The sequence below is a fragment of the Butyrivibrio sp. Su6 genome, assembly GCF_900108105.1.
In the GTDB taxonomy this organism is placed as follows: Bacteria; Bacillota; Clostridia; order Lachnospirales; family Lachnospiraceae; genus Butyrivibrio.
On sequence record NZ_FNUR01000001.1, the window covers coordinates 403,701 to 461,371 of the forward strand.

The 57,671-nt window shown below is 38.0% G+C and carries 41 protein-coding genes, 1 riboswitch and 1 other annotated feature (2 of these 43 cut by a window edge); of the genes, 10 read left to right on the forward strand and 31 right to left on the reverse strand.

Features of this window, described 5'->3' with window-relative positions:
• Positions 1-756: the 5' portion of a peptidase T gene (pepT, locus tag C4S54_RS01660; RefSeq protein ID WP_103867966.1), read on the reverse strand. It extends 492 nt beyond the left edge of the window; only the first 756 of its 1,248 coding nucleotides appear in the window; the start codon lies at positions 754-756; its stop codon lies off the left edge, out of view.
• Positions 753-2,690: a hypothetical protein gene (locus C4S54_RS01665; RefSeq protein ID WP_146059956.1), complete on the reverse strand. Its 1,938-nt coding sequence runs from the start codon at positions 2,688-2,690 to the stop codon at positions 753-755. Before C4S54_RS01665 ends, pepT begins: the two co-directional genes overlap by 4 nt.
• A 128-nt stretch (positions 2,691-2,818) precedes the next feature.
• Here C4S54_RS01665 and C4S54_RS01670 point away from each other — a divergent pair, with 128 nt between their 5' ends.
• Positions 2,819-3,175 carry a DUF1292 domain-containing protein gene (locus tag C4S54_RS01670; RefSeq protein WP_022774488.1) on the forward strand — a complete coding sequence of 119 codons (357 nt, stop codon included), beginning with the start codon at positions 2,819-2,821 and terminating at the stop codon, positions 3,173-3,175.
• Here the strand turns inward: C4S54_RS01670 and C4S54_RS01675 are convergent.
• Together C4S54_RS01675 and gltX are read right to left on the reverse strand one after the other, a co-directional pair.
• Positions 3,112-5,034 (reverse strand): ATP-dependent helicase, encoded by a 1,923-nt coding sequence (locus C4S54_RS01675; RefSeq protein WP_103867968.1) that lies wholly within the window; start codon positions 5,032-5,034, stop codon positions 3,112-3,114. The two genes, C4S54_RS01670 and C4S54_RS01675, sit on opposite strands and share 64 nt — an antisense overlap.
• The gene (gene gltX, locus C4S54_RS01680; RefSeq protein WP_103867969.1) at positions 5,024-6,487 is read right to left on the reverse strand and encodes a glutamate--tRNA ligase; all 1,464 of its coding nucleotides are present in this window, start codon (positions 6,485-6,487) and stop codon (positions 5,024-5,026) included. Before gltX ends, C4S54_RS01675 begins: the two co-directional genes overlap by 11 nt.
• A gap of 259 nt (positions 6,488-6,746) precedes the next feature.
• On the opposite strand from gltX, the gene C4S54_RS01685 reads away from it, so the two are divergent.
• Complete coding sequence (locus tag C4S54_RS01685) at positions 6,747-7,184, forward strand: dUTP diphosphatase (RefSeq protein ID WP_103867970.1); 438 nt, start codon at positions 6,747-6,749, stop codon at positions 7,182-7,184.
• 61 nt (positions 7,185-7,245) lie between these two features.
• Here C4S54_RS01685 and C4S54_RS01690 read toward each other — a convergent pair whose 3' ends face one another.
• The 3 genes from C4S54_RS01690 to C4S54_RS01700 all read right to left on the reverse strand — a co-directional run bounded on the left by C4S54_RS01690 (position 7,246) and on the right by C4S54_RS01700 (position 11,052).
• Entirely contained in the window at positions 7,246-9,849 is a 2,604-nt protein-coding gene (locus tag C4S54_RS01690; RefSeq protein ID WP_103867971.1) for a heavy metal translocating P-type ATPase, read from the reverse strand.
• Between the two features lie 8 nt (positions 9,850-9,857).
• Positions 9,858-10,169, reverse strand: coding sequence for a metal-sensing transcriptional repressor (locus C4S54_RS01695; RefSeq protein ID WP_022774497.1), 312 nt, complete (start codon positions 10,167-10,169; stop codon positions 9,858-9,860).
• A gap of 199 nt (positions 10,170-10,368) precedes the next feature.
• Entirely contained in the window at positions 10,369-11,052 is a 684-nt protein-coding gene (locus C4S54_RS01700) for a DUF975 family protein (RefSeq protein WP_160110648.1), read from the reverse strand.
• A gap of 247 nt (positions 11,053-11,299) precedes the next feature.
• Between C4S54_RS01700 and C4S54_RS01705 the strand changes: the two genes are divergently transcribed.
• Both C4S54_RS01705 and C4S54_RS15890 read left to right on the forward strand, forming a co-directional pair.
• A complete protein-coding gene (locus C4S54_RS01705) occupies positions 11,300-13,096 on the forward strand; it encodes a hypothetical protein (protein ID WP_103867973.1) in 1,797 nt (598 codons plus the stop codon).
• A gap of 114 nt (positions 13,097-13,210) precedes the next feature.
• Positions 13,211-13,387: a hypothetical protein gene (locus tag C4S54_RS15890; RefSeq protein ID WP_160110649.1), complete on the forward strand. Its 177-nt coding sequence runs from the start codon at positions 13,211-13,213 to the stop codon at positions 13,385-13,387.
• Positions 13,388-15,151: 1,764 nt separating this feature from the next.
• Here C4S54_RS15890 and C4S54_RS01710 read toward each other — a convergent pair.
• Positions 15,152-16,786, reverse strand: a complete 1,635-nt coding sequence (locus tag C4S54_RS01710) for a class I adenylate-forming enzyme family protein (RefSeq protein WP_103867974.1) — start codon at positions 16,784-16,786, stop codon at positions 15,152-15,154.
• Positions 16,787-17,019: 233 nt separating this feature from the next.
• On the opposite strand from C4S54_RS01710, the gene iorA reads away from it, so the two are divergent.
• The 4 genes from iorA to C4S54_RS01730 all read left to right on the forward strand — a co-directional run bounded on the left by iorA (position 17,020) and on the right by C4S54_RS01730 (position 21,189).
• Positions 17,020-18,774, forward strand: coding sequence for an indolepyruvate ferredoxin oxidoreductase subunit alpha (gene iorA, locus C4S54_RS01715; RefSeq protein ID WP_103867975.1), 1,755 nt, complete (start codon positions 17,020-17,022; stop codon positions 18,772-18,774).
• A gap of 4 nt (positions 18,775-18,778) precedes the next feature.
• A complete protein-coding gene (locus tag C4S54_RS01720) occupies positions 18,779-19,354 on the forward strand; it encodes an indolepyruvate oxidoreductase subunit beta (RefSeq protein ID WP_103867976.1) in 576 nt (191 codons plus the stop codon).
• Positions 19,355-19,382: 28 nt separating this feature from the next.
• Positions 19,383-20,684, forward strand: coding sequence for a phenylacetate--CoA ligase family protein (locus tag C4S54_RS01725; RefSeq protein ID WP_103867977.1), 1,302 nt, complete (start codon positions 19,383-19,385; stop codon positions 20,682-20,684).
• A gap of 70 nt (positions 20,685-20,754) precedes the next feature.
• Complete coding sequence (locus C4S54_RS01730) at positions 20,755-21,189, forward strand: acetolactate synthase (protein WP_022774507.1); 435 nt, start codon at positions 20,755-20,757, stop codon at positions 21,187-21,189.
• A 46-nt stretch (positions 21,190-21,235) separates the two neighbouring features.
• Here the strand turns inward: C4S54_RS01730 and C4S54_RS01735 are convergent, their stop codons facing one another.
• From C4S54_RS01735 to C4S54_RS01760, 6 genes are all read right to left on the reverse strand, one after another.
• A complete protein-coding gene (locus C4S54_RS01735; RefSeq protein WP_103867978.1) occupies positions 21,236-22,993 on the reverse strand; it encodes a diguanylate cyclase in 1,758 nt (585 codons plus the stop codon).
• A 62-nt stretch (positions 22,994-23,055) separates the two neighbouring features.
• Entirely contained in the window at positions 23,056-23,523 is a 468-nt protein-coding gene (locus tag C4S54_RS01740; protein ID WP_103867979.1) for a GNAT family N-acetyltransferase, read from the reverse strand.
• 26 nt (positions 23,524-23,549) lie between these two features.
• Entirely contained in the window at positions 23,550-25,103 is a 1,554-nt protein-coding gene (locus C4S54_RS01745) for a sodium:solute symporter family protein (RefSeq protein WP_103867980.1), read from the reverse strand.
• Between the two features lie 115 nt (positions 25,104-25,218).
• Positions 25,219-27,000 carry an MATE family efflux transporter gene (locus C4S54_RS01750; protein WP_103867981.1) on the reverse strand — a complete coding sequence of 594 codons (1,782 nt, stop codon included), beginning with the start codon at positions 26,998-27,000 and terminating at the stop codon, positions 25,219-25,221.
• Between the two features lie 132 nt (positions 27,001-27,132).
• Complete coding sequence (locus C4S54_RS01755; protein ID WP_103867982.1) at positions 27,133-27,729, reverse strand: sortase; 597 nt, start codon at positions 27,727-27,729, stop codon at positions 27,133-27,135.
• Positions 27,722-33,217: an MSCRAMM family protein gene (locus tag C4S54_RS01760; protein ID WP_103867983.1), complete on the reverse strand. Its 5,496-nt coding sequence runs from the start codon at positions 33,215-33,217 to the stop codon at positions 27,722-27,724. The genes C4S54_RS01755 and C4S54_RS01760 overlap by 8 nt, the downstream gene beginning before the upstream one ends.
• A gap of 320 nt (positions 33,218-33,537) precedes the next feature.
• Between C4S54_RS01760 and fsa the strand changes: the two genes are divergently transcribed.
• Complete coding sequence (fsa, locus tag C4S54_RS01765; RefSeq protein WP_022774517.1) at positions 33,538-34,191, forward strand: fructose-6-phosphate aldolase; 654 nt, start codon at positions 33,538-33,540, stop codon at positions 34,189-34,191.
• 114 nt (positions 34,192-34,305) lie between these two features.
• On the opposite strand, the gene C4S54_RS01770 is transcribed toward fsa, so the two are convergent.
• The 14 genes from C4S54_RS01770 to tyrS form a co-directional block, all read right to left on the reverse strand.
• Positions 34,306-35,499 (reverse strand): hypothetical protein, encoded by a 1,194-nt coding sequence (locus C4S54_RS01770; protein ID WP_103867984.1) that lies wholly within the window; start codon positions 35,497-35,499, stop codon positions 34,306-34,308.
• A complete protein-coding gene (locus tag C4S54_RS01775; RefSeq protein WP_103867985.1) occupies positions 35,474-36,091 on the reverse strand; it encodes a metallophosphoesterase in 618 nt (205 codons plus the stop codon). The genes C4S54_RS01770 and C4S54_RS01775 overlap by 26 nt, the downstream gene beginning before the upstream one ends.
• Positions 36,088-36,576, reverse strand: a complete 489-nt coding sequence (gene rnhA, locus C4S54_RS01780) for a ribonuclease HI (RefSeq protein ID WP_103867986.1) — start codon at positions 36,574-36,576, stop codon at positions 36,088-36,090. Before rnhA ends, C4S54_RS01775 begins: the two co-directional genes overlap by 4 nt.
• Positions 36,577-36,606: 30 nt before the next feature.
• The gene (locus C4S54_RS01785) at positions 36,607-38,280 is read right to left on the reverse strand and encodes a MutS-related protein (RefSeq protein WP_103867987.1); all 1,674 of its coding nucleotides are present in this window, start codon (positions 38,278-38,280) and stop codon (positions 36,607-36,609) included.
• Positions 38,281-38,303: 23 nt separating this feature from the next.
• Complete coding sequence (locus C4S54_RS01790; protein WP_103867988.1) at positions 38,304-39,122, reverse strand: purine-nucleoside phosphorylase; 819 nt, start codon at positions 39,120-39,122, stop codon at positions 38,304-38,306.
• A gap of 61 nt (positions 39,123-39,183) precedes the next feature.
• On the reverse strand, positions 39,184-41,133 hold the full coding sequence (locus tag C4S54_RS01795; RefSeq protein WP_103867989.1) for a serine hydrolase domain-containing protein: 1,950 nt from the start codon (positions 41,131-41,133) through the stop codon (positions 39,184-39,186).
• A gap of 13 nt (positions 41,134-41,146) precedes the next feature.
• The gene (locus C4S54_RS01800) at positions 41,147-43,033 is read right to left on the reverse strand and encodes a heavy metal translocating P-type ATPase (RefSeq protein ID WP_103867990.1); all 1,887 of its coding nucleotides are present in this window, start codon (positions 43,031-43,033) and stop codon (positions 41,147-41,149) included.
• A gap of 75 nt (positions 43,034-43,108) precedes the next feature.
• Positions 43,109-43,327 carry a cation transporter gene (locus tag C4S54_RS01805; RefSeq protein ID WP_103867991.1) on the reverse strand — a complete coding sequence of 73 codons (219 nt, stop codon included), beginning with the start codon at positions 43,325-43,327 and terminating at the stop codon, positions 43,109-43,111.
• Positions 43,328-43,366: 39 nt separating this feature from the next.
• Positions 43,367-43,726 carry an ArsR/SmtB family transcription factor gene (locus tag C4S54_RS01810; RefSeq protein WP_103867992.1) on the reverse strand — a complete coding sequence of 120 codons (360 nt, stop codon included), beginning with the start codon at positions 43,724-43,726 and terminating at the stop codon, positions 43,367-43,369.
• Positions 43,727-43,909: 183 nt separating this feature from the next.
• On the reverse strand, positions 43,910-45,565 hold the full coding sequence (locus C4S54_RS01815; RefSeq protein ID WP_103867993.1) for a bifunctional metallophosphatase/5'-nucleotidase: 1,656 nt from the start codon (positions 45,563-45,565) through the stop codon (positions 43,910-43,912).
• Between the two features lie 345 nt (positions 45,566-45,910).
• Positions 45,911-46,411, reverse strand: a complete 501-nt coding sequence (locus C4S54_RS01820) for a hypothetical protein (RefSeq protein WP_103867994.1) — start codon at positions 46,409-46,411, stop codon at positions 45,911-45,913.
• 77 nt (positions 46,412-46,488) lie between these two features.
• Positions 46,489-46,872, reverse strand: a complete 384-nt coding sequence (locus C4S54_RS01825; RefSeq protein WP_103867995.1) for a hypothetical protein — start codon at positions 46,870-46,872, stop codon at positions 46,489-46,491.
• A 2-nt stretch (positions 46,873-46,874) separates the two neighbouring features.
• Complete coding sequence (locus C4S54_RS01830) at positions 46,875-48,698, reverse strand: alpha-galactosidase (protein ID WP_103867996.1); 1,824 nt, start codon at positions 48,696-48,698, stop codon at positions 46,875-46,877.
• Between the two features lie 59 nt (positions 48,699-48,757).
• A complete protein-coding gene (gene tyrS / locus C4S54_RS01835) occupies positions 48,758-49,978 on the reverse strand; it encodes a tyrosine--tRNA ligase (protein WP_103867997.1) in 1,221 nt (406 codons plus the stop codon).
• Positions 49,979-50,035: 57 nt separating this feature from the next.
• Positions 50,036-50,303: a binding site (T-box leader), on the reverse strand.
• Between the two features lie 127 nt (positions 50,304-50,430).
• Between tyrS and C4S54_RS01840 the strand changes: the two genes are divergently transcribed.
• Positions 50,431-52,164 carry a sensor domain-containing diguanylate cyclase gene (locus tag C4S54_RS01840; protein WP_160110650.1) on the forward strand — a complete coding sequence of 578 codons (1,734 nt, stop codon included), beginning with the start codon at positions 50,431-50,433 and terminating at the stop codon, positions 52,162-52,164.
• Between the two features lie 49 nt (positions 52,165-52,213).
• On the opposite strand, the gene C4S54_RS01845 is transcribed toward C4S54_RS01840, so the two are convergent.
• From C4S54_RS01845 to C4S54_RS01855, 3 genes are all read right to left on the reverse strand, one after another.
• Entirely contained in the window at positions 52,214-53,068 is an 855-nt protein-coding gene (locus C4S54_RS01845) for a PHP domain-containing protein (protein ID WP_103867999.1), read from the reverse strand.
• Between the two features lie 32 nt (positions 53,069-53,100).
• Positions 53,101-53,670 (reverse strand): folate family ECF transporter S component, encoded by a 570-nt coding sequence (locus C4S54_RS01850; protein ID WP_103868000.1) that lies wholly within the window; start codon positions 53,668-53,670, stop codon positions 53,101-53,103.
• Positions 53,671-53,743: 73 nt separating this feature from the next.
• A riboswitch (THF riboswitch) is annotated at positions 53,744-53,840 on the reverse strand.
• Between the two features lie 53 nt (positions 53,841-53,893).
• Positions 53,894-57,671 carry the 3' portion of a hypothetical protein gene (locus C4S54_RS01855; RefSeq protein ID WP_103868001.1) on the reverse strand. It continues 3,566 nt past the right edge of the window, so 3,778 of the gene's 7,344 nt are visible here — the last part of the coding sequence; the start codon falls outside the window, past its right edge — the gene reads right to left on this strand; its stop codon occupies positions 53,894-53,896.

The following is a 57,671-nucleotide window of genomic DNA, read 5'->3' on the forward strand; positions in this document are numbered from 1 at the left end:
TAAAAGAGAATGGAACTCATAGCAGATAAGCGAAGCATTTACCATTTTGTCTTTTGCATCTCCGGGATGAACGCTTCTTCCGTTTACTACGATCTTGCCCTCGGCAGCATTGAAGTTCTCATACTCAAGGTCTCCAAGCTTTCCGCCGTCAACAGTATATGCAAACTTTGCTCCAAATTTTTCGATATCAAAGTGAGCAGTTCCCTCACCAATTTCCTCATCAGGAGTAAATGCAATCTTAATATCTCCGTGAGGAATATCAGGATTAGTCAAAAGAACTTCCGCCATAGTCATGATCTCGGCGATACCAGCCTTATCATCGGCACCAAGAAGGGTTGTTCCATCTGTGACAATAAGTGTTTCTCCCACATGATTTGAAAGCTCAGGGAAATCAGCAGGTGATAACACAACGCCAAGCTCCTTATTAAGAACAATATCTTTTCCGTCATAATTCTCAACTTTTCTTGGCTTAACATCCTTGCCGCTAACCTCATCAGATGTGTCCATATGAGAAATAAAGCCGATTGCAGGTCTGTCGACATTGTCGTTTATGTTAGATGGTATTGAAGCATAAACGTAGCAATGCTCCTCATCATAATAAACATCAGATGCACCTATCTCATTTAATTCTTTTACAAGGAAACGCGCAAGTTCATGCTGTTTCATTGTGGAAGGAGAAGTTCCTGTTGTGTCATCAGACTGTGTGTCAAATTTTACATAGTTTAAAAATTTTGAAATTACATCGGGTCTATTCATTTTCTTTTCAACTTCCTTTTGCTTTTATTATCAGGGTCAGGCTCGCTCATATAGATCCTAACTGACCTTTCACTCATTTTTTCAACTGAATTGTTCTTTTTATCAGTATTATCTATTTTTGAAATGCTCTCAGTATCCGATATCATCTTCCAGCGAAGACCATCAGGGAGTTTGGGGAGAGCAATCTCTTCAGCCATCCAGTGCATGTTATAGCAGACATAGATAAATGGACTGTTTTTGTCGCTCTTATCATACTGCCCGCAATAAAGCATCCCCAGGATGTGGCTGTGTCCCGTAAAATCAGGTCTCCAGGCTTCTCTTCCATGACAGGACAGATCCGGATAGCCACAGGAAATATAATCCATTAGTTTAAATGTTGATGGGTTATGAAGTACTTTATGGTCAAAACGCAGCTTCAAAAGGAACTTAAAGTACTCAAATATCTCAGCATTTTTCTCAAGAGCCTTCCAGTCAACCCAACCTGTCTCATTGTCCTGGCAATATGGATTGTTATTGCCTCCCTGAGAAGAACAGAACTCATCACCGCTAAAGATCATCGGTGTTCCCTGGGCTAAAAGGAGCATTGTCAAAATGTTCTTTATCTGCTTTTTCCTTAGTTCCAGAATACTCTGCTTTCTGGTCCTTCCCTCAATTCCGCAGTTCCAGCTAAGGTTATTGTCAGTGCCATCCTTATTGTTTTCACCGTTTTCTTCATTGTGCTTATGTTCATAGGCAACCAGGTCAGCAAGCCTAAAGCCCTCATAATCACAGATATAATTGATGACTCCATGAGTATTTCCGTTTGCGATCATCGAACGGAAAAAATCACTTGCAGAGTTGTCATCACTCTTTAAAAATCTCCTGCTTGCATATAAAAATGAATTGTTATATACGGCAAGATATCTTTTGGCAGGATCAGAACTATCCTCAAACCAGTCATACCATATCTTTGCATCAGCAAAAAGCGGTTCTCTGGTTATAAGAGAAATGGGTATCCTTGCTCCCTTCAAATGAAAACCATCAACATGATAAGAGCATCTCCAGTATCTAAGCGCATCTATCATAAGGCTCTCATTCTCATTCTCTTCGAAAAAGAACTGCATGATAACTTCAAGACCATTTTCATGCATTGTCTTTATAAAATGCTTAAACTCGTTCTCGGCATCATCAGGGTTTGAACAATAAGCTGTCCTTGGAGCAAAGTAAAAGCCCTTTTTATAGCCCCAGAAATTGAGACGAGGCTTAATACTGTTAGTATTTGATATGCTGCCATCTTTGGAATACAAAAGCTCTTTTGACAAAATACCTCCATGAGTCTTTGGAGTCTCAACCTCATTCATCTCAATGGCTGGCATAAGCTCAACAGTCGTAACACCTATGGATTTAAGATAAGGAATCTTATCAAGTATTCCCATAAATGTTCCTCTGTGCTGCGAAGGAACTCCGCTTCCTGAAGACTTCGTAAATCCTCTTACATGGAGCAGGTAAACAAAGCTGTCTTCATAGGGAATATCAGGAAAAGAGTCATTCCCCCAGTCAAAAGAGTATTCGGAAGCCTTTAAAGTTGATCTGTTATCAAGTTTAGCTCTTATATCGCAGTCAGGAACATCAAGTCCAAAAGTCTCAAGTCCCAGAAGGTGCTTGGCATAAGAATCACAAAAATAAGTAGAATCGACAAAATAGTTATAAGATGAGTATTCATCTATATTTTCAATTCCTTTTATCCTTGCAGCATATATAGAACCGCGCTTCAAATATTTAGGGAATTTGATCTTAAGAGCTGTCTCTCCATCATTAGAAGTCCCTTTATAAAGCGCGATACCACAGGTCTTGTCCCCGTCAAAAACAGTGCGTACCACAAGAGACTTGTCATAATCAATATAGCAACCTAGTGGATATGGTTTTTCCTTGAGTATTTCTAGCTTTTCTGACATTTTTGCTCCATCCTGTACTTGTAAATCTACATAAGCCATAATATTTTACCACAAAACTTCTCATACTGCATCGTGTCGTGCTATAATCTTGATAGATAAATCGAAAAGTTTTTTCAGGAGGATTATTAATGGAATTTTCTAAAATTGCCACAGACATGAATACAAAGATCGAAAACGATGAGCAGATGACTGTAGATGTAGAGCTTGACGGAGGTGAAGTAGTTACTTGTGCTATTATCATCGTCCTCACTGTTAATTCAAAAGACTACATTGTACTTCTCCCTCTCGATAAAAACGGACAGAATAACGATGGCAATGTTTGGTTTTATGAATTTATTTACAAGGGCGAGGAAGAAGATCCTGAACTTGGATATATAAGTGATGATGCTGAATATGAAGCTGTTGCTGAAGCTTTCAACCTCTATCTTGATGATGTAGAGTTTGATGAGCTTGTAGAACTTCCGGAAGAAGGACTTGATGGCTGATCACCATATTTTAAAGTCCACTTTGACCTTATTGGTCGCAGGAACCTTGAGGGAAGCATAGCATTTTCCTTAGTTCCTGTAACAAAGCTTACCATGAGCGCCTGTTTTGCCCTGGTCATTGCGACATAGAGCATTCGGCGCTCTTCTTCTATCTGACTTTCTGTCGCTGCCCCTCTGCTTGGAATGATTCCTTCATTAAGATCCGGGATCCAGACCATATCAAATTCAAGTCCCTTTGAACCATGCATAGTAAGTAGCTTTACAAAGTTCCCGTTATTTCTTTTTTTCGCACCCTTTTCGTCAACTTTTTCACCCATTCTTTTTTCCATTTCATTCAAAAGACTCTTTGTATCTTCAAAAGTTCTTGCAAGTTTTTCAAATTCATCAAGCTGCTCTTTTTCTTTTGGAAATGCCCTGTCTATCCCGATTTCTTTTCTTATATACCTGACCGATAAGGATGGCCTCATATGTGAGATCATATTTATCTGGGAAAAGAGCTTATTTACCTCTTCAAGCATTCTTTTATTTGACTTATAGAATCTTTTAACTGCCATTTCATTTACAATTTCTGTAGATACCGCTTCCCTCGAAATATATCGCAAGGGTTTATTCATGATCTTGTAAAAGAACTCTCTTCTTCGCTCAACACATGAAAACTTAAGGTAATTTATTAAGACCATGACGCTTTCTGACTCTAAAAAGCTCTTTGAGCACTCATCAAGATTAGTAGGGATTTTCTCTTCTTTTAACATTGCTGCTATAGACATGCATTCAGAATTGGTTCTGCAGATTATAGAGATATTTGAAAGATTATCTTTTTGCCTGTGTAGAAAAGTTTTTATTGAATTATACTGGTTCTCTTTCGTTGTAAACTTTAGTGGAACAAGGCACCCTGTGCCATTTGAACCATCTGCCTTCAGATCTTTTAAAAGTCTTTCTTTATTTTCGCCAATAACCAGAAGTGCGTTATTTAAGATATCGCTGCCACATCTGTAATTGATGTTAAGGTTGTATGTTTTAGGGTCATCATCTTTAAAAGAATCAGCAAATTCAAGCATAAACTTTGGCTCGGATCCCCTAAAGCCGTAAATTGACTGGTCATCATCGCCAACAATAAAAAGATTTTTCTCTTTTCCTATCAGAAGTTCAATAACTTTATACTGCATGAGATTGATATCCTGATACTCATCTATAAGGATAAACCGAAACCTCTTTCTGCACAGATCAAGCAGCGTCTCATCATTGCACAGAAGCTCATAACACAAAAGTATCATGTCATCAAAGTCTATTTTTTCAAATTCCTTTAATGCCCTTTTATACTTCTCAAATATCTCATTAAAATACTTTGAAAAGGCAAAACAGCTGTTGCAGTCATCACTCTTTAAAGAGCTGTTCTTAATTCTTGATATTTCAGATAGCACGTTCTTACATATATCAGAGCCTGAATCCATTTCCTCTTTCAGGCTCGGATCTTTTTCTGCAATAGAAAAAAGAATATTATAAATGATCTTTTGCTTAAAGCTTTCATTTGCAATTTCTAAGTGTTTGGAATTATAGTGACCAGAATTTTTGATTATCTGATAAAAGATAGAATGAAATGTTCCAAAAGTCACTTCCGGATAAGAACTATCCGTATTTTTCATGAATCGCTGCTGCATCTCGAAAGCAGCCGCTTTGGTAAAAGTAATTACCAGAATACTGGATGGTACAACGCCTCTTACTTCAATGAGATAGCGTATCCTCGAAACTATAACAAAGGTCTTTCCGCTACCGGGCCCTGCAAGTACCATTGCAGGGCCTTTGTAATGACTTATAGCCATCATCTGAGCGGAATTACCTTGAAAATTATTATTTTTCAAGTAATGCTATTCCTTCTTTAATTCTCTTAATTGACTCTTCTTTTCCGATCACTTCCATGAGCTCTGTAGCTCCACAAGGAGTCATCTCTTTTCCTGAAAGAGCGATTCTTACAGGCCAGAGAACATATCCGTTCTTGTACTCGTGAGACTTAACAAAATCTGAAAGACAAGCATAAAGTGCATCGTTTGTATAATCATCATGTGCTTCAAGAACAGGAAGAACTTCCTTAAGAACCTTTAAGCTGCTCTCAGCATCAGTTTTCATCTTCTTGTGGCAATAAATTGCTGTGTCATATTCAGGAACTTCGTTAAAGAAGTCAACCATTGGTGCAATATCAGGCCAGATCTCAATTCTAGTCTTAACCATATTAGCGATTTTCTTAAGATCAAGATCCTTTGTGATAGCTTTCTCAAGATAAGGCTTTGCAAGCTCAAAGAATCTGTCATCATCCATTCTCTTTAAGTACTCGCCGTTCATCCATTTAAGCTTTGTATAGTCAAATACAGCCGGTGACTTGTTTATTCTCTTGTAGTCAAACTTTTTGATGAGATCCTCAAGGCTCATGATCTCTTCATTATCCTCAGGAGACCATCCAAGAAGTGCTACAAAGTTAACAACAGCCTCTGGTAAAAAGCCCTGCTCGATAAGATCTTCAAAAGATGAATGTCCTGATCTCTTTGAAAGCTTATGATGCTCTTCATCTGTAATAAGTGGGCAGTGAATGTACTTTGGCACTTCCCAGCCAAATGCATCATAAAGTCTGTTGTACTTAGGTGATGATGAAATGTACTCATTACCACGAACAACATGTGTGATTCCCATAAGATGGTCATCTACAACGTTAGCAAAGTTGTATGTTGGGTATCCATCAGACTTAATGAGGATCATGTCATCAAGTTCTTTATTCTCAACAGATACATCTCCGTAAAGCTCATCATGGAATGTAGTTGTTCCCTCTGTTGGGTTATTCTGTCTGATAACAAAAGGCTTACCCTCAGCAAGGTTCTTTTCAACTTCTTCTTTTGATAAGTGAAGACAATGTTTGTCATAAACACTGATCTCTTTTGTCTCACCATCAACTTCAATTTTCTGAACAAGACTCTTAAGTCTCTCTTCATCACAGAAGCAATAATATGCCTCGCCCTTATCGATGAGCTCCTTGGCATACTGCATGTAAATGCCGGCCTTCTGTCTCTCGCTCTGAACATATGGTCCAACAGGTCCACCGATATCCGGACCCTCATCATGAATAAGACCAGTCTCCTTAAGTGTTCTGTAGATGATCTCTGTAGCGCCCTCTACAAAACGTTCCTGATCTGTATCCTCGATTCTTAATATATAGTCACCGCCTTCATGCTTAGAAATAAGATAAGCATAAAGAGCTGTTCTTAAATTTCCTACATGCATACGTCCCGTTGGGCTCGGTGCATATCTTGTACGAATCTTAACCATATCTGCTCCTATCTTCTTTATTAGATGTGCTTAAAATGACTATCTTTAAGCGCCTCTATATAGTAATATCACGTTTTTTATAACAAAACAACAAATGACATTCTATCATATAACATATTTTTTTCAAGCAATTGACATCCATGTATTTTAAATAGTTCAGCACTTAAATAATCACTTTCGAAGAAGCATTTACCTTGAATCTTTATAATGTCAAATGTATACTAACTTTAAAATGATCAAGAGCTTAAATGGAGGAAAAATGGAGAAAGTTATTAAGATCAAATATTTAAATGACAAAATTGAAAAGCTTACATATATTGATGGAAAATCAGACTGGATCGATTTAAGAAGTGCTGAGGATGTGGACCTTAAAAAGGGAGAATTTCACCTTATTCCACTTGGCGTAGCCATGGAAATACCTGAAGGCTATGAAGCTCACATTGTACCAAGAAGTTCAACCTATAAGAATTTTGGTATCATTCAGTCAAATCACATGGGAGTAGTTGACCACTCATACTGTGGAGACAACGATCAGTGGTTCATGGCAGCTATCGCTATGCGTGATACTCATATTTCTTTCAACGACAGGATCTGCCAGTTCCGCATCATGGAAAACCAGCCAAAAATAGTCTTTGACGAGTGTGAACACCTGGGCAACACAGACCGCGGCGGCTTCGGAACAACAGGAAAACAATAATATATACAAGCCTATAAAAAAGGATTGGCACGCCAGATAAGGCAAACCAATCCTTCTTTATTTATGCTATATCAGTAACTTTGTAGTCCTTATCTTCTACTGCCTTTTTTAGAACATCATTTGCAACATCTTCTGAAAATGTTACAACAGCTGTTCCATCCTGGTGGCTTACTACAGCGCTTTCTACTCCGCTAACCTCTTCAAGAGCCTTCTTTACTGTAGCCTCGCAGTGGCCACACATCATTCCTTCAATCTTAAGTGTCTTCGTCATTTTATCTTTCCTTTCTTCTATAACTATATTTTTAATTTTATGCCTAATAGCCTTATCTTTTGATGAATCATTTATATTGAAAAGATTAAGTCTTAGAGCATTTGTAACTACAAAAAAGCTTGATAAACTCATGGCTGCAGCTCCAAACATAGGGCTTAGTGACCAGCCAAACAGCTTTATATAACAGCCTGCGGCCAGCGGGATTCCAATTACATTGTAAAAGAATGCCCAAAACAGGTTCTCATGGATATTCTTAAGTGTCTGTCTTGAAAGTCTTATTGCCCTTGAAACATCAAGGAGACTGCTCTTCATGAGTACGACATCTGCAGCATCAATTGCCACATCGGTGCCTGCCCCTATGGCTATACCTGTATCAGCCCTTGTAAGAGCCGGCGCATCATTAATTCCATCACCGACCATGGCTGTTATTCCCTGTTTTGAAAGATCTGCTACAACCTTCTCTTTTTCTTCAGGAAGGACTTCTGCAACAATGTTGTCAACTCCGGCCTTTTTACCAATAGCAATGGAAGTTTTCTCATTGTCACCTGTAAGCATGACAACTTTAATTCCCATGTTCTTTAGCTGGGAAATCGCTTCTTCCGAATCATCCTTGATAGTATCAGCAACAGCGATTATGCCTACAAGTTTATTGTCCTGTGAAAAATAAAGAGGTGTCTTTCCTTCACCAGCAAGTCCATCAGCCTTTTCAAGTATTTCGCCCTGGATCCTTGCATATTTTTCTATGAAATGTCTTTTGCCGCCTCGGATAATGTGACCATCGAGTTTTGCCTCAAGTCCATTGCCAAAGACTGCCTTAAAATCTGTGATCTCTTCATCAAGCTCAACGTTGAGGTCATTGACATGCTTCATTACAGCCTTTGCCAAAGGATGCTCACTTTTTGACTCAAGAAGGCCTGCTATCTTTAAGAGCTTGTCATCAAAATTCTCATACTTACTGGGGGTATATCCGCTTTTATCAATTGAGTCTGCAGAAAATACATCGGTAACAATGGGCTCGCCCTTTGTTATGGTTCCTGTTTTATCAAGTGCAACAATCTGAGTCTTTCCAAGCATTTCAAGTGATGCTGCTGTTTTGAACATGATGCCGTTTTTGGCGCCAATACCATTACCAACCATTATGGCAACAGGAGTTGCAAGGCCAAGGGCGCATGGGCAACTGATAACCAAAACAGCTATTCCTCTTGCAAGTGCACTTCCAAAATCAGCTCCCAGTATGAGCCATACAATAATTGTCAAAAGAGCTATTCCCATTACAACAGGGACAAAGACTCCAGAAACTTTATCAGCAACCTTTGCAATAGGCGCCTTTGTTGATGCTGCATCACTGACCATCTGAATTATCTGCGAAAGCGTTGTATCTCTTCCAACTCTGGTAGCTCTGCACTTGATAAATCCTGACTGATTTATGGTTGCAGCCGAGACTTCCATGCCAACAGCCTTATCAACAGGGATGCTTTCGCCTGTAAGGGCTGCCTCGTCTACAGAACTGGTTCCTTCAATGACTATGCCATCAACAGGAATGCTCTCGCCTGGTCTTACAACAAATACAGTTCCAATCTGAACATTTTCAATCGATACTTCTTTTTCTTCACCTGAATCATCGATTATATTTGCTGTCTTTGGTGCAAGCTTCATAAGACTCTTTATGGCATCTGTTGTTCTGCCCTTGCTCATAGCTTCAAGCATCTTACCAACAGTGATAAGCGTAAGGATCATAGCTGCAGATTCAAAATAGAACTCATGCATGAAGTGCATTACTGCCTCAGTATCACCTTTTACCTGTGCATCTGTCATAAGGAAAAGAGCTACAAGGCTATAAACAAATGCAGCTGAGCTTCCAAGTGCAACCAGCGTATCCATATTGGCGCCGCCGTGGAAAAGCCCTTTAAAGCCGCTGATAAAAAACTTACGATTTATAAACATGATAATGATCGTAAGGATCATCTGTACCATGCCCATAGCAACATGGTTCCCATCAAAAAATGAAGGCAGTGGCCAGCCAAACATCATGTGACCCATTGAAAAATACATCAAAACCACAAGAAATCCGATTGATGTAATAAGTCTTTTCTTAAGGACAGGAGTTTCCTTATCTCTAAGAGCCTCTTCTTCCATGGCAAAGTCATTTGCTGTCGCATTTCCAAGAGACTCACTGCTTTGAGCATTTATCTTTTGTGACATAGGCTGAGCGCCATATCCGGCATTTTCTACTGCTTTGATAATATCTGCTTCGCTTGCAGAACCCTCAACCCCCATGGAATTGGTAAGCAGATTAACATTACAGCTCTTAACACCTTCTACACTGCTTACAGCCTTTTCAACTCTTGCCTGACAAGCTGCACAGCTCATGCCTGTAACAATGTATTTATCCATACTTTTTATCACCTCATCATTTTCTGTAAAACATCCAGAAGTTCGTCTACTGTCTCATCCTTGCCTGCCCTGATATCATCCGTAACGCAGGTTTTTATATGGTTAGATAAAAGAACTTTTGCAAAACTGTTAAGAGCCTTATTTGCAGCAGCAACCTGAGTAAGGATATCTGTACAGTAAGAATCATTTTCTACCATTCCTTCTATACCTCTTATCTGGCCTTCAATTCTTTTAAGCCTGTTGATAAGGTCTTTATATTCTTTTTCTTCCCTGACCTTTGTTTTTCCTGATGTTTCAGAGCAACATTTTGGACAAGCCATAGTAATCTCCTATTTACGATAATATTTTACAAAATCTATTTGTTAAAAATATAATATACCCCCGAGGGGTATATTGCAAGTGTTTTTTTCTTGGATTATTAATGAGCTGTGATCACCTGTAATGGCAAAAAGGATAGGCTCGTATTTACAAGCCTATCCTTGATATGTCATTAATTATTAAATTATTACTACAGATCTTTTATCCTCTGATTCTTCTATAAAGCTCAGCATCGGCATTCTGCTTATAAGGATTAACATAGAAAATACCCACAAGTCCTATAGTACACAGTGATAAAATATACCATCCAATATATGAAAGATCATATACAAAGCATGCCCACTTCTGTCCTTTCATCATAGCTCTTGATTTTTTCAGAGCATCAATAGCAGAAATTGTTGGATCCTCAGCAAGGATATATGGCACCATCCTGTATGAATACATAAGGATAAATCCCGGGATCAGTAAGCAGATACATCCAAGTCCGATCACAATATCTCTGATAAAAAGACCTAAAACTGTATTAATGTAATTGTTTTTGAATGCATGCAATAATTCAGGGAAATCAGCATCAGTTTCCTGATTAACGAGGAAAAATCTGTTACATCCAACTTCCAATGGATTGAAAACAAAAAGGTCAATCAGTTTCAAAATGATCAATATTGTACCAACAATGCCAAGAGCAACAAGAAGTATTACCATAAATGATGGATCACTTGCAGCCTCTTCGGAGAAAGAACTTGAAAGCTGCTCCTGATTGTTCTTAAATGTAGCTGAAGTTGATGTAAAAAATAGTGTATAAATAAATGCAACTATTACAGACTTCCAATAATTCCTCTTAAAACTAGCTTTACCATTTTCCTTAACTTCACTTCTGTTCCACATAATAACTCCTCCATAAAAAAATGTTGTTTGATAATAATGATTATAAATTCCTTTAATATGCATAAAAAGATAAACAATTGCAAATTAAAGTGTTCTATTACTTTATTATACGAATATTTTGAAATTAAATTACACCAAATAATAAATTTTATACATTTTTTAGATTATTTTATATCTCATTTTGGTAACATGACCCTGTTGTTTATTAAATACAATTTCTGTATACATTTTTTCATGGAGGAAAAATATGCTAAACAATGTGTTTATGAAAGTATTCTCATGTGCAATAGCTATGACAGTTGCTATCTCAATACCAGCAATTACTGTTCTTGCAGAAGACACAACAAACGAAAATGAAACCAATGCAACTGTTGAAATTGAAACATCATTCGATGGTTCATTAGATGTGGAAGGTGCCGGAAACTATTCCTATAACCACGATTTAAATTATGAGGCTTCAAATTCCGGATATGCTATTGAAGTTACAGGAAGTTCAACTAGTTCATCAACTGGATTTAAAGATGCGAACAACAGCGATCTGACATTGACAGTTAATGGCGATGTCAATGCAACACAAGGTAATGAACAAGCAAACACCTCTATTGCATATGTAAATGATGGAACTCTTAATATAAATGGCAATGCTACATCTGAGGGTGAGGGCTTAAACGCATATGGCGGTGATATTAATATTAAAGGTGATCTCACAATTGGTTCTGATGATACTAATAACACAGCGATAATATCAAATAATAATAGTAATATTAACATCACAGGTGATGTAACAAAAAACGGTTCTGGTGTATATGCCATTAGTCAAAGCTCAGGTAACACCAATATTGGCGGAGATGTTAATGTAGTTGATGGCAGAGCTATTCTGGTTTCAGATAGTGGTGAAATAAATGTTGCAGGAAGTGTTATAGCAAATGATACTGCTCTTATGGTAACAGGCGGATCAACTGCTACAGTAGGAAAAAACGTAGTTTCACTTTCAGGTATTTATAATCCTGCTGTACAAGTAGATTCTTCTAGCAATTTAATCATTGGTGGTGATCTTAATGCTAATTACAGACCTCTCTGGATAATGATAACTGAAGGCGGAAATGGAACTATTGATATAAAAGGTACTATAAACGGAAATACAGGTATTCAGTTAAGACAGGATCTTTACGGCTTAAATAACGGAATGTACGATCGGGAAGCACTTACAGATGAGGATAAACAGAATCTGATAGCCTTCCTTCCGAGAGTAAATGTATATGCAATTAACTCAAATGGAGAATTACTTGTGCCTTCAGAATCTGTCAGCAAAGATGTCTATGAAGTATTTTATAATAATATCAATTACTATATAAAAGCTGGTGAAAATGTAACTATCAATAATGAAAACAAGCAGACCATGAGAACTATTGACACATTGAATGTATCTGTTCCTGACGGATATACTCTACAGGTCAGTGATACTATGAGTTTTACCCAGCTTGAAGATGGAACTTATGCTGTAAAGCTCAATTCATATCGCGGTAACATTGATATCAAGGCAATAATCAAAGCTATCAGCCAGGCAACAGGTATTGCTGAAGAAGATATAAAGGTTGTAAATGAAAACAATGAAACAAATAATACTCCTGCCCCATCATCAGGCATGGGAATATCTGTTTCTACACCTAGTACTAATCATGATGCATTTGCACCAGTAATAGAAGGTGGTGCTACACCATCAAAGGCTGTTAAATTTGATTTTAGAAACGGTATAACAAACGAAGCCTACAAGGCTGCAGTAATTGAGAGTTTCAAATCCACTCCAGCAGGAACAACTCTCAGAATTGAGTCAAATACTACAAGCGTTTTTGATAAAAAGATGATAGAAGCACTTGCAGCTAACCCTACAATTGATGTTGAAGTACTCTTCACTTATGCAGGAAAGAAAATGCGTGTTGTAATCCCTGCAGGATACGATGTCAACAGTCTTCTTGATTCAAATGGATACTGCGGATATCTTCGTCTTGCATCCATCCTTGGATCACAGATAATCGATATTTAAATAGTTAAAAAGATATTAAATTATACTTAAAATCAGTTTTTTTCATCAAAAAACCTTTATAATTGATTGTAAAGATATTGACATAATATCAATCATATTATTAAGGAGGTAATGATGAGCAGAGTATCAGAAGTAAAAGCATTGCAGGATCAGAGAATCAAAGAGATGAAGGAACGCTTCAAAAAAGAAGAAGTATCAGATTCTAAAAGATTGGAGCTAATGGTACAGAATATGACTCAGACTCTTAATGATATCTCTTTTACTCTTGCGATGATTGCCGATAAAAAATAAAAAATTCTAATAAAAAGGGAAGCGCCAATCAAGGCTCTTCCCTTTTTTATAAAATTGTTGCCCAATCAAAAAATTCTCACTTTGTATATGCGTAAGTGATTGGCAGCGTCCGCCACCATTGACTGAACCTGAGGAAAACGCCTTAGTCTGCGAGCCGACGGTGAGGATGATGGGAACAGTAGATTCTATCTCACCGTCGGATTCAGTATTGTAGCGTTTTCCTCAGAACCCGTCAATGGCAAGCACCTTCGTTGTGGCTGGGTACAAGCGCCTCAGGCTCTGACTCCGAGAACAGTAGATGTTGATACTTCTAGAACTTATAATGCTTTATTCCCTCGGCTCCCAATGCTATGAGAGCGAGCTGCTGTTTTGGGCATATAGCTCGTTTTCAATAGCTCAGCCACCTGCAATTAAATCGGTTTTGGGCTCATAGCCTGATTTCAGGCTTGCAGCCACCCCTCATCATGGATTTCATCGCAGGCGATTGGGCATATACGGTAATAATCCGGCCGCAGCCACCTTTTTACGGGTGGCCCGAGGCTTGAAATCGGCCTATATGCCCAGTTCAACTTTCATGAGGGGTGGCTGGCAACGCAAAAAAGCTCTATAAGGACAAATAAGTAAAAATCAGAGGTGGCTGGAAGCTTTCCAAAGCGCTATATGCCCAAAACAATTTTCTATTCGTTGGCGATTCAAATTGGATAAACATGGATTAGCTTGGATGTAGGATAAGAACGATAGATTTGAAACATTTATCCCACTTTATCCAAGCCTATTTTCTAAACTGTGGGATAAAACCTGAAATTCTATCGTAGTTATCCCACAATTTCGGCCTTCTGAACACTGCGATTGACCGAGTAGGATAAGTGTGAAAAAAACAATTGATTTATCCCACAATCCTCAGCCAGAGCCTTGAGAATTATGGGATAAAAAGCGCTAAAGTCAAGCTTTTATCCTACTCATGAGCAGATTCACTATCAGGATGGTTAAATCTATAGGATAAAAAACGTATTACATAAACACTTATCCTACATCTTCTCCTAGCTCTGGATTGTCACAGTGAAATGGATAAAGCGCTTAAATAATGCGCTTTTTTTGTCTATGGATTTGGCATCCGTTATTCAATATTCATTCCATAAAATCAAAAACATGACCTAAGTAAAATAAATATACTGATTAGGTCATGAATTCTGTAATAACAAAGCAATATCATGACAAAAATCATGACCTAGACAAATGAAAAATGCTGTTTAGGTCATGAATTCTGTAATAACAAGGCAATATCATGACAAAAAACATGACCTAAGCAAGTGAAAAATGCTAATTAGGTCATGTTTTTTGTAATAGCACGTTATCCGTGCAGGTTATAATAAATAAATTGTCACAGTAAAATTGAGAATATAGCCCTACACATCCTTGAAAGTAGCCGCCCCTACTGTTCTCGGAATTGGATCCTGAGGCATCTTCCCCCAGCCACACCGAAGGTGCTTGCTATTGACGGGGGCTGAGGAAAACGCTACAATGCTGGTTCCGACGGTGCATGAATCTAACTACTGTTCCCATCATCCTCACCGTCGGCTCGAAGACCAAAGCGTTTTCCTCAGGTTCAGTCAATGGTGGCGTACGAGGCCAATTCATTTGCTTTTATAAAAAAGAGTATTTTGCAAAGAAATAATTGCATGCAAAATACTCTTTTCTTAATCAGGTCTACATATTTATCAATAAAAGCAAAAAAAGTTTGATTATTCAATTCTATAAGTATGATCATCCCTGATTTTGTTTTTCTACAAGGTGATCACCACAGTACTTCTGTCTTAATTTTGGTTTATCGATCTTGCCTGTGGCATTTCTGATAACTTTATCAAATATGATCTTTCTTGGCCTTTTATATCTTGGAAGGTCAACACAGAAAGCATCTACATCATCCTCTGTGAGAGTCATTCCCTCTTTTACCTGGATAATTGCGGCAGCAATTTCACCAAGACGCTGATCAGGAAGACCTATAACAGCTGCATCATGGATCTTGTCATTTTTCATGAGGAAGCTCTCAATCTGTACAGGATACAGATTCTCACCGCCTGAAATAATAACGTCTTTTTTACGGTCAACGAGGAATATAAAGCCGTCCTCGTCCTGACGGGCCATATCACCTGTAAAGAGCCATCCGTTTTTAAGAATCTCAGCTGTTGCTTCAGGATTCTTGTAATAGCAGACCATAACGCCGGGGCCTTTGACACAAAGCTCTCCGATCTCGCCCTGCTTAACAGGATTTCCTTCTTCATCTACTATCTTGGTCTTCCAGCCATAACCTGGAACACCTATGGCGCCTACCTTATGTACATTTTCCATTCCAAGATGAACGCAGCCAGGGCCTGTTGATTCAGAAAGGCCATAGTTAGTGTCATACTTATGATGAGGAAAATACTGAAGCCAATGACGGACAAGGCTTGGTGGAATCGGCTGAGCACCTATGTGCATCAGACGCCACTGACTTAATTTGTAATCTTCCATCTTGAGCTTTCCGCTATCGAGTGCAGCAAGAATATCCTGCGCCCACGGAACAAGGAGCCATACAATTGTGCAGTGTTCTTCAGATACTGCTCTAAATACTGCTTCCGGTGAATTTCCCTTTAAAAGAACTGCTCTGCTTCCTGTATATAGTGAACCAAACCAATGCATTTTTGCACCTGTATGGTAAAGAGGCGGAATGCAGAGGAAATTGTCCTCGTGTGTTGTCTCGTGATGGATTGCTTCCATTTTTGCAGACTGCATAAGTGCAGTGTGGATATGCAAAATAGCCTTAGGAAATCCGGTAGTTCCTGATGAAAAATAGATTGCTGCATCATCCTTATCTTCAATAAGGACTCTTGGCGCTGTTGAAGATGAGTTTGAAACCTGCTTGTAATAGTCCTCAGCATAGGATGGACACTGATCTCCAACATAGTAAAGAAGCATCTCCTTCTTTAATTTTTCAGCAATATCCTCGATTCTTCCGATGAACTCAGGTCCGTAGAAAAGGACATCAGAATCAGAAGCCTTAAGGCAATAATCAATTTCTTCAGAAGTAAATCTGAAATTAAGCGGAACAGCTACAGCTCCGCATTTTAATATTCCAAAATAAATAGGCAGCCATTCTAGACAGTTCATAAGCAATATAGCGCACTTCTGTCCTTTTTTGATACCCCTTTCCATGAGCATATTGGCTACTCTGTTAGCTTTTTCATCAAATACAGACCATGTGATCTGTCTTCTGTAATAGGAAGTGCTTGTGGGCTGAATAAGTTCATATTCCTTCCATGTCACTCTCTGCTCTTCCTTTATCTCAGGATTTATCTCTACAAGAGCAACCTCTTCCCCATAAAGTTTGCTGTTTCTTTCTAGTAAATCTGTAATCGGCATATTGTAATCCCCTTCTTGTACGCTTTAAAGCGCTAAAGTATATTATAAAGACATTTAATAAAAAGGTCAATACAGGTAATGCCCTATTATTTAGTAATTTAAAGCATATTTAATTCTTGATTTTATATTTTATTTTTATTATTCTAGTGTATATGCACTTTATCACTTTAAATCAAAACAATGTCTGTTTTATATAATTGTGCGTAATTTTCAAGAAGGTAGGAGGATTATAAATGAGCAAAGACAATGGCAAACAGCTCATGCTTGGCAACAAGGCTGTTGCCCGGGGATTATATGAAGCCGGAGTATGCTTCATTTCAAGTTATCCTGGTACTCCAAGTACAGAGGTAACTGAAGAAGCAGCAAAATATGATGATATTTACTGTGAATGGGCACCTAATGAAAAGGTGGCTATGGAATCTGCTTTTGGAGCATCACTTGCAGGAAAAAGAGCTTTCTGCGCTCAGAAGCACGTTGGTCTTAATGTGGCTGCAGATCCACTTTACACCATGTCCTATACAGGAGTTAATGCAGGTCTCGTGATCGTAGTTGCTGATGACGCAGGAATGCACTCATCACAGAATGAGCAGGATTCAAGGCACCACGCTATCGCTGCCAAGGTTCCTATGATTGAGCCTTCTGATTCAGGTGAAGCCCTCGAATACACAAAGCTTGCCTATGAAATTTCTGAAAAATTTGACACTCCTGTTCTTTTAAAGATGTGCACAAGGGTTGCACACTCTCAGTCTCTCGTAAGTACAGGTGAAAGAACTGTTCCCGATAAGCCATACGAAAAAAATATCGCAAAATACGTAATGATGCCAGGCAATGCCAAAAAGCGTCATCCTATCGTCGAGCAGAGAACAAAAGACCTTATTTCTTATGCTGAAGACTGTCCTCTTAACAGAGTTGAAATGGGTGATACAAAAACAGGTATCATTACCTGTTCAACTTCTTACCAGTATGTAAAAGAAGTTTTTGGTGACTCCGTAAGTGTACTTAAGCTTGGTATGACCAATCCTCTTCCTGAGAAGCTTATCAGGGACTTTGCTTCAAGGGTTGATAAGCTCTTTGTTGTAGAAGAACTTGATCCTATCATTGAAAATCATGTAAAAGCTCTTGGAATTGAAGTCACAGGAAAAGACCTTCTTCCAATCGTTGATGAGTTTTCACAAAATCTAATTGCTCAGAAATTCGGAAAAGATGTCGAGAGCTCTTTTGCCCTTGACGCAGAGATTCCTAATCGTCCACCTGTTATGTGTGCAGGCTGCCCACACAGAGGACTTTTCTATACTCTAAAAAAGAATAACTGCACTGTTTTAGGCGATATTGGATGCTATACACTGGGCGCAGTTCCACCACTTGGTGCTATCGAAATGACTCTCTGTATGGGAGCTTCAATTGGCGCACTCCATGGTTTTAACAAAGTAAGAGGTGCCGAAAGTGAGCACAAAACTGTTGCTGTTATCGGCGATTCTACATTTATGCATTCAGGAATGACAGGTCTTGCCAACGTTGCATATAACCAGTCAAACTCAACTATCATTATTGTTGACAATTCAATCACCGGAATGACAGGTCACCAACAGAATCCAACAACCGGCTACAACATAAAGGGTGATCCGGCAGGAAAGATCGATCTTGAAGCCCTTTGCAGAGCTATGGGCTTTGAGAGAGTTCGCGTAGTTGATCCTTATAATCTTGATGAATGCGATAAAGTCCTCAAGGAAGAGCTCAGCGCAGACGCTCCTTCTGTGATAATCTCAAGGCGCCCTTGTGCACTGTTAAAATACGTAAAACACAATCCTCCTCTTAGCGTTGATAAGAATAAATGCGTAGGCTGTAAATCCTGTATGAGAATTGGATGCCCTGCAATTTCCATGAAAGATGGACAGGCCAGAATTGATACAACACTGTGCGTAGGCTGCAACGTATGTAGCCAGCTCTGTCCGGTTGGAGCCTTTAATGCTCCGGAAAAGGAGGCTTGAAACAATGGAAACTAAGAATATTATGATCGTTGGTGTAGGCGGACAGGGTTCACTTCTTGCCAGCAAACTTTTAGGACATCTTTTAATGGCTCAGGGATATGATGTAAAAGTTTCTGAAGTACATGGTATGAGCCAGCGAGGAGGAAGCGTTGTAACCTATGTAAGATACGGCGATAAAGTCTTCTCTCCTGTCATCGATAAAGGTCAGGCTGATTACATTGTTTCCTTTGAAGCTTTAGAAGCTGCAAGATGGCTTCCATACCTAAAAAAGGATGGACAGATCGTCACAAACACTCAGCAGATAGATCCTATGCCGGTAATTACAGGAGCAGCTGAATATCCTGACAATATTATCGATAAGATCAAAGCTACAGGAGCAAAGGTTGATGCTCTGGACTGCCTTACTCTTGCAGAACAGGCCGGTTCATCAAAAGCTGTAAATATAGTATTACTTGGAAGACTCTCACACTACTTTGATCTTCCTGAAGATGAATGGATGAAGAGCCTTGAAGCCAATGTACCTGCCAAATTCCTCGACATGAATAAAAAAGCCTTCGAGCTTGGCAAAAACTTCGCATAAAAAGAATTGTTTTTGGGGAGAAAAAGATATGGAGCAATATTTTCAGAAAGAAATTGAAACAGCACCTTATGAAGAAATAAAAAAGATTCAGAGCGAAAAGCTTGTACAGCAGGTAAAAAGAGTTTGGGATAATGTCCCTTACTACAGGAAAAAGATGGAGGAAAAAGGCGTTACTCCCGATGATATTAAGTCCGTAGATGACCTTCACAAGCTCCCATTTTTATCAAAAAAGGATCTTAGAGACGCCTATCCCACAGGCCTTCTTGGTGCTCCAATGAAGGACTGCGTAAGAATCCACTCAACTTCCGGAACAACAGGAAAAAGAGTTGTCGCTTTCTATACACAGCATGACATTGATCTTTGGGAAGACTGCTGCGCAAGAGCTATCATGGCTGCCGGCGGAACTGATGAAGATGTCTGCCAGATTGCATATGGCTTTGGACTTTTTACAGGCGGCGCCGGCCTTAATGGCGGTTCTCATAAAGTTGGTTGCCTTACAGTTCCTATAAGCTCCGGTAACACTGACAGACAGATGATGTTTATAAATGACCTAAAGGCCACTATCCTTTGCTGCACACCAAGTTATGCCGCGTACCTCTCAGAGCGTTTCAAAGAAGAAGGCTACAAGCCTGAAGATATTCCTCTTAAGGCAGGAATCTTTGGCGCAGAAGCCTGGAGCGAAGAAATGCGTCAGGAAATAGAATCCACTTTAGGAATCAAAGCCTACGATATTTATGGTCTTACAGAGCTTTCCGGTCCCGGAGTTGCCTTTGAATGCTGTGAGCAAAATGGTATGCACATAAATGAGGATCACTTCATAGCAGAGATCATCGATCCTGATACTGAAGAAGTACTTCCTGAAGGCTCACAGGGCGAGCTGGTATTTACAGCTGTAGATAAAGAAGCCTTCCCAATGCTCCGCTATCGCACAAGAGATATCTGCAAACTCACACGAGGCAAGTGTTCCTGCGGAAGAACATTCATCAAAATGGCTAAACCAATGGGTCGTTCAGATGACATGCTCATTGTAAGAGGCGTAAATGTATTCCCGAGCCAGATCGAAACAGTTCTTTTGAACAATGGATATGCTGCAAACTACCAGATAGTTGTTGACAGAGCCAACAACACCGACTCTCTTGATGTTCAGGTAGAAATGACACCTGAGATGTTCACAGATAATGTCGGTGAGATCGAGGAACGTCAGAAAAAGCTTGCTACAGATATGTACTCAATGCTTGGAATCAAGGTAAAGATCTCTCTCCTTGCACCAAAGTCAATCGCAAGAAGCGAAGGAAAAGCTGTAAGAGTTATCGATAAGAGAAAAATCTAAGTTTTATTGATATTTTTTGCAGTAATTATTCAAAAATTATTCTATACTAGAAATATAGGAGGATTCTATCATGAGTATAAAACAGATATCAGTTTTCCTTGAAAATAAACCCGGCACACTAAAAAAACTTACAAGCGTCATGGCTAAAAACAAAATAGATATGCGTGCCACTTCCCTTGCCGAGACCAAGGATTTTGGAATTGCCCGCATCATCGTTGACGACGCTTTAGAAGCTGTAAATACCTTAAAAGAAAATGACTTCGTAGCAAGTCTTACATCAGTTCTGGCAGTAGAGATTCCTGATGAGGCAGGCGGACTCGATAAGCTTTTGGAAGTTTTCGCTGATGCAGAAGTCAACATCGAGTACATGTACGCTTTTCCCGGAAGAGGCTCTTCCAACCACGCTTACATGATCTTCAGAGTTGCTGATACAAAAGCTGCTGAGGCAAAGCTCACAGGAAAGGGCTTAAAACTCCTTTCACAGGAAGATATTGCAAACATCTAAAAAATTACAACCTCTGACCATTTGGCCAGAGGTTTATTTATTTTTGTTATTTTGCAAATACTACTTTATTTCTTCCGTTTTCTTTTGCATTGTATAAAGCCTCGTCAGCTCTTTTTACAAAGGTTTCTATTGTATCTTCAGGCCTTATCATTGTCACTCCTATGCTCACAGTAAGATGCTGAACTGTGACAAAGTAGGTATCGTCAATTGTCTGCCTTATCCTTTCAGCAAACTCTAAAGCCTTTTCAACATCTGAATTTGGGAAAAGATATAAAAACTCCTCTCCGCCCCATCTGCCAAATACATGGTTATCTTCAATAAAGTCTTTGACAATATTTACGATACTCTTAAGGACCACATCACCTACATCGTGACCATAGGTGTCATTGACGTGTTTAAAATGATCAATATCAAAGAAAAGTAGTGAATATGAGCTTCCATTTTGCGCAAGAGTTATGGCTTCGTTTATGCTCCTTTCAAGCTCCCACCTGTTATAGATCTTTGTGAGCTGGTCTGTATAGGCAACCTTTCCAAGCTGTTTATTGAGCTCATCAAGATCCTTTGAGGTACTTTCAAGGAAAGTAAGAATCCTTTCAAAAAACGGAACTTCACGCTTTTCATCTTCATCCTGCTCAATTAAGAATCCACAGCTACCGTGAACAAAAAGATCTTTTGAATACTTATTCTCCGTTAAGCCAACAATGACTAAGGCGCTGTTTAGATCGCACATACCACAATTGGGCAAAGCAAATAGCTCTGAGTAGCCGGTTGTGCTTGAGCACTCAGGAAAGAATGAGTGAAAGACGTCTCTCTCTTCACTATAATATTCCCTAAGAAACCTTTGCCTGTTACCACATTCAAAAAAGTAAAGGGCCTGTGGCTGAAGCCACGAAATTGCATTTATTCCGATTTTTGTCTTATTGAGAACCTGCTGCGGAAATGAGTAAGAGAGCCTAAAATGCTCGCCCTGAAAAACATCAGAATTAAAAATAATAGCTCCGTCCTCGTTATAACCACTCGGAACCCTTGCCACGAAGTTATTATTTCTTTTTAGGACAAAAGGAAATTCGCATACATTCTGGACAAAAAACTCATTTGGAGTGATCTTTAAATATTTTTTATAAACCTCAATAGCAGGAGCACCATCTACTTCAGTTACGATCCTGTCTCCTTCAACCCCTGTTATTACCATCTCTTTTCCAATCTCAGCCCAGTCGAGATTGTTATCCATGTAAAGAGATAAAGAATCACTTTGAAAAATAACCGACACTATAGCATTATCAAAGCATTTACTGCCATAGACATGTGCGGTATTAAGCGCACGAATATTTCTTCCTGCTTTAGCGCCAAACACAGGAAGATTTTGATGGCTAAATTCCTTAGAGAAAACAGAAATAGACGAACTTGGAGAAACGTAAAATATCTGCATACATTTTACGTCTCTAAGACCGTCTATTTTTTCATTCATTATTCTTCCGGCTACAAACATCGATACTTCATTTAGATCATATTCGTAGCGGTATATCTTTGTTTTGAAAAAATAAGATACTGAAAGCTGTATTGGTGAGTCTTTCAGATCATACTTCTCCTCAGCTATACTTGCACATGTCATACCGGTAAGCACAGCCTTTGGACAGATTTCATTAATACGGCTGACAAGATATTCCTCATCTATGTCCAGCCTTGGATTATACAGCTGCATCAGAATGCCTGATGCAAAATAATAATCCTCTGAAGAATTGATCTCATTTAAAACATTATCCAAAGTACCAAAATCTAAAATGCGATATGTTCTTTGCCTCATATATTAAGCCCTATATGATAATCTTTTGTCCAAATTACACATCTATTTTATCATTTTAGCATTTATAAAATCAATTCCATCTGATACTCTTTTACCTTCATGCCAAGGCTGTTATAAAAAGCAATTGCTGAGTCATTACCCTCCCATACATTGAGAGTAACCTCATAGCATCCAAGCTTTTTAGCCTCTTCTTTTACATAATCAAAGAGCTTTCTTCCTATATGCTCACCCCTCTTTGATTCGTCAACACACAGATCATCTATGAAAAGAATCTTTATAGGAGCCATAAAGTCCGCCTTGGGAATATCCCTAAGTACACAGAAACAATAGCCCATACATTCATCATTTTCATCTGTGTAGACATAAACAGGCTTATTATCATCAGCTAATATTTCTTTTAACTCCGTGGTTGAATATTTAGTCTTTTCTGAAACAAAAATGTCAGGTCTTATCTTTGCATGTATCTCAAGAACTTGATTAAGTAATGTGATCATGCGGGGAATATCTGTTTCTTTTGCTCTTCTGATCATAAAAAAGTTAATCTCCTAAATAAGTTTTAAGCTATGTTTTCTTCGTCAGAAAGTGATGTACTCTGATGAACCATAACTTCCTTATTGTAGCACGCAAAGGCGCTATCAACCAAGGCTTTATCAGGCTTTTTAGTAAATACAGAAACCAAAGGAACAATAACAAGTCCTGCAATCATGCAAAAAGCTCCGGCATTTATAGGAGACTGTAAGAGTTTTGGAAAACTTGGTCTTACAAGCATATTTGCAAGCATTACTACCGTCGAAAAGATAAAGCTGCACCATACTCCGGCTTTAGAAGTTCCCTTCCAGTAAAGTCCATATAAGAAAGGTGCAAGAAAGGCTCCGGCAAGAGCTCCCCATGAAACTCCCATAAGCTGAGCAATAAAAGTCACATTTTGTTTGTACTGAACAATTGCTATAACAACTGAAACAGCTACAAACACAACGATAAGACATCTCATTATGAGAATCTGCTTCTTTTCATCCATCTTTTTGATAACATGGCCCTTTAAAAGGTCAAGAGTAAGCGTTGAACTACTTGTAAGAACAAGTGATGAAAGTGTGGACATAGAAGCTGATAAAACAAGCACCACAACAACTGCAATAAGAATATCAGGAAGCCCTGATAACATTGCAGGTACAACGCTGTCATATCCATTTGCAGCAATATCTATTCTGTCTGAAAAAAGTCTTCCGAAGCCGCCAAGGAAATAGCATCCGCCGGCAACTACGAAGGCAAAGAAGGTAGAAACCAAGGTTCCCTTAGAGATTGCTCTCTCACTTTTTATGGCATAGAATTTTTGCACCATCTGTGGAAGTCCCCAGGTTCCAAGGGATGTTAATATTACAACGCCTAGAAGGTTTAAAGGATCTGGTCCAAAGAAAGAAGCAAAAATACCTGGAGTTGTACTTACCGTCTCATCAGAAATTCTTGCAAGTCCGTCAAGTGATGCAAGAAATCCTCCCTGACTGTTAAGTACAGAAATAACTACTGCTGATATACCAAAGAGCATAATTATTCCCTGAATAAAATCGTTGATGGCTGTTGCCATATAACCACCCGCAATTACATATATTCCCGTAAGAACTGCCATGACTATAACGCAAACAGAATAGTCAATATTAAATGCCATTCCAAAGAGTCTTGAAAGACCGTTGTATAAAGAAGCTGTATATGGGATAAGGAAAATAAAAGTAATCACAGATGCGGCAATTTTAAGCGATGAGCCTCCAAATCTGGATGCAAAGAACTGCGGCATTGTAGCAGAATTAAGATGCTGTGTCATGATCCTTGTTCTTCTGCCAAGAATTGTCCATGCCATAAGTGATCCGATAAAAGCATTTCCAATTCCTACCCAGGTAGCAGCTATTCCATATTTCCAGCCAAACTGTCCTGCATAGCCAACAAAGATTACAGCAGAAAAGTAACTTGTTCCATAGGCAAACGCAGAAACCCAGGGGCCAACAGACCTTCCGCCGAGAACAAAACCATTAACATCTGTCGAGTTCTTTCTGCAGGTAAAACCAATAAACAGCATCACCGCAAAAAATACAACAAGCAACAACACTTTAATAATCATACAAACCTCCCAAGCAATATTTTGATGTGTTCTTTTAATACTTTAACGCTTTAAATCGTACAAGTCAATAAATATAATAAAAGACCACCAATTAAATTAGTGGCCTTTAGAATAATCAAATCTTTATTGTAAGAACATTCAAACCTAAAACATTTTGATAAGTAAAATCCTTGGCGATACTATAGACCATCCTTAGTCCGATGTTCGTGGTCTTATCATCAGGATCAGCAAGGCGCTGCCTTTGAACAGGGTCAAAGGGCTGGCAGTCATCCTTAATACAAAGTATAACATCGTCGTCTTTAACTATTGCTCTGGCAGTGAGATTATGCTTTTTGTTATCCATAGCAAAACCGTGTCTTACTACATTCCCTGCCATTTCTTCAAGGGAGAGACTGGCAAAATACGCTCTTCTTTTATCTATGCCTTTACTTATACAGAAGTTTTGTACATTTTCAGAAGTTCCGGTCACGTCATCTGGCTTTTGAACCAACAATTCCAGTCTATGATCTTCATCCACGCCGAAATTGTCAGGGATTACCATAAGCTCGTCTATGTTTTGAGGTATTTTTTTATTCTTGATCATTGCATAAATGATAACAATTAAAACGCCCACAATGCCATTTAGAACATTGGCAAAATAAACAGCATTCATTCCCAAAAAAGGAATCAAAACGGCGGTAAAAGCACTTACACAAACGAATCCATCCAATACTCCATATATATGCACTAAAAGTTTTCTATTTGAAGCAAGTGCATAGCAACTAAAATGCATAAGCCATACTGCAAGCGGCATACATAGAGGAAGGATTCTGTATCCCCACATAGTCATGGCAAAAACCGGTTCTGACTGATTTTGGAAGAAAACCAAAGTAAAGGGCTTTGCCATTAGAATAATAAATGCCGAAACTGCGCATTGAAGAGGGATAAATCTAAAAAGCGCAGTCCTCATTACGTTCTTCAGAGTAGTTCTGTCCTCTTCTCCAATACTTACACTTATCATCATTCTTGATACATTCAGCATTCCGGCGGGAATCGCCCAAAAGAAAGCCATTATCGCGTTAGAAGCCGCAAAAGCAGAAATGCCAACATTTCCTACATAGGAAATAATAAGTCCATTGACAATCAATCCACGGATAGTCTGATATCCATTTCCTATTGCTCCAGGGAATCCGATAGTAACAATCTCTTTTGCATCATCCCACCTAAAGCCCTTAAAATTAAGTCTTATTGATGCTTGTGGCGTAAAGAAGAACTGGGCCTGAACCAGCATATACACCCACATTCCAAGGGACGATGCAATTGCAAGTCCCAAGGCCTGCAAATGAAGTACCTGAACAAAGACATAATTAAAAATCAGATTGACGACTATATATACAATACTTGCTATAGTAGTTCGGGTGGATTTGTTTTCAAGAGAAAGAAATGCCGCAAGTTGATTGCCAATAAATAAGGGGAAAATTCCAAGCGCCTGACCGAGTAAAAATCTATTAAACACAAGCCTGGACGAATTCTCAGGAGCAATAAAAGATGTCAGATCAAATATAGCCAATATGATCAATATCGCGGCTGTTACAGCTGAGATAATAGTACATAACAGAATATCCAGTGTAAAAACATTCTGCATTTGTCCAACCTGATTCTTGCCCATATATTTGCCGCAGATAACAACAGAACCGGTCAAAAGCATAAAGCTTATCGCACCTACAAGCTGACTAATTGGATTATAAAGACCTACGGCACCCATGGCAGCTTCTCCAACATAGTTAGATGCAAAGAAGCCTGTAACTATACCATTAATAGCACTAATAGAATTTAAGAGTATCTGTACCGGTAAGAGTCTGAACAACAGTTTTGCAGTCATTTGAAAATCAGAAACTTTAGAAATGTTTTTATTCATAATCACACTCCTTGATTGTCATTGACGTATTTACAGATATATTTTATCACCAAACAAATTATACACTTATTAAAGTTTTCTAATAATAAAATAACTTCCCATATAGGTTAATTGTTCCTATATGGGAAGTTATTAAAATACTCTTTCTGCTATAACTACCAACCTGTGCGTTGCTATATAGATTGGTGTACAAGTGTAAAGAGTTAAAATTTCTTTGTCAGTATTTTCAAGTATTTCAACATCCTCAGGTTTTACAGTTTTTATTTCATAAACTCTATAGCTATATGTATCTGTAGGAGTATCAATATAGATCATATCGCCTATTTCTACTTCTTCAAGCCTGTTGAAAAACTTTCCAAAAGTATAATTCCTGTGCCCTGCTATTACACAGTTACCTAGTTCACCTGGCAAAACAGTATCAGATTCATGACCAAGAGCAGCTTTTAAAGCTTCTTTTGAAGTTCCTTCAGTTACTACATTTTCACTGTCAATTGAGGGAATTCTTAAAATGTACTCGTTTTCTCCATCACTCTCTGATGATCCAACACTAGAAATTATACCTGTCTGTAAAAACTCTTCCCTCTCCTGCTTTATTTTTTGAATAGTATCCTCAACCTCTTTTTTCTGGCTTATGTTAAGCTGTATGGACGCTATTATTAAATATACGCCCATACTCAAAACAAATATGCCAAGGAAGCTCTTTACTATCTTGAATAAAATATTATTCATTAATCTTCTTCTTTCTAAAAACTATGAAAGCACCTGTTACAATCAATATAATTCCAAGAACATAAGATAAGACTGTTCCTATAAATCCACCTGTCTTAGCCAGTCTGTTTATACCCTTTATAGACTGCTGATTTGCATCTAATGTTTCATCTTCTGATACGTCTTCTAAGCTAACACTTTCGACAGTTGCATTTATTATGGCAGAATTGTCAGCCTGTTCATATGTATCTGTTGTATTTGCACTTGTATCTGCGTCGTTATCTGTATCTGTGTCTGTAGATGTATTTGTATCGGTGTCTGCGTCTGCATTTGAATTTGTGCCTGCACCAGCCTGTACATCAGAACCTTTAGCTGTATCCGAATCCGTGACAGTCTCTTTGTTTTTATCTGTATCCTTTTCTACAACTGTATCTTTACCCGATTCAGGATTTTCACCTTCATTTGTATTATCGCCTACTTCTGATCCGGTTTTTTCACCTTCTGAAGGCTCATTTTCTGTTTCAGGCTTAGTAACAGTCTGTGGAGCTTTATTTGGCCCTTTACTACCACTTTCAAATGTAGGAAGTTTAATAGTTGTCAAAAGAACTACTTTGTTATCCTCAAGTGCACTGGTAGAGCCATCATTTGAAATAATTTCTACAACATCATTATCATCTGATCTGAGAACTGTAAACTTGATTGATGAAGCTTTTTCATAGCCATCAAGGCCTTCTGTTTCACTGAGAATATATATTTTCTGATATCCAAGGTATAAGGTCTTGCTTTTGCCATCTGTTATCCAGGACTCAATTATTTCAGCTTTATTCTCGTTATCAGTCAGCTCATAAAGGGTAAGTGTTACACCTTCAAGTACTGTTGAAAGCTCATCTTCTTCAAACAATTCAACACAGGCTGTAATCTCTTCGTCATTAACATCTATAAATACAAAGTTTGATTCAGTACTTACATATTCAGTATCAGTATCTGATTCTGTTTGAATATAAAAATCACCGTTTGAGTCGATTCTTATAGCTTTAACAATAGCTGATTCAGAAACATAGCCAAATGGTACCTCACTTTGTTTAATATAGTAGTCTCCGGAAGGTAAACTTATTGATATTTTGCTTCCGGTTGTATTATATACACGAACAGGGTCAGATCCTGAAGCTTCATATACTGATATTTCAGCTCCTGTAAGGCTTGTATTTTCCTGATTAACTACATCCACTGTAAACGTGTATGTGTCCAGGTTTTTGTCTACCATTTGTATTTCATCGCCATCTACAGTATTAAAGCTGCCTTCCTGCGCATCGCACAAATTTAAATTGCCGTTTTCGTCAATATAAAAAACTATATCATCAGCTTTTTCATAGCCAAAAGGAACATCTTCTTCAGCTTCAGAAAGTGTGTAATGCACGTCATATGCGGCATTAAATATGTACGCATTTTCAGATGAAGTAAACTGCTCAGTTTTTGTAGTATTATTTGTTAATGTCCTTGAAATAGAAAGGTCAACTCCACTTAAAGCATTTCCATAACTATCAACCTTCGATATTTTTACTTCTTTTGTCTTCTTTTTTGCCACAAAAGAAATGGTCTTAGCATTTTGAACTCCACCGGATTCTTCCGTAGTAAGTATCTGATCAGTTGTAACAAATTCATACAGATTAGGAATAGATTCTTCAATTACACTAATTGTATAGTCTGTGCTATCAGCCAGTTTTCCAATCAGAGTTGCTTTTCCGTTTGATTTAGTTGTTAAAGTAGCAACTTTATTGCCATCTTTATCTGTAACTGCAAACTTAACTCCGGATAAAACAATATCACTGTCATCACTATCTGTAACTGTAATATACAAAACCTGAGGATCCTTGGTCCATCCTCCGCCAAAAGAGCTGACGCTTAAATCTGCTTTTGAGCTGTTAACAGCGCTTGAAGAGTAACCAACAAGTGAAATAGCATTGGAGTAATCACCACCACTTTTTATTTCAGTTGGCATAGCTTTATAGGTAAGAACATAAATGTTTGTATTATTCTCCCTTTGAGGGAGTGTCACATCAAGCTGTGTCTTCTCTCCGTTTGGTGTTACTAAAACAGTGTAATCTGTTTCTTCATTTTCAGCAGTTATCTCACCTGTAGAAGCATTAATGGAGCCAACATACAATTTTACAGATGTTTCATCAAGCGAAAGGTCTTCTCCCAATGTATCCCTCAAGATCAAATTTGATGGAAGAAGCTGCCTGTTGCCGTTAAAGTAAACACTATAAGTTATTTCTTTTGTAGTAGTATCAACGCTGGCAATCTTCTCTATGACCTTATTGATCCACTGGGTCTTAACAGACTTAGTTACTTCAAAACCTTTTATTGCAGAAGTAGATAAACTTGCTGTATTTGTAACGTATACTTTACCGCCATTAGTCGATGTAAATATATCTCCATCGTTAACTTTTGCAGAAAATGTTATGACCTTTTTGGCATTATCTGTTCCGACTTCATCATCATTTACATTAGGAAGATATATTTTCAAAGCTCCATCTGAATCATAGCTATAATATGCATCAGTAGATGTTTCCTCATCTATAGTGTTTCCATTAACTGCGATGCTACCTGAAACCAATGACAATCCATTAGTTCCAAGGTCATCAGTTACTACAATATGGGACATAGCCATTTTATTGGCATTTACAGTTATTGTGTAATCAATAGCATGAGTATCATAGTTATAACTTCCGGCTGTTTTATCAAGCACAGTACTTACGTAATTGGCATAAGCCGTATCAGATGACGCAGTTGCCTGATCAGCAAAAGTAAGTTTTACTGTATCCTTGTAATAACTTTTTTTAGTGACATTGTTTGACCAAACTTCAGCCTCTTCATCAGTAAGTTTCGTCACTATAGTAAATGAGGCGCTGGCACCATTAAGTTCATCGTCAAAACTAATCACCTTATTACCAGCTTCGTTTTCGCTAAGTGTTTTGCTGCCTTCATCAATAGTATAATTCTCAGATGTATCTTCTGTTGAAATCACAGCATTACTGACACTTACAAATTCCTGGCCATTTCCTACTATTTCTTCTACAACTGCATCTGTAATATTCTGCTTATTCTTATTTACTAAAACATTCCATGTAAGCTCATGTGTAGCAGCATTGTATTCCTCAAACTCTATATCAATTGCAGCATTTGTGGCAACGCTGGTACCTGTTACAGATATTTTACTCAGTGTTGGTCCTTTTAAAGGTTTGTAATTACCATTTCCTGTATAGTCATACTCATATTCCAGAAAAGCATAATTGTTAGGAAGCGTTGAATGGTTAGTCTGAAGAAATTCTGTATAGTTTTCTATTATCGTATTATATGTAATAGTGTATGTATGATCCTTTATTATCTGCTTGCTTCCATCTTCAAGAAATACCAATTTCCAGGTATAGGCCGTCTGACCAATATCAGAACTTCCCGAAGTTGTACCTATCTCATAATCTGTTCCAGCTACAAGGTCTGTTCCATTTTCAGTCACTTTAACAGAAGATTCATCAAGCTTCATAGTATAGTCATCATAGGAAGATATAACATCATACAGAGTAAGGTTCTGATAAGAATATCCGTTTGAATTGACCGTTATTGTCCATGAAGCAACACCTGTATTATTGCTGCTGTCATATTTAAGCTCTCCACCATTTTTTGTTATGAACTGTTTAAGTTCAGCAGATGATACAGAATCTTCTACTGTTGCTGATGTTATAGGATTGTCTAAATTATTCTTATCATAAAGACTTGCAGTATTTTCTATTGAAAGTGTTATGGCTCCACTATTTTGAGTGGATCCTGATGAAAGAAAATCAATATGAGTCTTGTAAGTAATAATAGTCTTCGATTCGGAGTCAAAAGAATAAGTAATAGTATTAGTATTGTCATTGATATTCAGATTTTCATTTTCATCTGAAACTGCACTTCCATTACATTCAAATGAACCTTTTACATAGCTCTGATTAGAATCGAAAGTATCAATAACTGTATACCCATTCTCATAGCTAACCGGATTTTCGGCTTCTGTAACAGTAATTGTCCATAATATATTGCTATCTTCATCAAGTTTGCTTTTTGTCTTAGTAATTGCAGGCTCAGAAGGCTGATTCTCTGAAATCTTAACAGTTAAAGCCTGAGCATCGCTGCCGCCCGGTAATGTAATAGCAAATTCTTCCTTACTTCCGACAGATTCGGCGTTTAATGTAAACGCCACGCCGAAAACCACATCATAAACCAGTTTCAAATTTTCGTAAGTAACATATAATTTTACATTACCATCAGTATCAATTGTTACATCACCAAATTTCGTGGTCTGATCTGAAAAATAAACCGGAAAAGTGAGGTCATTCTGAATAGCAAAAATGTCTGTATCAATTGAAGGTAAAGCATATGTGTTACCTGCTGACAAATATACTGCATTTTCATCATTCATGGCATCTTCAGAATAGTTTAAACTCAAAGGACTTTTGAATATATATTTTATAGTTAGTTCATCATTTAAAGAAACTGTAGTATCTGACGTAACCTCGTCACCATTAAGGAGTAATTTTACAGAGTCAATAAGAGCTGTCTCATCTACTGAATTTTCCTCTGTTGCAGTCTCATATGAAACTATGGCGTAGGAGGAAAAATGAGTGGTATAAATATAAATCCAATCATCCGTAGTTTTACATCCAACTTCCTCATAACCATCGTCTGATATATAAAAAGCCTTCAGATTACTTACATCGTCAAAGATATCCTTGCTGATCCTAACGGCGATCTCTTCTCCAAAATCGCTAATAAGCTGTTCGTCGCAAGTCAAAGTAAAATCATAAATCTTTACATCTTTTATTGCTTTAAGCTTAATAGATTCATTACCATTCTTTATTGACTCACTAACAGCACTCTCTAGTTCATCTGATCCTAAATAGTTTTCAGAGTCTTTTTCTTCAACAGCAAAGCTGGCATTTTCCGGCAAGGAATAATCATTTGGTTCAAAAACAAACTCAATATCATTTTCCTTGATTGAAATAAAATTGGTAGTTTCGTCATCGTCGTTTATTTCTTCTGTAGATTCTTCTGTTGACTCATCTTTTATTTCTTCTGTAGATTCTTCTGTTGACTCATCTTTTATTTCTTCTGTGGATCCTTCTGTTGACTCATCTTTTATTTCTTCTGTGGATCCTTCTGTTGACTCGTCTTTTATTTCTTCTGTAGATCCTTCTGTTGACTCATCTTTTATTTTTTCCGTGGATCCTTCTGTTGATTCGTCTTTTATTTCTTCTGTAGATCCTTCTGTTGACTCATCTTTTATTTCTTCCGTAGACTCTTCAGTTTCCTCATCAGATCCATCGGATACTTTTTTTGACGCAGCATCATCTTCAATATCTTCAATTTTTAATACTTCATTTGTTTCCTCTGCATAAGTAACTACATTACTTCCAAGTAAACTAAAACTCAAAAAAAGACATAAAAATGCCTTCATCACTCTATTCTTCATAAAACAGTGCTCCCCTTTATTTATCACTCATCAATCAGATGAATTAAATTGCATACTATTTATTAATATTATGGAAACTTATGTTGAAGAATTAGTGTTTGAATTGTGTAAATTGTGTGAAACAATTCGTTGTATCGTCCACAATTTGGCATTCAAAGTCTTATGCAACGCTTTAAAAATGTTATTTTTAAAGCCCATATACATCCCTCAAGCACAAAATGATAGAAAATGAGCAAGAATAAGACATTTTTATAAAATAAATCGTGATAGAATAGTTTAGGTGTATAAAAACTATTTTATTTATTGAAGGAGTTACAGATATGAAATTCTTTATTGACACAGCAAACATTGAAGAAATCAAAAAAGCTAATGACATGGGGGTTATCTGCGGAGTTACAACTAACCCTTCACTTATAGCAAAAGAAGGTCGTGATGTATACGAAGTTGTAAAAGAGATTGCTTCTATCGTTGACGGCCCTATTAGCGGAGAAGTTAAGGCAACAACTACAGATGCTGAAGGCATGATCGCAGAAGGCAGAGAAATTGCAAAGCTTCACAAAAACATGGTTGTTAAGATTCCTATGACTGTTGAAGGTCTTAAGGCATGCAAGGTTCTTTCAAGCGAAGGAATCAAGGTAAATATGACACTTATCTTCACAGCTAACCAGGCTCTTCTTTGCGCAAGAGCAGGCGCTGCATTCGTAAGCCCATTCCTCGGAAGACTTGATGACATCAGCGTTCGTGGAACAGACCTCATTTCAGAAGTTGCAGAGATTTTCAACATCCACAACATTCAGACAGAGATCATTGCTGCTTCTATCCGTCATCCTATGCATGTAACAGACTGTGCTCTTGCAGGTGCTGACATTGCAACAGTTCCTTACAAGGTTATCGAACAGATGACTCATCATCCTCTTACAGATGCAGGAATTGAGAAGTTCCAGAAAGACTACCTTGCAGTATTTGGCGAGTGATCATTTAAAATAAAACTTTGCATTCAAAAAGAAAAAGTCCGCACACTGGCATTATGGTGTGAGGACTTTTTTATATTCTCCAAAGCACTTAATATAAGAATTTAAAATTCAAAATTACCATTTATATAAATTTAAAGTATACCCTGCATCATTTGAAAACATTGTATCTTTTTTGGATTGCAGGTGGCCCTCTTCATGAATTCCCTTCTCTCTTTGCGAAGATGTTATCAGCTTTGTCCAATTATCATCATACTTTTTTGTCTCATATTTTGCAGAGTAAACAGCGCCATTAGTCAAAATCTTCTTTACTTTCACCTTTTTATAAGGCGCATCGGCCAGATATATATCATAGGACTCATCACCGTTTACATGTATGGAACATATCTGTCCCGGATCAGTATTCGAAAAGATTACTCTGAAATCTCTATTAGCCGGATAGTAATCAGATTCCAAAAGCTCATAATCGTCAACTGATCGAACATAGGAATAATGCTGAGAAAACTCATTAAAAAACTCAATTTTCACCTTATCATCGAAAACAATTGATTCCTTTTTATATATTTCCGCAGAAATATCCATGTACCCATCATCACCGAAACCTAAAACATTCACCTTCATATATCCATCAGGACAATAGATCATCGAATTATCACTATCTTTAAAATTCGTTGCATATTCCTTAAGAGATACGATCTCCGGCAGATCTTCACAAGATTTTTCAGTAATGATGTAACATCCATCAATTTCTCCACAATAAGGATATTCTGAATAAATGTAATTATCTACATTTGCCTTTGTATATTCAGTAGGAAATGCCTTTACATGATAATCTGTACTACCTGAATTTTTCTTGGAAAAAGAGCCACTATTTCTAAGATAGCTTGTAGTCTGAATTTCATAGTACGGATCATAGTCTACGACAAGCTTTTCAGAGTCAGACAGCTCAAGACTATTTCTAAACAGATCTTCAAAACAGCTGTTTGCGTAAGGCAAGAGCTCATCTGTATATACTTTTCCATCATCATTATTTACATATAAGTTGTGAGACTTAAACTTATAAAAGTACTTCCCTCTGCAAACATTAAGCAGAGGGTTCTTTGATGTAAAACTAAAGACTGATATATGATCGATATCATAAAGAAAAGCAAAAGCCTTATGAGTAATAAGGTAGCTCGCCCCATTTACCCAGGCTTTTGCATCAACTATCAAAACATCTGCGGAATTATATCCCGGCAGACAACCTGTAAGACAACACACTATAGCAAAAGAAGCTATAATGCAGTTAAATTTGTTTCTCCCCTTTTTCATACCTGATCCATTCTGTCAAAGTTAGTGGTGTGTAATCGGATCTTTTGCAAAAACAATTGATCATGTTACAGGGAATGAACCCTTCTGTTTCACTCCCAATAGGAACATATGATGTATTTCTGATCATCTCTATGATCCTCTGCATGAGCATTTCATCTCTCGTCTCATGCACATGGCCATACAACATATACGTCTTAGGATCCCCATTATGACGCTTTCTGTACTGGCCTTCATAAAATGGCATTGGATAATGACAACAGATTACTTTCTTTTGAGAATCTGTAATCTCTCTGTAATTATCTATCCATTCAAATCTCCCCAAGTCAAAGTCAGGTTTTCCAATGTACTTGTCATGGTTCCCAACAATAAGGCTAAGCTTTCCTTTTAGTCTGTGAATCAGTTCATTGGTCTCCTGAACATTTCCAAGTGACAGATCGCCTAAAATCACAACAGTGTCAGCATTTGTAACCTTGTCATTCCACTTCTTTATCATGTATTCATTCATTTCGGTTACATCTGCAAAGCCTCGCTTATCCATCTTGGTATTAAGCGCAGCGTGATAAAAATGGCAATCTGCAATATAGTAAATCATCTAAGGTCACCACCATCATCATGTTTCAAAAGCTCTTTGGGCTGGTCTGCAGCTGTGGTTGCAAGCTCATCACATCTCTCATTCTCCGGATGTCCATTATGCCCTTTAACCCAGTTCCAGGTTATATTGTGAGGCTTTGTTGCCTCAAGAAGCCTCTTCCAAAGTTCCACATTTTTAACCGGTTTATTGCCGGAGGTTTTCCAGCCTTTTTTAATCCAGTTATCAAGCCAATGATCAGTAAAGGGCTTAAGTACGTACTGTGAATCCGAAGTAACAACTACATCACAGGGTCTGTTAAGGCATTCAAGCCCTGATATTACGCCCAAAAGTTCCATTCGATTATTTGTGGTCTTGTCAAATCCGGCGCTGAGCTCTTTTACATGGATAGCGCCTTTGGTATCCACGTACCTTAGTATTGTTCCAAATCCTCCGGGTCCATCCGGGTTTCCTCTGGCTGACCCGTCTGAATATAATTCAACTTTCAATTTATTACCTCTAAATTCAAAAAAATAAAATCAGTTCCAGTTTCCTGTAGCTAAAAACTTATCTGCAAGAGTCTGCGCATTATCAACGATTTTCTCATCGTATCCTAATACTCCAAGAAGTTTAATGGCATTTCTGTTTGTGGCAGGTCCTGACTTTATCTTGTAATCAAAATGAACATCATTGTCAGTTACATCGCCCTCAAAATGATAAATACCAAGGCTGTCTTTTAATAAGGCTGTAAGCTCAATATCATGGGTAGCTGCAAAGCATGTTACATTCCGGTTTACAAAAGTCTTCAGAATCTCGGTTGATGCTGCAATTCTTTCAATTGTATTAGTACCTCTAAGCACCTCATCTACAAAACAAAGAACTCTGTTGCCTGATTTTGCCGCAGCATCAAGAATTCTCTTGATTGACTTAATTTCTACGATATAGTAGCTGTCGCCTTCAAAAATATTGTCATTAAGCGCCATGGATGAATAAACCTCAAAAAGAGGAGCCTTATACTCTTTTCCGAGAACCGTATGAATGGACTGAGCCAAAACAGTGTTTATTGCACAGGTTTTAAGAAAAGTGGACTTACCGGATGCATTTGATCCCGTAATAAGTATTCCTTCTTTTGTGCTTATATCATTGGCTACAGCATTCTGAATAAGCGGATGAATCAGTTCTTTTGCATCATAGCGATCACCCTCAAATTCAGGAATACAAAAGCTGCCTTTAAAAGACTCTCTAAAGCAGGCAATTGATATGTATGCCTCAATCCTTCCTGTAATAGTAAGTATCGTATCAAGATCGTCTCTGTGAAGACTTATCTCTTTATACATCTGATTGAACTTAATAAGATCAATATGTGTAGCGATCCTGATATAATCAAGAATAAGTTCAGCCGGATTGCCGCCTGAATTCATCCTGCTCTGTGACATAAGAATATATGAGCCTTTTGAAAAACCCTTTAATTCTGAAGCTGCTTTTTTGAGCGCTGAAATGTCATCTTCAAGTTCCGGAATATTCACCTTTTCAAAAAATGATACTGATCTGATAACTCTTAAAATATACCTGTAAGAAGCAAGATATGGCTCAATATCACCCTTTACGGCAAAATATCTAATTAGATTTATAACTACAAGTATCACAAAAGCTACAAATCCAATAGAAAAATTGAAAAAACAGACACATATAGAGAGTGCCATGAGAGCAAGCATCAAATAGTGCTCTCTATTGCTGAATTTACCGGCATCTTTGAGATAATCAATGTAATCATAAATTGAATACCTTATGTTTCTGCCAATCTTAGAAAAAATAAGCTGCAGGCTGATCCTTGCATCTTCATTTTTCTGTAAAAAAGAAACCTTTTTTTCCAAAGAATCAAAATCATCATCAAGAAGAGGTGTCCTTAGCATATGGTAAAGGTACTCCTCTCCTGTAGCGCTAAGGCAGTAATTCATCCTGGCAAATACGCCATCCATATTGAGGTCATTCCAGGTGGTGTCATCAATCTGATAATCTGCTGAATGATTTTTATAATACCCTTGCAGATGATCAAGGTCATCTTGTTTGTAGTTTCGTTTTGGTGCATCTCCAAAGTTCTTTTTTAATTTGGTTAAAAGAATTTTTTCAGACCTTCTACTGTCTCTAAGTCCTAGTATATAAGCGATCAGTGATATGCCTACAAGGACAGATAAAAAAATTATGCTCTCCATAGATGTATGTTTTTTCCTTTATATTACTTGAATTTTTTGATTGATTCTGTAACTAGCTTTGTAAATAAAGGAGCTGCCTTGTCAGCTGCTTCCTGAACTTCCTTGTGTGAAAGAGGAGTCTCTGAAAGACCTGCAGCAAGATTGCTGATGCAGGATACACCACATACCTTAAGGCCCATATGATTAGCTGCGATTGCTTCATTGACGGTACTCATACCAACTGCGGAAACTCCAAGTTTCTGTAGGAGTCTGATCTCTGCAGGAGATTCATATGAAGGACCTGTAAGCTGACAGTAAACACCCTCTTTAAGCTCTATGCCATTTTCTTTTGCTGTATTTCTGATGATTTCCTGAAGGTCCTTTTTGTAAACTTCAGACATATCAGGGAATCTTGCTCCAAGCTCATCAAGATTAGGTCCGATAAGCGGATTAGGAGCAAACATAGAAACATGATCTGTAATAAGCATCAGATCACCGGCGCCAAAGCCTTCTCCAAGACCACCAGCAGCATTTGTAAGAAACAGGATCTTGGCACCAAGAAGTCCCATAAGTCTTGCAGGAAGTACAACATCATGGACATCGTATCCTTCATAATAATGAACACGTCCCTTCATGCATACGATCTTTACGTCCCCAAGATAGCCAAAAATAAACTTTCCTGCATGTCCCGGAACTGTAGAAACAGGGAATCCCGGAATATCTTTATATTCAATTTCAGTCTCAATCTTTATATTATCTGCAAATCCGCCAAGTCCTGAGCCAAGTACAAGTGCTACGTCAGGAACAAAATCTGTCTTCTTTCTAACTGCTTCTTTGCAGGCAAGTAATTTTTCATAACTCATATTTTTGTCACCTCTTACTTTCTTTTTTCAAACACTAGATAAAGTATAGCATATAACGCCTTTAATCGGTATCAGGTAAAAAACTGCTAAGTGTCCCCTTAACAACAGGCTGCATAGTTGTCTTTACTGCCTCGTTAAGGATCCCCTTCATACCACCCTTTAAAAATCTGCTGTAGATCATGCCTGTCATACCACCAAAGGTATCAGGCGCAAGATTATCAAGGGTTGTCATAAGCATATCTGTACCCGGAATCTCATGAAATCTTATCTCAATAGAGCCCGGAACTGATGGATGTATAAAGGTTCCCTTCCTGTCCACTCTGTCCACAGCATCATCTTCAAAGTAAATATTCATTACTCTGGTGCAGGCTTCTTCAAGAAAATATATCTCATTCCTAAGAACCAGCCTGTTATATTCATCTCTTTTACATGCCGAAGAAAGAGATACGATATACTTCTCGCCGTGCATGTTTATTATACTTTTATATCTTCGACCACCAAATCCGCACCTGAGACTGAATATTGTTTCGCCTTCATATATTTCAATATAAAAAGAATTATTGTTTCCCTTCCTGAAACCAATCTTTTGGATGCCATCAGTAAAATTGTTGTGAACTATCTGCATCATCAAAGGAAACAGACCAATACCTTTAATATCAAGATCATAGGTCTTTCCATCAAGCTTTGACAGCCATCTGTCTATCAGGATATTTTCGCTGACATTGTTATAGGAATAAAGTGATGGCTTAAATGCTCCCCTCTTTGAACTCACCACAACTTCAGTCTTTCTAGGCCGCCCCTTGGTCATAGCGATACTTTTTCTCTTGTAGCCACCATTTAAGATCTGTGGAAAATCTACTGTCCTACCACTTACTGATTTACAAATTGCCTTAAGTTCAGACAATGCTGCAAAGTCTTCCGGAAGTGGATGATCAAATACATCCGTAAGCTCTTTCATATGATTCCTGATAGTAACAGCCATGAGACTTGTCTGGAAAACATCGCTGTTTCCTGCATTGGTCACAACAACCATATCAAGATCAGGATATACGAAAACGTTTTGCCCAAGCATTCCGTTAAAAGCATAAGAGCCTGGTCTGTCATCATTTACCCAAAGCTGATATCCATAGTGTTCATTGTCATCTTTGCCTGTTTCGATCTGCCAGGCTGTGGACCTTTCCACCCACTTTTCAGGAATTATCTGCTGGCCGTTCCACTTACCCTTTTGAAGATACATAACTCCGAGTTTTGCCATATCTTCAGTACGCATAAAAAGGCCCCATCCGCCTTTTGTTATACTCTGGGGACAGCTTTCCCAATAAACTCTCTTTATGCCCATTGGCTCAAATATTCTTTCCTTACAGAACTCAAAAAGTGATTTCCCTGTAATCTCGGTTACAATAGCCGACAGCATATAGGTATTCATGCTATTGTATTCAAAAGCTGTTCCGGGCTCAAATTTAAAGCCTGAACTCAGAAACTCTTTTCTCCAGTCATTGCCACTAATTGAACCAGCCTCATTAAATTCAACTCCACTGGACATGTTAAGGAGATTCTCTACCGTTACATTCTTTTTAAGAAATCCAAGAGGCCCCATTCTTGTGCTGAATATATCATTGAGCTTGGTATCTGTACTTAACTTTCCTTCCTCAACCAAAAGACCTATAGCCATTCCAACAATACTTTTGCACATGGAATAAGAAACATGCCAGATATCCATCTCATAGGGTTCAAAGGCACATTCTGCCACAACAAAGCCGTGCCTTACGAACATGAGCTTATGCATATTACACTCTTTGTTCTCGGATAAGAATCTTATAAGTTCCGTAAAAAAAGCAGAACTCAACCCTTGAGATTCTGGTGTTTTTCTTACAAGGAACTGTTCACCCAAAACCGAAGTATTTATGAATTCCGGTTTTTGAGGAGCATAGTCAACCTTGCTGATTTCCCCGGTTTCCCTGGTCATCAGCTTCACTAGAAGTTCTCCAACGTCAAGTCCTGCTCTTGCCATATATTTAATTACCTCACTTATCTATTTTCATAGCCCTCATAGAGTTAAGGATTGCAAGTACTGCAACACCTACATCTCCAAAAACAGCCAGCCACATAGAAGCAATTCCAAGGGCTCCAAGGATAAGTATCAATACCTTTACAAACAAAGCAAAAACAATGTTTTCTTTTACAATTCTGATGGTCTTGCGTGCAATCTTAATGATTGATGAGATCTTACGGATATCATCATCCATAATAACAATATCAGCCGCTTCAATCGCTGCATCACTTCCAAGAGAGCCCATGGCAATTCCTACATCTGCTCTCATCAGAACCGGAGCGTCATTGATACCATCTCCAACGAAGGCTAAATTACTTTTATTATCCGCTTCATCAAGCATTTTTTCAACCCTGTCGACCTTGTCAGCAGGCAAAAGCTCTGAGTATATCTCATCAATTCCAACCTGAGCAGCAACATAATCAGCAGTATACTTTCTATCTCCGGTAAGCATGATCGTTTTCTTAACTCCGACCTTCTTCATGGCCAGAATAGCTTCTTTTGCCTCAGGCTTAATTACATCAGATATTACAATAGAGCCAATAAACTTTCCGCCGAGAGATGCGTATACAACAGTTCCATACTCATTTGGAGCCATAAACGGTATTTTTTTATCTTCTAAAAGCTTTGCATTTCCAAGAAGCAGTTCCTTTCCTTCATAAACTGCTGATATTCCATGTCCTGCAATTTCTTTTGCATTGGCATTTGATGCGTCAACTGTAGCACCTGAAAATTTCTCTTTATATGCGGCAAGGATTGACTTGGCGATTGGATGATTAGAAACGCTCTCACCAATTGCAGCTATCTTTAAAAGTTCATCAGCGGTAACACCGTTAAATGGATTAATGCTGGAAACTTTAAATTCACCAAGTGTCAAAGTTCCTGTTTTATCAAAAACAACTCTGTCTATGAGAGAAGCAGCTTCCAGGAAATTGCTTCCCTTAACAAGTACACCAATCTTAGATGCTGCACCAATTCCTCCAAAAAAGCCAAGAGGCACAGAAATAACAAGGGCACAGGGACATGAAACAATAAGGAATACGCAGGCTCTTCTTATGCTGTCTGAAAAAGCCATCTGTCCAAGAATAGGAGGAAGAATTGCAAGAATCACTGCACCTATTGTTACTACAGGCGTATAATAGCGGGCAAATCTTGTTATAAAGTTCTCCATTCTGGACTTTTTATTGCTCGCATTCTCAACAAGCTCCAGGATTTTGGCAACGGTTGAATCTTCGTAAGCCTTTGTTGCCTGAACTTTAAGTACACCCTCACCGTTAACGCAGCCGCTTATGATCTCGTCACCCACTACGACTTTTCTCGGTACTGATTCACCTGTAAGTGCTGCGGTGTCAATGAAGGACTCTCCCTCTAAGACAATGGCATCAACAGGGATCTTTTCACCTGCTTTAATAAGGAGTGTATCTCCAACACTAACTTCTTCCGGATCAACTTCATCAGTCTGTCCATCTTCCCTGACGATCACAGCATACTCAGGTGCAATGCTCATCATATCAGAGATAGACTGTCTTGACTTGCCAACAGCAACACTCTGGAAAAGCTCACCTACCTGGTAAAAGAGCATAACTGCCAAAGCTTCTGAATACTCTCTTATTCCAAATGCACCAAATGTTGCTATCATCATAAGGAAATTCTCATCAAAAACCTGACCATGACTGATATTTATACATGCTTTTCTGATAACATCATATCCGATGATTATATATGGAATCAGATAAACAAAAAATATGATGATTTCAGGAATACTGCTTAATAGTCCTGTTTTATCAAAAATAAGTAATATAATAAAAAGTGCAAGCACAATAAGTATTCTGTTTCTGGTCTTCTTTTGTTTTTTTGTCATAATCAACACCTGCCATTTCTAAAGAAAAACTCTTTTAAAAAAAATGGAGCCATATCACTATGACTCCTTATACCCTTAGGCAATCTCAATCTCGCAATCAGGCTCTACTTTCTTACAAGCCTTAACTGCTTCATCAAGAACCTTTTCATATACATCATCTGCAGCTTCAAGCATAAACTTCTGAGTCATAAAATTTACTCTTGCATTTACAACTCCATCAATCTTTTTAACTGCATCTTCCATTTTTGCTGCACAGTTTGCGCAATCAACTTCACATTTGTATGTTTTCTTCATAATTTAACCCCTTTCGCCATTTGGCTTTTAATATTTCGATCATTCCTCTATATGATTAAGACCTTGATCGATAATAGTCCTCACATGATCATCGGCAAGAAAATATATAACTGACTTGCCTTCACGTCTGTTACCTACGAGCTTACTCTGCTTAAGGATCTTAAGCTGATGAGATATTGCTGATTGTGTCATATTAAGAGTATCCGCAATATCACAAACACACATTTCTTCTTCAAACAGAGCAAACAAGATCTTTATTCTGGTTGAATCGCCAAAAACTTTAAAAAGCTCAGCCAGATCGTATAATTCATCCTCATCCGGCATTTCTCTTTTAGCTTTTTTAGTAACCTGAATATGTACATGGTGTTCTTCACAACACTCTACATCTGTAACTGCCACAAAGCGCCTCCTTTCGAGTATCTATAAAAATAAATGATTTTTATAAGCTAATGAACATATGAATAATTGTTCATATGTTTAATATAAAACCTGACTACCAATTTGTCAACACCAATAGGCTGTCTTTAAAGAAAAAAACTCCGCCAGCTTTTTGCTGACGGAGTCCTGATCTTTTTAACAATCTTATTTAATTATTGTTATATCGCCTCTTGGAGAAGCATATGTGCTTCCGATAACTCCGTGAAGCTCTGTCTTAATATAATCTATAAGAGCCTCATCAAGCGGAATTCCAGTATCAAAGCTTGTTCCTGAACTAGCGAAGCAATAATATGTATCTCCACCTACAGAAATAAAGTTATTTGTTACAACAGCATATGTATCTGTCTTAGAGAATGGCTGTCCATTTATGCTCTCAATTGTTACTCTGTTTATGCTGCTTGGCTTATGATAAGTTGAGTTGGGATAAATAGGTCCTGCTGCAAAGGACTTGGTTGTATTAATCGTAAATTTAATTCCGCTAGTCTGCGGGAAGCCTCCAACAGGCTCTGGTGTGCAGAAGGTTGAAGCTTCTAATGCTTCAAGGAGCTGTTCTCCTGTAACATACACTACAGTAACTGTATTTCCAAAAGGAAGAACTGTATTTACATCCTTCTTGGAAACATTTCCAGCACTTATAGGAGCTCTTAAACCACCACCATTTGTAAGTGCAATAACATGTGAAGGATCAACAGATACTGATCCTGCATCCTTAAGAATTGTCCAAAGAATAGCATCTGATACAAGATTTCCCATGTTTGTTTCTTCTGTTCTGTTTCCAGGAGCCTTATTACCATTGAGGTCAACTTCGCTCTTTGCAAATGCTACACTATACTCATTATCAATTCTCTTAATGATACCTGTTGCCACTGCATTCGTAGTTACTTCCGGCTGTAACTTGTCATAATTAAGAAGATAGCTATCTTCAACTGACTTACTCGCATTGTCGATCACAACAACACCAATAGTCTGGAGTTTTGTACCTGTTGAAGTAACAGGATCAACAATATCTTCTGCTGACATAACAGTATGTGAGTGTCCATCGATAATAATATCTATGCCTTTTGTCTTTTCATAAAAAATATCACTGCTGTTGCCTTCTCTTGCAGCTTCAAGGTCAACACCCAAATGTGTAAGACACACAACAAGATCTGCCCCCTGTGCCTTAAGCTGACTCGCCTGCTGATTACCGCAAGCATAGAGCGCATCCTTTGAAAGGAATGTAAGTCCCTTTACATAAACAGGATTTGACTTAGTCTGTGTCTCAGGAGTAACTACTCCAAAGAAGCCAAGTTTCATACCTGACTTAGTAGTATACATTGCATTTGGTACGAAGATTGAATTGCCATTTTCATCCAATACATTGGCACATATAGTCTTAAACTTAGCAATCTTTATATCTGCCTTAAGCTGGTCTAAGCCATAGTCAAACTCGTGGTTTCCTATTGTAGCAAAATCATAACCGGCAGCATTCATAACAGTAATAGCGTCTGCGCCTTTTGACATATTGACATAAGGCGTTCCCTGTATATAATCTCCGGCATCAACAAGGAGAACTTCTGCTCCTCTTTTCTGGAAATTTTCCTTAACAGATGCAATGTAAGGATAACGTCCAACAGCTCCATGTACATCATTAGTGTGGAGAATAACTGTTTTGCCGGAAAGATCGGCAGGAACATCAGCAATTGATTTTACCTCTGCAACCACATTTGTTGCTTTTGAAGTAATTGCGGTTACATTAGCTGTAAGCACCAGTGCTAATGCGAGTAGAACTGAAATAGAACCTTTTAGAATACGTCTCATACATAACCTCCCTTGTATAATATTAAAGCAATTAATATTATACTATTTTTTGTTGGGTAACGTATGCTTTTTGTGTGTTAAATCGTAAAAAATAAAAACGCTCCTTGGGGATTATTGGAAAGTTCTTTGGATTTTCTGTTTATGATGGGAAAAATTAAAAATTGAAGGATTATTATATACACTAGTTATATTCCTCAAGGAAGCGTCCTTATTAAGCAACCATAGTCTATATTACATCATTAAAAAAAGACCCGATCAGTTACACTGATTTGGGTCTTTTTTACACTTATTTATATTTTTATGAGGCTCCAGATACTTTGGGCTCCATCTGATGGCAGCCTTAAGTTATATTTCATCTATACTGTCAACAACATATGCCTCATCAACAGTTGCAAACTTTCCATTTTCAACGGTAAGTGAAAATACTGCATATGCAAAAGCTTCACCATTTTCTTCGTCATACTGAGCTACAAAGATCTTTGTAGTACCGTCCTGCATGATTGGAAGATTTGATGCGTAATAAACGCCATCTTCAGCATCTGTATCACATATCTCTACATCGTCAACATAAACGATCTCTTCACACCAGAGGTCTGTCCTGTATGGAGCAGATATATAGGCAACACCATCTACTATATTGCAGTTAATATCATTGTTGTATTCTGTGTATTCTTCTGCTGATGAAAATTCACCATTTGCATATTCAGATGAATAATTGTATTCCGTTGTACCCTCATCTGTAGTTGTTGTTACATTAAAGCTTGTTGTTGATGTTGACTCACTTGCACAAGCTGTAAGAGATACTGCTAAAACAACACCTGCCATTAACAATCCGATTTTCTTCATAATTATTTTCCTCCAAAATGTCATATTTTTGATTACAAATATTTATACGAAGGAAAAAAATATGTGGCAGAATTTTTTTAAATTAAAGAAAAAATATAAGAAATTTCATCTTCTGAAACGATGTCATCTGCTCCCAAAATTAACGCTTTGCCTGATTTTCTGGGTTTTATCAGGCCTCTTACATAGCACTGGGCAAGCGGATTGGCACAAACTTTGCAGTCATAAATATCAGGAAAAGTCCCTGCGTCTCCCCAGTCAAGATCCTTTTCTTTCAGAACATTTTTATAAAACTCATGGAGTACTCTGGCCATGGTATTCCTGCGAAGTGGCATTTTATATACATCTCCACTACTTTCTATTATTTCACATAAAAACGGACCAAGAGCCTCATAAGAAAGCTCCTGGTTGTTTTTATTCTGATATAAATCTATGAGTTTATTTGTAAAATCCTTACAATTCATAATTATTGCTCATCAGGAAGAGAAACTATAAATGTCATATTATCAAAGGCCTTAAGACTTGAAACTTCAATGCATCCATCCAAAACTGTAAATATTTCATCAGTGTAAACATCAAGAGTTTCCAATTTCTTTGCATTTTCAAATACTTTGAAATATTCGCCCTTTTCGCTACCACTAAAAACCTTAATTATATCTTTTACAGTAATCTTATAGGTATCTTCCTTATCTTTTTCGCTTACATTTATAAAGCTAACAGCAAATCTGTCTCCCAAAAGAGGCTTAACAAGAATATCTACTCTATCATTGTCTCTTATGTACTCTTTTGAAGGATCTTCCGCTGCAAGGCTCGAATAAACTCTCTTTGCCTGAATTCCAAGCTTATCCTGATTTAAAGAAATAAGCTTTTCATTAGAGATAATGCTATAGATCCAATCTCCTTTACTTACTCTTCTAAGGTCAAGTCCCAGCATCAATGGAGAATTCATCATACACCACATAGCCATATGAGTCCTGCACTGAGTTTCATTAAGACCATCCATACCGATCATGAGCATATCAGGGTCATTCCAACCCTTTGAAAGGCCTGAAAATTCATCCATGATGACAGCCTTATTGTACTGCACAGCTACACCAGGTGTATAATCGGAAGTCCAGTCGCCGTGCCCCGGATCGCCATCACTTCCGACTCTGAAAGTGATATCATTTAATATTCTCCAGGAATCGCAAACCTTACTGCCCCAATTTTGAGGCTGTGTCTTTCCCCACTCGCAGGCTGAATAATAGATATCCTTATCAGGTGCTAACTTCTTAAGCTCTTTCAACAGACGTCCATAAGAATTTAGGGTATTCTCCTGCCTTCTGTGGTTCATTATTCTTATTTTGTTTATGCCCTCGTGTAAACTGCAGCCAAATCCGCTTTCTTTATCGGAAGATGCAGTTGACCAGGCAAAAGAAGCAGGGCTTTCAGTTTCTTTAAGAAAGCCGTCAAATATCATTTCTCCTTCGGTCATTATCTGGAGCCATTCTCCGACGCCTTCCTCTTTTCCGGTTGCATATTCCACAAAGATATAATATTCTCCATCAACTGGAACATTTACATCAAATACAAGTTCACTGCTCTGAAGTCCCACCGGTGTATTGTCAGGTCCTGTTCCATCAAAGGTACCTATTCTTGTAACATAGTCACCATCTGCCTTCTCGGCTAGCCTTCCTGTTACAGCTCCATCTTTGACTGCAGAGTACAGCTTTTCAAAAGAGCCATCAGCTGAACAAAGCTTTATAGCTCTAATATTTGGAGCAAAGGTGTATCTCGCATTTTCAGCATTTGAAAAAGTTGCATTGTCAAAAGGATAATAACAGTTATCTACCTTCAAAAAGTCAACTCCCCACTCTATATAGCTTGCAGCATCCAAAGCTTCATGACCACAGGTTCCAACCTGTGCACCTGCGCAAAGATTGGTTCCTATGTCATTGTACATTCCAAATTTAAGACCTTTTTCATGGATATAATCAGACAGTGCCTTAAACCCGCTTGGAAACTTGACTTCTTCATTAGAAAGCTTATCTTCAACTCTTTCAGTTTTATAGCACCCATCATCTAAAATAATGTACTCATAGCCAAGTTTATCAAGACCAAGCTCTATAAACTTATCAGCCATTATTTTAGTAAGAGCCTCCGTATTGCCACTTCCAAAAGCATTCCAGCTGTTCCACCCCATTGCCGGAAGCTTATTTTTTTGTTTACCAAACATTACTTTGCCGTCATCAAAAGAGTCATACCTTCCAGCTGACTCTATCGTATCCGGTCTTAAGTTTTCATACCCCATTTTTTACCTCTCCTAAAAAAGCCGTAGTTTTTAATACTACGGCTTTTTGCTAGTTTATTTTAGAATGAAACCTTTTTAAATGATTTCTTTCCTTTTCTTACCATAACTCCATCTGCAAAGAATGCCTTGTCATAAGTTGTCTTTACATCTGTAACCTTTTCATCTGCCACAGTCACGCCGCCCTGCTCAACAGCGCGTCTTGCCTCACTTCTTGTAGCACAAAGGCCTGCAGAAACAAGAACCTGGAGAACATCGATGTTTCCATCTCTGAAGTCCTCTTCCTTAAGACTTGTAGCAGGAACATTTGCAGCATCTCCGCCGCCTGCGAAAAGAGCTCTTGCTCCATCCTGTGCCTTCTGAGCTTCCTCTTTTCCATGTACAAGTGCTGTAAGCTCAAATGCAAGGATTTCTTTCTTTTCATTGACTCTGCTGGGATCCCACTTCTCCATTTCAAGGATTTCCTCGATAGGAATAAATGTGAGCATCTTAATGCACTTATCAACATCAGCATCATCAACGTTTCTCCAGTACTGGTAGAAATCAAATGGTGATGTCTTGTTAGGATCAAGCCATACAGCGTTTCCGGCTGTCTTACCCATCTTTTTACCCTGAGAATCAGTTAAAAGAGTGATTGTCATAGCGTGAGCATCCTGACCAAGCTTTCTGCGGATAAGCTCTGTACCACCAAGCATATTGCTCCACTGATCGTCTCCACCAAATTCCAGATTACAGTTGTATTTCTGGAACATGTAGTAGAAGTCGTATGACTGCATGATCATGTAGTTGAATTCAAGGAAGCTGAGTCCCTTTTCCATACGCTGCTTGTAGCACTCTGCACGAAGCATGTTGTTTACTGAAAAGCAAGCTCCAACCTCTCTTAAAAGCTCGATGTAGTTAAGATTCATGAGCCAGTCAGCATTGTTTACCATTAAAGCCTTGCCATCTGAGAAATCGATGAATTTCTCCATCTGACGCTTAAAGCAGGCAGCATTGTGGTCAATATCCTCTCTTGTAAGCATCTTTCTCATATCAGTTCTTCCTGATGGATCACCGATCATTGTTGTTCCGCCACCGATAAGAGCAATTGGCTTATTGCCTGCTTCCTGAAGTCTCTTCATAAGTGTAAGAGCCATGAAATGACCTGCTGTAAGTGAATCAGCTGTACAGTCAAAGCCAATATAGAATGTTGCCTTACCATTGTTTACAAGGTCTCTGATATGCTCTTCATCTGTAACCTGAGCAATAAGACCTCTTGCCTTAAGTTCCTCAAAAATCTGCATAATGCACCTCCAATTGATAGTCGTTGCAAAGAAAAATCCTTCGCAACATAATTTGTTGCGAAGGACGAAATAATCCGTGTTACCACCTTCATTCACGCTATGCTCACGCAATGCGCCTCAATAAGTACGATTCAAAAATAATCTGAATGATACTCTACTGATGTAACGGTCAGTCCCCGTCTGAAACTAATATCTCACGGTAAAAAGAATTCGTTCCAGCAGCTCACGGAGGTATTCATCATCGCTCTTAACTTACGCTTCTCACCAACCAGCAATTCTCTGTTGTCAGATTTCGATTCTTACTTATTCCGGTCACAGCCTTTAATATTTAATTTCTTAACAAATTTTAATAATTTAAAAATATTATGTCAAGCGTTTATTTGTAGTTTTAAAAATAGATTTGTAGTAAAATAAGACCACATAATAAATTAGAATCATTGGGAGTAATGCAATTGAAACTATTTCAAACAACATTTAATCCAAGATTTATACCTAATATCAGAGAATGGGCACAAAATGTCGATTTACGTGAAGGCAATGCAATCATTCACATATATGCACCCTATACTGATAAGTCTGTTTACTACAAATTGGACAGGATTCAAAAGATTCTCAATATAGAGCTTCCCGGTGTACCTATTGTCGGCTGTAGTGCTATTGGTGAGATAATCAATGGAAGCATAGATTACAACGAATGCGTGATAACGCTCACTGTATTTGATGATCCATCTACCAAAGTTAAGGTCCTCCCTTTTTATGATCTCCATAAAGACTGTTCACAGGTTTTCTTTGATACCATAAAAGAAATTCCTGACTTAAAGGGACTTGAGATGGTATGTGCCAATTCTGACGTGATGTTTGAAAAAGCAAGTCATACAGCCGATTCTCTTCCTGACAACATTGAGGTATTTGGTGCCATTGCAGTAGGTGATGATGATAACAAGCCCTTTATCTTTACTGATGACAACGACTACCATACAGAGGGTGTTTTCCTTGTTTTATATAGTGGAAAAGAGCTTCATATCCAGACAAACAGAATGTTTGGCTGGAAAGCTATTGGCTACCCCCTTCATGTAACAAAGGCAGAGGGAAACGTTGTTTATGAGCTTGACGGAAAGCCTGCTTATGATGTTTACAGCCATTATCTCAACATAAAAAAAGGTCCAAACTTCTTCTATGACGCTTTGGAATTCCCATGGGAAGTTCAGGTCAATGACGAAACTGTATACATCCGCCATGCCAAATCTGTAAATCCTGACGGATCAATCGTGATGTCTACTAATGTTCCTGTTGGAAGCAATATCCGTCTTACTTATGGAGACCCATTAAGAATAATGGAGCACACCAAACAGGCAGGCCAGCTTATACGAGACTTTGCACCACAGGCAATTACTATATATAACTGTTTTGGTCGTAAGCTCTTTTGGGGCGAACAGGACAATATTGAAATCGTTGAAATCTCAAAGCATATGGAAGCTGCCGGATTTAGTGCTCTCGGCGAGATAATGCGTTTTAAAGGCAAGACCATCCTTAATAATCTGTCAATAGTCACTGCTTCCATGCGCGAAGGAGAAAAACAGGAAATAGACCATATCGAAGAAGGTCCGAATATGGCATCTTCAAGCATGCCGATAACTGCAAGGCTTGCAGTATTTATCAACACGATTACTGAAGAGCTCATGGAGAAAAACAACCAGCTAAATGATATGCTCTATAAGGCTTCCCATGATGCTCTTACAGGTCTTTTAAACAGAGGAGCCATTGAAAGAATCATCTATGAAACAGATAACTCTTCAGATTGGTTTCTTATAATGTTTGACATAGATAACTTCAAGAATATAAACGATACTTATGGTCATATTGAAGGCGATAACGCCCTAAAGACTATTGCTTCATATATAAAAGAAAAGATCATCTGCAATGAAGGTTTCGAATGTGGTCGTTGGGGTGGCGAAGAATTTGTAATGCTAGTATCAGACCGCACTGCAGAATATGTAAAAACAAATGCTGAAGAAATGATCAAAAATGTTGACCAGCTCCTTGGCATAGACTATACCCTTACAATAAGTGCAGGTGCAACAAAGCATAAAGAGGACGAAACCATTCTTCAGACCATAGGCCGCGTTGATGAACTTCTTTATAAAGCCAAAAACAATGGTAAGAATCAGCTTTGCAGCGATTTATAATTCAAATAAAAAAGAATGCCTGAATTACGGCATTCTTTTTTTATCCAATTTAACGTTCTCTTGCATTTTTTATATCTGGCAGTAATTCCTCCGGAATGAACATCTTTCCATATCCAACTCCAAGATCGATCTTAGGTTTATTGGCGCCATGAAAATCTGATCCTCCACTTATCAAAAGATCATGCTTTAATGCAAGATTTCTTATCTGCCTCTCTTCTGCCGGTTCATAAGTAGAATAAATAGCTTCTATTCCCTTAAGGCCGGCATCTATCAGCCTTACTACCAAAGCTTCAAGCTTTTCATCACTCATATGATACAAAATAGGATGGGCTAAAATTGGCACTCCGCCCGCTAAAAGAATAAGCTCAATCGCATCCTCAGGAGTGATATTTTCCCTCGGAACATAGTATTTACAATGATCTCCTATATATTTATCAAAAACCTCCTGCCTTGAATTAACATAACCTTTATCAAGCATGAGTTTTGCATAATGTGCTCTTGTTATAACAGCATTGGGAAAAGCCTCAAGAAGTTCATCATAGCTTATGGGGAGTCCTGCTTCTTCAGTCAGTTTCCTGCACATTTTTTCATTGCGTTCACGCCTTGAATCAGCAAAAGCCTGAAGCCTTTTTTGAAATTCCTCATTGTGATGATCGATGTAAAGTCCAACTACATGAACGTCTTTTCCTTCATTAACAGTAGAGAACTCAATTCCCGGAATAAATTCAATATCACTGTATGTTTTACCTGTGTAATCAATAGCTTCGTCAAGACCAATGACCGTGTCATGATCAGTAAGAGCAATTGCAGCAAGATTCTTTTCATGAGCATAATCTATCAGTTCTTTTACGCTATATGTACCATCTGAACAATTTGAATGAGTATGAAGATCAATTCCTCTCATTTGCCTGAAGTTCCGCCTTTCAAAACTAAATATCAATCAAAATATGGCTTGATCACCTTTTTTACAACCTGGAGCATCAGATACATGATGATGGTATCAACGGGAAGCATCACAGCATTGGAAATAAGTCTGCCCGGAAGTATCACAGCAATTGCCTTGCCATAAAGCATATTGAGCCATATTGTATTCAGGATAATGTTACATACTACCTTAACACAAGCCTGTGCCGCAATGACTCTCCAGAGCTTAAGAGGCTTGTTATAGATAAAAAGTCCATAAATGATAGCGCCGATCATTGCTGTTATAGTGAAGCCTATAAAGAAGTCTCCATCTCCTGAAGCAAACCACTTGATAATATCCATGGCTCCACCAAAGATTGCTCCTATCCATGGTCCAAAAAGATAGTCAACTATCTGATTTGGAAGTCCTGAAAAGCCAATCCTTATGTACTGTCCGAATTTGATGGTGGCCACATAGCCCAAAATAACCGAAAGGGCGCCCATCATACCGCAAAAAGTAAGGACTTTTGTTTCTTTAAGCCTTGAAACTGATGAAAAATAAGATTTGCCTGATACTGTCTGTTTAGCTGTTTGATTTAACATAAAAATATCCTCCTTTGCAGTTTTCCATTACCACATCGGGGGATATTCAAAGTTTCAGATATTCCATTGATGTAGCAGCGGGATGCGAAACTTAAACCGCGGAAAAATCCTTCGTCCTGATGACAACTCCCTGTTCACCCGGCACTTAACGCTTAAATTTCTACTCTGCATTTATTATTTGCCATTCATAATACATCATAACCTCAGTAAGGTCAAAGGTTTTTTAACGTTTCATCTTAAATGCATTATAAAGCTGCTCAACAGCTCCCGGCGAAGTATTACCTATCAGATGACTAAGTCCCATTACACTCATAACAGTGATTGCCATCACTTTTGACTGTCCCATAGGATTAAACTCACTGGCACTGAATATGATTGATTGAGCCATTGACATGCCGGTATTTGCTACAAGCTCTGATGTATCTTCATATCCCTTGGCTTGGGATATCATACTGATAAGATCTGTTGAAGCAGTCTTTGGATCAGTTTCTTTATTAAACTCATTTAAGAGTTTTGTTTTTCCCACATTTATATATCCGTTCCTGATCTTCTCAACTTCTCTCTTTCCTGCATCGGTCTGAGTGTAATATTCCTTAAGCGCATTTTTATCAGTAAGTACTCGTATTGCAAACATAGCAAAGGCAAGTCCACAATTGACCGCTTTGGAAATCATGCCATCTGTAAATCCGGATATATCAACAGCAGCACTGATAATCCTTGTCGCAACTTTTATGGTAGTCATTCCAAGTCCCATTTTCTGCATAGTCTTACTAATATTCATGGAAAGATCCGCCATTCCCTGGTTTTTATCTGCAGCGTTCCTGGCTTTCTTCAGCTGGCCTTCATCAAGTCTTCCATTTGTTTTAGCATTCTCAAGTTTGCCTTTATCAATAGTCTTAAAGCTTTCACTTTGCTTTTTTGTCTGATCAATAGCACTGATATTAGAGGCATAGCTTGCAATGTTCATAACATCATCAGCCGCCTTTTTTACAAGGTTTACACTTCTCATAGCACTATCGATTCGAAGCTGTGTACTCTTTTTGAAAGCATTTACAACCTTCGTGTATTTAGTTATTTTTTTTGCACTTACTCCAACTCTCCCTGCTATTTTATCGAAGGTTTCAGTCACATAGTTATCAACTGCATCTTTCAGCGTTTTAAGCTTATCAGTAGCATTAGGGTCTAACTTACCTTTAAACAGCTTGTCATTGGCAAACTTGTATGCAGCTTTTTCAACTGAGTATTCCATAAGATAGACAAACTCTCGTACCTTTTTGATAGGTATCTTATTTAGTGCCATATTATGAATTTTTTTAACACTCTCGTAGGTATTTTTTACACTATCATAAGTCTCGTACGCGTTTTTAATATCGTCTCTTATATCTCCCTTATTTGAATCCAATACAACGCCCTTTGCGTTTTTCTCGACAATATTTTTCATGTCAGGATTCACATGTTTCTTATCTGTCAAAGGTTTCGATTCACCAAAGACTTTATCCAGCAGTAAATACTCATTTGTAAAACTCTTGAGTTTATCTACTATCGCAGTTACTGAGTTATTTTCAAAAATAATTGAATCGATTTGTTCCTGCAGTTTTATGTAGCACTCAGTGCTATTTTTTTCAAGAGTTTTGACGTCGTGCCTGACTTCATTCAAATTCTTGCCAAGTTTATTTACTCCGCTTACAACGTAACCTGAATCAGCAAAGCCTATAGCTTTAGATAAACTTCCCACAGTCTTTATGGTTTTACAAAGATTATCTAATTGCTTGCCGGTAGAATTAATTGGCGAAATGCCTACAGTTTTAGCCGTGGATATACCATTGAAAGAAATAAGCCTTACCCATTGATTACCTGTCCTATGGAAGTTTCGACGCAAAAATCCATAGTTCATTTTTATTCGGCCATTTTTATAAAGCTCTCCTGCGCCTCGATAAAGAAGGGCATTTCCTTCAGTAATCTCAAGCTCCTCTGTTGCTCTGTTCACAAAGTTCAGTGCCCTCTTAAAAAGCTTCCAGTCTATGGCAGTAGATCTTTTCATAAAAAGATTTCGCTCAAAAGAAAAAATATCATTTATATTTTTTTGTTTTGTAAGCCTTACCCTGTCTGAAATCTGCGTTGTGTAAAGAGCTTCCATAGCCCTGTAGTATTCATCATCATCAAGGGACAAACCAATGTTATCTTCAAGATTTGCTTCAATATACTGATCAATCAGCTTGTCACGGGCAGCAGGATTCACATAATTCCTGTCTTTTAAATTAAACAGGTTACTTTTGTAATTCTTTTTGGAGATATCGAGAATTCCTCTGTTACAAAGAGCCTTAAAGAACAAGACCTTTTGCTGCTCTGTAAGAGAATAATATCCTGCAAGAGCATTATCAATATCTCTTCTGTTTCCATCGCTGTTGTCTTTTTCAGCATGTTCTTTTACAAGGTCTTCAAAATTCTGAAGCTTAAAATCGGCTTTATTTGTATATTTTTGCTTTAATTCCTCATTTCTTTCAAATGCCTTTTTATTACCTGCATACTTTATAAGCTCGCCTTGGTTCTCAAGGGCCTGGATAGCGGTCTTCTTTTCCATGATCTCATCAATAAATTTAAAAGCATTCTCAATGAGCTCCCAGTCCACTGTTGTATCTCTATTCAAAGACTGTTTCTTAAAGCAGTCTTTTGTCAGGTCTTTTCCACTAAAATTCTTATCATCTCTTAGCTGAAAACTTAGCACAGTTGTAAAAGCCTTAAAGCAGGATTCACTGTCATCAAAGCCTGCCAGAACATCAGCACTGATATCAGGATCTCCTGATAAAGTTTCCAAAAGAGCATCTCTTTTATTTTGATTTACGTATAAAGGCTCCCCATCAGCCTTAATGCAGCTTTTATCAACAGCAGTTCTGTCCTGAAGGATTCGAACAAATATCTTTAGATCACCATCACTCATTTCTTTAAAGCGCTTTATGATCTTGTTCATCCTTCTGTTTAGGGCAATTGATTCATCTATAGCGCCTGCCTGCGCAAATCCCACTAATGGACCAAGATAAAACTTATCTTTAGAAGCTTTTAATGCTTTTTGCAAAATAGCTGTTTTACTAAGTTTATCCTTTACTGCAAAATCAATAAGCCTTCTCTTTAAATCAGTGACAGTCAAAGTCCTGCCTCTTAAGGCATCAATATAAGTAAGCTGTTTTTTACCAAACTTCGTATATGCACTAAAAACAGAAGCGTAGCTGTCTGATATACGCTCAACATCCTTTTCGCCATAAATACTCTTTTGTTTTGATATTTTCATAGCAAATTTCATGGCTCTATCATATGCAGCCTCTGAAATCTTCAAGTCTGATAAACCTACACCTGAAATACCAAAGTCCAAAAGCTTATTCAAAGCATCTCTGTAGTTGATATCAAAATGATATTCCTGTCCGCTTACATATTTTTCCAGCTCCGCCTGAATTGCGGTAAGCTTTTTGTTCTTTTGCTCCGGTGCCTCAGTAAGAGCCATAGTTCCTTCTGTTCCGAGGCCTATTGCACTACTATCAAGGAACATAAGACCAATAGCAAAAAGCTTTTTTTGCTCATCATCAAGAGCATCATACTTATTTGCCTTGCCTTTGAAAAGATAAAGATTTGCTCTGATAAGACTTGCAATAGCTTTCTCATCAGCAGTGTCATTTGTAAGGGCTGTCTGCTCCTTCTGTATGAAATCAGAACCAGAGACTGCTTTTGACTGTGAATAGAGATTATTTCTGTATTCTTTTTTTCTGAATAATTCCAGTTTGTTTTTCCAAAATTCAGCACTGAACTCGTGATTACTGCTTAGTTCACCTACAACATCTTCCATGAAATACTGTCGAAGCGAGAACATAAGCCTGTCAACATAGCTCTGTGGCAGACTAAAATTATTATTTTGCATAGCCGGATCAGAGCTCTCTTTATATATGTCAATAAAACCAGGCCGAATAACCTCCATTACTTTCTTCCAATAATCAATGTAGGCTGCGCTCTTA

Bases quoted from the DNA above. Each gene is read 5' to 3' on its own strand.
- C4S54_RS01665 (WP_146059956.1), bottom strand. From the start codon at position 2,690: ATGTCAGAAAAGCTAGAAATACTCAAGGAAAAACCATATCCACTAGGT.
- C4S54_RS01670 (WP_022774488.1), top strand. From the start codon at position 2,819: ATGGAATTTTCTAAAATTGCCACAGACATGAATACAAAGATCGAAAAC.
- gltX (WP_103867969.1), bottom strand. From the start codon at position 6,487: ATGGTTAAGATTCGTACAAGATATGCACCGAGCCCAACGGGACGTATG.
- C4S54_RS01685 (WP_103867970.1), top strand. From the start codon at position 6,747: ATGGAGAAAGTTATTAAGATCAAATATTTAAATGACAAAATTGAAAAG.
- C4S54_RS01690 (WP_103867971.1), bottom strand. From the start codon at position 9,849: ATGGATAAATACATTGTTACAGGCATGAGCTGTGCAGCTTGTCAGGCA.
- C4S54_RS01695 (WP_022774497.1), bottom strand. From the start codon at position 10,169: ATGGCTTGTCCAAAATGTTGCTCTGAAACATCAGGAAAAACAAAGGTC.
- C4S54_RS01700 (WP_160110648.1), bottom strand. From the start codon at position 11,052: ATGTGGAACAGAAGTGAAGTTAAGGAAAATGGTAAAGCTAGTTTTAAG.
- C4S54_RS01705 (WP_103867973.1), top strand. From the start codon at position 11,300: ATGCTAAACAATGTGTTTATGAAAGTATTCTCATGTGCAATAGCTATG.
- C4S54_RS15890 (WP_160110649.1), top strand. From the start codon at position 13,211: ATGAGCAGAGTATCAGAAGTAAAAGCATTGCAGGATCAGAGAATCAAA.
- C4S54_RS01710 (WP_103867974.1), bottom strand. From the start codon at position 16,786: ATGCCGATTACAGATTTACTAGAAAGAAACAGCAAACTTTATGGGGAA.
- iorA (WP_103867975.1), top strand. From the start codon at position 17,020: ATGAGCAAAGACAATGGCAAACAGCTCATGCTTGGCAACAAGGCTGTT.
- C4S54_RS01720 (WP_103867976.1), top strand. From the start codon at position 18,779: ATGGAAACTAAGAATATTATGATCGTTGGTGTAGGCGGACAGGGTTCA.
- C4S54_RS01725 (WP_103867977.1), top strand. From the start codon at position 19,383: ATGGAGCAATATTTTCAGAAAGAAATTGAAACAGCACCTTATGAAGAA.
- C4S54_RS01730 (WP_022774507.1), top strand. From the start codon at position 20,755: ATGAGTATAAAACAGATATCAGTTTTCCTTGAAAATAAACCCGGCACA.
- C4S54_RS01735 (WP_103867978.1), bottom strand. From the start codon at position 22,993: ATGAGGCAAAGAACATATCGCATTTTAGATTTTGGTACTTTGGATAAT.
- C4S54_RS01740 (WP_103867979.1), bottom strand. From the start codon at position 23,523: ATGATCAGAAGAGCAAAAGAAACAGATATTCCCCGCATGATCACATTA.
- C4S54_RS01745 (WP_103867980.1), bottom strand. From the start codon at position 25,103: ATGATTATTAAAGTGTTGTTGCTTGTTGTATTTTTTGCGGTGATGCTG.
- C4S54_RS01750 (WP_103867981.1), bottom strand. From the start codon at position 27,000: ATGAATAAAAACATTTCTAAAGTTTCTGATTTTCAAATGACTGCAAAA.
- C4S54_RS01755 (WP_103867982.1), bottom strand. From the start codon at position 27,729: ATGAATAATATTTTATTCAAGATAGTAAAGAGCTTCCTTGGCATATTT.
- C4S54_RS01760 (WP_103867983.1), bottom strand. From the start codon at position 33,217: ATGAAGAATAGAGTGATGAAGGCATTTTTATGTCTTTTTTTGAGTTTT.
- fsa (WP_022774517.1), top strand. From the start codon at position 33,538: ATGAAATTCTTTATTGACACAGCAAACATTGAAGAAATCAAAAAAGCT.
- C4S54_RS01770 (WP_103867984.1), bottom strand. From the start codon at position 35,499: ATGAAAAAGGGGAGAAACAAATTTAACTGCATTATAGCTTCTTTTGCT.
- C4S54_RS01775 (WP_103867985.1), bottom strand. From the start codon at position 36,091: ATGATTTACTATATTGCAGATTGCCATTTTTATCACGCTGCGCTTAAT.
- C4S54_RS01785 (WP_103867987.1), bottom strand. From the start codon at position 38,280: ATGGAGAGCATAATTTTTTTATCTGTCCTTGTAGGCATATCACTGATC.
- C4S54_RS01790 (WP_103867988.1), bottom strand. From the start codon at position 39,122: ATGAGTTATGAAAAATTACTTGCCTGCAAAGAAGCAGTTAGAAAGAAG.
- C4S54_RS01795 (WP_103867989.1), bottom strand. From the start codon at position 41,133: ATGGCAAGAGCAGGACTTGACGTTGGAGAACTTCTAGTGAAGCTGATG.
- C4S54_RS01800 (WP_103867990.1), bottom strand. From the start codon at position 43,033: ATGACAAAAAAACAAAAGAAGACCAGAAACAGAATACTTATTGTGCTT.
- C4S54_RS01805 (WP_103867991.1), bottom strand. From the start codon at position 43,327: ATGAAGAAAACATACAAATGTGAAGTTGATTGCGCAAACTGTGCAGCA.
- C4S54_RS01815 (WP_103867993.1), bottom strand. From the start codon at position 45,565: ATGAGACGTATTCTAAAAGGTTCTATTTCAGTTCTACTCGCATTAGCA.
- C4S54_RS01820 (WP_103867994.1), bottom strand. From the start codon at position 46,411: ATGAAGAAAATCGGATTGTTAATGGCAGGTGTTGTTTTAGCAGTATCT.
- C4S54_RS01825 (WP_103867995.1), bottom strand. From the start codon at position 46,872: ATGAATTGTAAGGATTTTACAAATAAACTCATAGATTTATATCAGAAT.
- C4S54_RS01830 (WP_103867996.1), bottom strand. From the start codon at position 48,698: ATGGGGTATGAAAACTTAAGACCGGATACGATAGAGTCAGCTGGAAGG.
- tyrS (WP_103867997.1), bottom strand. From the start codon at position 49,978: ATGCAGATTTTTGAGGAACTTAAGGCAAGAGGTCTTATTGCTCAGGTT.
- C4S54_RS01845 (WP_103867999.1), bottom strand. From the start codon at position 53,068: ATGAGAGGAATTGATCTTCATACTCATTCAAATTGTTCAGATGGTACA.
- C4S54_RS01850 (WP_103868000.1), bottom strand. From the start codon at position 53,670: ATGTTAAATCAAACAGCTAAACAGACAGTATCAGGCAAATCTTATTTT.